A 51,994-nucleotide genomic window follows, 5' to 3' on the forward strand; every position below is an offset into this window, starting at 1 on the left:
GTACGACCAGGTGCGTGACCTGGTCCGCTGGGAGCAGGACACGCCGGACGGGGCGCACCTGCACGTGTGTTCCTTCGAGGGCGGCGCCTTGCACGTGACCGATGTGTGGGACTCGCAGGCCCACTTCGAGGGGTTCTTCGCCGACCGGCTCGCCGCCGCGATCAAGGAAGCCGGCATCGAGGGCGAGCCGCAGACCAGCTTCCGCCCGATGCACCGCCGCTTCATCGCCCCCGGCGTCACCGGCGCCGCAAGCTGACCGGTGTGGGGTGGCTCGCCGCCCTGCCCCGCTGCGCGGGGTATTTCCGTGTTCCTGATCGGTTCGCTGGTGCGCATGCTCCGCACCGTGTGCGGGCTCCTGGGGCCGGGGCAGGGTCGCGCCTGCCGGAACGCTGCCCGGGCTGCGGCGCGGATCAGCGCGGAGCGAAAGGCCCGCCAGCGGGCAGTGGAGTGGTGAGCCCTGTTACGGGGTGGTCCAGTGTTCGAGGGTGTCGACGACCTGGGTGAGCGTCAGTTCGCTTCCACCGGCACCGGGGCCGCGGGCCCGGGCGAAGCGGAACGCGCCGTCGTGGTCGAACCGGGCGAGCAAGGTCCAGGGGCCCTTGGAGATGAGGGCGCCGCCATCCTTCTCCCAGTAAACCCGCCACCCGAACGAGCGAGCGGTCGCGTCCAGGCGGACGGCGTCGCGTCCGAGCACATCGCCGGCATCCATCACGACGGCCCGCCTCCGGCGACCTCGCAGATGGCCTGGTCGCCGCGTTGCAAAACCAGGGTGAACCCCAGGCCCAGGGCAGCGGCGAGCCGCTGGAGGCTGCGCATGCCGGGCGAGGAACTACCGGTCTCGCTACGCGACACGGCCGCCTGAGTCATCCCAGCGCGCTTCGCCAGCTGTACCTGGGTCAGGCCGAGGCTGGCACGCTCGCGCGCCAGCAGCGCACCCACGCTCGGGCCGCCGGACTCTCCTGGATCCCTCTGCTCCGGCATGGCCCCGATGCCCCGAGCGGCGAGAGCATGCCGCAGGAGACGGGTGGGGAGATCTGTGCGCACCTGCTCATTGTGGCTTCCCCACTGCCCCCCACCTGGATTCGCCGCGCGCGGGTGGCTATGTTCACGAGAACCGACAGCACTTGTACACGAGTTTGGTAGGCGTAGGCGGCGGGGGCAAGGCGCCCATCGCCACCACCGCGGTGGCCTGCCCGGTCCAGTCGAGCGGGACGCGCCGGTGGGGCGAACGCGGGGTGCGGACGAGCAGCAGCAGGGCCGCCGCGGCGACGGGCAGATTGATGAAGAAGATCCACCGCCAGGACAGCTGGGTGAGCAGTCCGCCGAGGACCGGGGCCGAGGAGGACGCCACGGCGCCGCCCATGGCCCAGATCGCCACGGCCCGTGCCCGGCTGCGGGCCTCCGGGTAGGCGTGGCCGATCAGGGCCATGGAGGCCGGCATCATCACCGCGGCCGCCGCCCCTTGGACGAAGCGGGCGGCGACCAGGGTGCCGAGGGTGGGGGCGAGGCCGCAGGCGGCCGATGCGGCGGCGAACACCGTCATGCCCGCGGCCAAGGCGCGGCGGGCGCCGATCCGGTCGGCCAGGGAGCCGGCGGACAGCAGCAGCGCGGCGAACATCAGGGTGTAGCCGTCGACGACCCACTGCAGGCCGGTGATGCCGCCGCCGACGTCGCGCCGGATGGAGGGCAGGGCCACGTTGACGACGACGGCGTCGAAGGTGATGACGAAGAAGCCCAGCACCGCCGCCGCCCGCGCCGCACCGGCACCACCCGGCGTGGCCGGCGCGGCCGGCGCGGCGTCGGGGCGGGTGAGCGCGGTGCGGTGCATGGCGGCAGCTCCTCGGGTTGGGGTGGGGCAGGGCTCAGCACGGTTGCGATCGGGCCGGTGCCGGCGCGAGACGGCGCCGGCCGGCCGTCATTTGCCGCTGTAGACGGGGAAGGCGCTGTGCTCGCCGTAGTCCACGTCGCGCAGGTCGCGCAGGACGTTCATGTCATCGCCGGAGATCTGGAAATCGACCTCGGCGTTGGAGCGCATGTGCTCGGGGTTGGCCGTCTTGGGCAGCGACACGGTGCCCAACTGCAGGGTGTAGCGGATGCACAGCTGCGGGACGGAGACGCCGTACTTGTGCGCCATCGCCTGGACTTCGGCGTTCTTCATGATCGCGCCGTGGGCGATCGGCGAGTACGCCTCGACCAGGATCTCCTTGCTCGCGCAGTAGGCCAGCAGCTCGGAGGGGGTGTTGCCGGCGTGCACGAGCAGCTGGTTGACGTGCGGGACGACGCTTGCGCCCTCAAGGATGTTCTCCAGGTCGTGCTGCTGGAAGTTGGAGACGCCGATGGACCGGATCTTGCCGGCCTGGTGGGCCTCCTCCAGGGCACGCCATGCCTCGCGGTTGCCTTGGGCGTAGTCGCCGCCGCGGAAGTCGTCCCAGGGCTGCGGGCTGTGGATCAGCATCAGGTCGACGTAGTCCAGGCCCAGCTTCTTCAGGGAGCCGTCGATCGAGGCCAGCGCCTGGTCGTAGTCCTTGATCTCGGCGGCAAGTTTGGTCGAGACGAACAGTTCGTCGCGGGGCACTGCCGCGGTGCGCACGCCCTCGCCGACGCCGCGCTCGTTGCCGTACGCCTGGGCGGTGTCGATGTTGCGGTACCCGATCTTAACGGCCGCGCGGACCGCTTCGGCGGCCTTGTCGTCGTCGATGAACCAGGTGCCGAGGCCCAGCTTGGGGATCTCGACATCGTTGGAGAGGGTGTAGGTCTCGTTCAGGGTGCTCATGCGTTTGCTCCGTTCTTCGGCAGGTTCCGGTACGCCTCGTCGGCGACGGGTTCGAGCCATTCGTTGCTGACGTTCTCGCCCGGCGTGATGAAGGCGATGTGGGAGAACCACGAGTCGGCCTTCGCGCCGTGCCAGTGCTTCGTGCCCGCCGGGACGCGGATCACCGTTCCCGGCTCCATCCTGACGGGCGCCTCACCGTCGGCCTGGTACCAGCCGCTGCCGGCGGTGCACAGCAAGACCTGGTCCCCGCCTCCGGCGCTGCCGTGGTGGATGTGCCAGTTGTTGCGGCAGCCCGGCTCGAAGGAGACGTTGCTGACGGGAACGCTTCCCGAGGCGAGCGGGGCCAGGTAGCTCTGGCCGGTGAAGTACTGCGCGAAGGCGTCGTTCTTCTCCCCGAGGGGGAAGATCTGATCGAATCCGCTGGCAGTCATGGCGTTCTCTCCTTATCGCTCCCGCACGCCCTGGCGTGCGGGAGTTCGTGGCGTCGGTTGCGCCGGGGGTCAGGCGGACCGCTCGTCGGCGATCTTCTTGAGCTGCGTGATCGCGGTCATGGCGTTGGGCCAGCCGGCGTAGAAGGCCAGGTGCGTGATCGCCTCGGACAGCTCCTCCACGCTCAGCCCGTTGTCCAGGGCGACCCCGAGGTGGTAGCCGAGCTGCTCGCTGCGGTACAGCGCCGCCAGCACGCTCACGGTCACCAGGCTCCGATCGCGCGGGGAGAGCCCGGGGCGCTCCCAGACGTCACCGAAGAGGACCTCGTTGGTGACCTCGACCAGCTTCGGGGCGATGAGGGCCAGGTCCTGGGGTGCGGACTGCTTCGGCATGACGGGGTGACTCCTTGATCGGACGGCTTGGACCGGGTAGGTCCACGGTCTGTCGGCGCAGCTTCCGCGGCTCTTGCCGCAGCCCCCGTACCAGCCGGGTCCGGGCGGCGCCTGCGGCCTCTGGTATCGAGGAAATAGCAGGTCAACACGGTGGAGAAGGGTCTGCCGTTACAGGTACTGACAGGACCCCCCACGCCTGCGCCGTCCGGCTTAGCGTGGAAGGCATGAGCACCGAGAGCGACATCCGCGCCTTCCTGGCCTCCCGCCGCGCCAAGATCACCCCGCAGCAGGCGGGGCTGCCCGCCTACGGCGGCAACCGGCGCGTCCCCGGCCTGCGCCGCGAAGAAGTGGCCCTGCTCGCCGGCGTCAGCATCGACTACTACGTCCGCCTCGAGCGCGGCCACCTCGTCGGCGCCTCCGACGAAGTCCTCGACGCCGTCGCGAACGCCCTCCAGCTCGACGACGCCGAACGCGCCCACCTGTTCGACCTGGCCCGGGCCGCCGCCAAACGCCCCACCCGCCGCACCCGCCGCCCCGCCGGAGCCCTCCCGGACAGCGTCCTGCGCGTCCTGACGTCCATGACGGACTCCCCGGCCTTCATCCGCAACGGCCGCCTCGACGTCCTCGCCACCAACACCCTCGGCCGCGCCCTCTACGCCCCCTGTTCCCGGACTCCACCGCGACGACCACCAACATCGCCCGCGCTCAGTTCCTCACCCCTGCCGGCCGCGACTTCTTCCCCGACTGGGAAATCGGCGTCAACACCACCGTCGCCCTGCTGCGCACCGAGGCAGGCCGCGCCCCGCACGACACCGAACTGACCGGTCTGATCGGCGAACTGGTCACCCGCAGCGAGGAGTTCCGCACCGCCTGGGCCAAGCACAACGTGCGCCTGCACCACACCGGCCGCAAGGCGTTCCACCACCCCGCCGTCGGCACCCTCACCCTCGACTTCGACGCCATGGAACTACCTGCCCAGCCCGGCCTGACCCTGACCGCCTACAGCGCCGCCCCCGGCACCCCCGACCACGACGCCCTGCAACTCCTCGCCAGCTGGGCCGCCACCGAGCACCCGTCAAGCACAGACGGACTCCCCGGCATGTCGTCAACTGACATCCCCTCGGAGAGGCGTTGATCACGATGATCCGGCAGGGCCAGGAATCATGAGTTGTTCGATTCCTGCAGCGGGTCGAGTGCTGTCCAAACTCGTGTACAAGTCCTGTCGGTTCTCGCGCATGAGGTGGCCCCGTACGCGGTCCGTGCCCTGCCCGGGGCGCCGGTTGCCGCGCCGATCAGCTGGGACGGTGTCGGTGATCCGGGCCTCGCGGCACGCCGCTGGACGGTCTCCAGCGCCGAGGCGCTGCTCAAGGAGAACCCCTGGAGTCCTGCCTCGCGCCCACGCTCGCTTGCCCGCGCCGACCGCACGTTGCGCGCCCTGGAGGAGTAGCACGGGCGGCACCGGGCCGCTGGTTCAGGCGGGTGAGGGTTGCGGTACCGGTTTGGGCGGCTCGGGTGCCGGGCCGGGGCGGCCCGGTGGTGGCGCGGGTACGGGGTCGGGGCCGAGCGGCTCGGGTTTCGGCGGCGGAAGCGGATCGGGTCCCAGCGGCTCGGGGCGGGGTCCGGGGCCGGTGCCGGGGTCCGGCCCGCCCGGAGGCGCGGGGGTGGGGCGGGCGGGACCGGGTCGGGGTGGGTGGGTTCGGGATGCGGCATGGGCTCAGGCTCTCGTCGCGGCGGCCGCGAACGCCGGGATGACCCCTCCGGCCAGGACGGCGTCGCGTTGGCGTGCGGACAGGTGGTGAGTGAGGTGGTAGTCCTCGTCCTTGGTGGCGTTGTGGACCCGTATCACCGGTTCGTCCCCGTCCTCGGTGAGGGCGGTTCGCAGGTCCGGGAGTTCCAGGCGGTCGCCCTGGTCGATGCGGTCGTAGTCGCCGGGCTGGGTGAATTCCAGGGCGAGGACGCCGAAGTTGGCGAGGTTCTGCCAGTGGATGCGGGCGTAGGACTTGGCGAGCACGGCGCGTAGACCCAGCAGGCGGGGGGTGATCGCGGCGTGTTCGCGGGAGGAGCCCTGGCCGTAGTTCTCGCCGCCGACGACCAGGTGCGGCCCGGCGTCGCGGGCACGCTTGGGGTAGTCGGGGTCGATGCGGGTGAAGGTGAAGTCGGCGAGTTTGGGCAGGTTGGAGCGGTAGGGCAGGGCCTGGGCCCCGGTCGGGGAGATCTCGTCGGTGGAGACGTCGTCGCCGACCTTGAGCAGCACCGGCCCGTCCAGGCTGTCCGGCAGCGGATCCAGCTCGGGCAAGGTGGAGATGTTCGGCCCGCGGACCAGTTCCACCCGCTGCGCCTGATACGGCTGCAGCGGCCTCTCCAGTGTGGCGCGGATCAGGGCGGGGTGCTCCGGAAGGTCCAGGCGCGGCGGTTCGACGCCCTCGCGATAGGCCCACGCACGGGGGTCCTCGATCGTGCCCGTAAGGGCGGAGGCGGCGGCGGTCTCAGGGGAGCTGAGCCAGACGCTGTCGTCGGAGGTGCCGGAGCGGCCGGGGAAGTTGCGCGGGAACGTCCGCAGCGAGAGGGTGCGCGCCGCGGGGGCCTGGCCCATGCCGATGCACCCGAGGCAGCCGGCCTGGTGCAGCCGGGCCCCTGCCGCGACCAGGTCGAATGCGGCGCCCATGCGGGTCAGGTCGAGCAGCAGCTCGCGTGAGGTGGGGTTGACGTCGAAGCTAGCCCCGGCGCGACACGGCGTCCGCGGACCATGGCGGCAGCGATCGCGAAGTCCCGCAGGCCGGGGTTGGCGGAGGAGCCGATGACGACCTGGCCGAGCGGGACACCGGATGCCTCCAGCACGGGGACCACGCTTCCGGGCGAGTGCGGCATGGCCACCAGCGACACGATAGTGGTGAGGTCGATCGCGTCGTCTCGGTCGTAGCGGGCCCCCTCGTCGGCCGCCAACGGGCGGAAGGCGTCTTTGCGGTCCTCGGCGCGAAGGAAGGCGCGGACCTGCTCGTCGGCGGGGAACACGCTCGCGGTCGCGCCCAGTTCGGCGCCCATGTTGGCGATCACGTGTCGGTCCATCGCGGAGAGCGCGGCGAGCCCTGGGCCGTGGTACTCCAGGATCCAGCTGACGGCACCCTTGACGCCGTGGCGCCGCAGCAGCTCCAAGATGACGTCCTTGGCGCTCACCCAGTCGGGCAGTTCGCCGTCCACGCGGATGCCCCAGACGCGGGGCATGCGCAGCCGCAGCGGCTCGCCCGCCATCGCCAGAGCCACGTCCAGGCCTCCGGTGCCGATCGCGAGCATGCCGAGCGCCCCGGCGGCGCAGGTGTGGGAGTCGGAGCCGATCAGCAGCGTGCCCGGCTCGCCGAAGCGCTGCATGTGCACGGGATGGGAGACGCCGTTGCCGGGCCCGGAGTACCACAGGCCGAAACGCTGGCACGCGGAGCGCAGGAAGAGATGGTCCTCCGCGTTGCGGGCGTCCGCCTGCAAGATGTTGTGGTCGACGTACTGCACGCTCAACTCCGTGCGGACCTGGTCCAGGTCCAGGGCCTCCAGCTCCTGCATGACCAAGGTGCCGGTCGCGTCCTGGGTCAGCGTCTGGTCGACCCGCAGCGCGATCTCCTCGCCGGCCACCATCTCGCCCTCGACGAGATGCTCGGCGATGAGCCGCCGCGCCAGAGTCATCGGGCCACGTACATGGTTCATGCTCCCTCTCCTCCATGGTTCATGCTCCCTCTCCTCGATGCGCCCCCGCCGGCAGGCCCCGGACGGCGGCTACCCCCGGCCGCGGCCGCCCATGCCTCAGCCACGGCCAGCGAGACGTTGTCGCTGGTGATGATCTGCTGGGAGAGGATCGGCAGGGTGACCGTGCGCAGGCTCACCTTTCGCTGGCCGGCCGACCAGGGGAACCATGAACCGCGGGCCCGGCTCGCGGACCGCGGTGACCTTCCCCAGCCGGAACACCACGCCTTGTTCGTACTGGCGGACGATCGCGAATCCCTCTCCTTCCCCGCACGTCGGGGCCACCGCCCCGTTCCGGGCGGGTGGTCCGTCCGGTCGCTCTCTGCTTTCCGGCTCAGCGGGTGCGCTGCGGATGAAACGGCGTTGGCCGCCCCTTGCCCGCGACTCGGCCCGGACCGGGCGGTGGTCCGGTGCGCCGCGCGGTCTCCCCACCTGGCGGTGAGAACCCGCGCTGGGCGACTCACCGCTCGCGGGCACGGCAAACCCGAGTCGGTGTTCAGGACTCGTCGGCGCCACCTGGGGCAGCCGTGCCCCAGTTGCTGGCCCCAGGCGCTGCTGGCGGGGGCAGGTGTCGGGGTCGGGGCGGGGTCAGGCGTGGATGTGGCCGTTCTGACCGTCGTGGTGGTTGGCGCCCTGCTTGACGGACTCGCGTTCCAGCACGGGCGCTCCAGCTTCGCCGCTGGGACCTGCTTGCCGTGGTCGGACGGTCGCGCCCCGCCGCCCGCGTCACCCGGCCTGCCGTTTGCGACCGGTGGCTGGCGGGTCAGGTACGGCCGCGACCGGTGAGGAGGTCGCGGACGCGGGCGACCAGCCCGGTGCCAGGGGCGAGGAGCCTGCCCATCGGCGTTGCGCTCGGGGCGGCCGGGTGCGGGCCGGCGGGGGCCTCGTCCCTGGCGGAACGGACGTTGGCTCCGAGCTCGTTCAGCTGCCCAGGAGTGCAGGCGTGGGCCAGGACCGGGAAGAGTCGGATTTCCTCGTCGGCCACGTGCGCGACGACCTCGCTGATGACCGACGAGACGAGCGCGTCGAACTGGTAGCGGTCCGCGTCCACGACCTCCAGCCGTGTCAGGAGCTCCTCGACCGCGGCGTGGTCGGCGATCTCCTGGTCGGCGATCGCGTCCCCGCCAGGGATGTGCGCGCGCACCGCGGGATAGAGGTACCGCTCCTCCGCGACCGCGTGCCGGACCAGTTCGATGGTGAACGTGTCCGCGATCTCCCGTCGGCGGACGTCGCCGGGCGCCAGCGCGTTGATCTTGTCGAACATGGCCTGCACGCCGCGGTGGTCGGCCTTCAGCACCTCGATGATGTCTGCGCCGTGGCCCATGGCGGCTCCTCTCCTCGGTGGCTGCTCCCAGGTGCCTGGGGGCGCGGGCCGGTATCCGTTCCCGTCCCGCGTGCGGGCAACCGCTGTCCGCACGGGTTCGACCCCAGGCGTTCGCGCGAAACCGCCACGAGGGCGGCGGGTTCAGACGCCGCGTTCGAGGATCTCCTTCAGCTTCTGTTCGTTGCGCGGCAACTCCTTGCGGGCGCTGGGTCTGACCACCAGCGGCGTGAGCACCCTGCCCATACCGTGGGACTCGAAGTCGAGCGAGATGGTGACCCGTGAGCGCTCGCCGTTGTCGAGCGGTTCGATGACGGCCGCGAAGTGCGGCCGCACGGGTCCGTCGACGCCGTGGGCCTTGAAGCTCCGGGGCGGGTCCAGCTCGTCGATCTGGGTGGTCATGGTGAACTCGCGCTTATTGACGCGACGCGTCACCACGGTCCTTGAGCCCACGTGGAGTGGAAGGTCATCAGCCGGCCGTGCGGAGACCAGGCTCTCCTGCCACTCGCCCTCGCGGGCGGGGTCCGCCATGTAGGCGTATACGGCCTCAGGACGGCGCGCTATCTCGACGGTTTCCTTGATCGCGGACATTGCTGCCCCCTTGCTTCGGATCTTCGAGATCACGGAAATTATCCCACCAGCCGCGGGGTCTTGTCGGCCGCCCGTGCGCCCAAAGCCCCGGACTTCGCCCGAGAGGATTCCCAGGCGCGGTGCGATCGGGAGCCTGGGCGACGGCGTGTTCACTTGCAGCCCCAGGACCGTGCATGACCTGACCGCCGCCGAGCCCGCACGGTGGGACGGGCAGCCTGGGGGTGACCAGTCCCGGAAAGGTGCCTCTATCTTCTTGGTCAAGCTGACGTGTTGGAGGACTCTCTGTGTGAGCACGTAGGCGGGGCTTGGTAGAAGGTGCCGTCTCGGAGCATGGCGAATAGGACGTCGATGCGTCGTCGGGCGAGTGCGACGACGGCTGCGACGTGGTGTTTTCCCTCTGCACGTTTCTTGTCGTAGAAGGCGTGGGACTCCAGCTGCGAGAGCGAGGCGAATGCGGCGAGGTAGAGGGCGCGTTTGAGTTGTTTGTTGCGCTGCGGATGGAGGAGCCGGAGCCCCGTTGCGGGGCCACTAAAAACGTATCGGGCCGAGCAGCTTTGAACGGCACTGCGGGGGCATGTGCCTCGTGACCGGTCCCGGGTCCAGCGTGGAGCCGGCCGGCCTGCCGATCACCGTCGCGCGCTCTTGGGAGCCGCACGCAGCGGTGCCACCGCCCGCCGACAAGAGTGGAGGCCAGTGGGGCGGAGCACCACGTCATGAACGCCCACACCCCTTCGAACGCGCGCCCGCCCCGGAATCCAGCCTCGGTCCGCAGAGCGCGGAAAGGGCAATGAAGCCGCGACCGACGAGGGGTCGGGTCCATGCGCGAAGGAGCTGATGATGACCGAAACCATCCCTGATGCGGTTGCTTCCGCAACGATCCCGTGCCAGGTGGACCGCGTGTGGAAAGCGCTGACCGACCCTGCGGAGATCAAGGAGTACTTCTTCGGCACCAGCGTGATCACCGAGTGGGGCGTGGGCGGCCCGATCGTGTGGCGCGGGGAGTGGCACGGAAAGCAGTACGAGGATCACGGCCGCGTCCTTGAGTTCAAGCCCCCGCGGCGCTTGCGGTGCACCCATTTCAGTCCGCTGACCGGACTCCCCGACGCCCCGGAGAACTATCACACAGTGACCTACGAACTCGCTGAAGTCACAGCGGGCACTCAGGTGACGATCACTCAGGGTTCTAACCGGAGCCACGATGAGGTTCCGGAGGCGGAGAAGACCTGGCAGATAGTACTCGGCAATCTCGGGGAGTACCTGTCGCGCCAGGGGTGAGGTGCCGTCAGGCCTCCCGCCGCAGAGGAACGCCGCGCCTGCGTCGTCAAGAACCGCCGGACCCGCACGTCTGACCGAGATCCGCATCGGCTACGCCCGCGTCTCCACCGGCGGCCAGAGGCTCGACCGCCAGCTTGACACCCTGAACGCGGCCGACTACTGCCGGATCCTCGCCGACAAAAAGTCCACGGTGGGTGTTTCAGGTGCCCGTCTCCGGTGCCGACGGCCGATTCATCGCCCACAGTCTGACAGCCGTCACACAGCGGGTCTCTGGCACCCCCGTCTCCCGGCCGGACGGCAGACTCAGGCCCCCGCGACCACGTCGAGGCGCCCGGCCTTTGCCTCTCCTACCAAAGACGCGAACTGGTCCGCACTCATCTGGATCCGCTGGCCGAAGTCGTCGGTCAGCACGACCCGCCGCTCCGCCGGGGCGGAGGCGTCCACGAACAACTGCGGGCAGCCGCAGTCGCAGCTACCGCAGAACGTCGCTACCGGCTCCAGCCCATTCGACTCACTCATCACAGCTCCCCACGCTGGACGTACCGCCCGGACCGGACGGCCACGGCCAGGACATACCCGACGCCCCCGCGACGAAGCAGTCACGGCGTGGCCCATGGATGCACGTTGCGCGCACCGCCCCCGCCCGCGCGCCCCCCGTACATCCCCACCTGGGGTATCCGCCGTGAGTGATCGGGCAAACCCTGCCGGCTCCGCAGTAACCCTTGCGATCCGTCTTCGCAGCCACATCCTCCCGGGGTGGAGCCCGCCAGGCTGAGACTTTGATCTTTGATCGGTTCGTGGCGTGATTCTTTGCGCGATATACCGACAACCTGCCAGGCTTGCAGCTCATCCAGCAGTTCCGTCGTGCAGGCCCATTGTCAGTGCCACATGGTCGTGCGCCCGATGGATGACTCCTGGGCGGGTCTGGCTGGTGCTGCCCGGACTCTTACCGGTCCACGCCGCCCATCACGGGGTCGATGCTCGCCACCGCGACGATGACGTCCGCGACCTGGCCGCCCTCGCACATCGCGGCCATCGCCTGGAGGTTGGTGAAGCTCGGGTCGCGGAAGTGCACCCGGTAGGGCCGGGTGCCGCCGTCGGAGACGACATGGACGCCGAGCTCGCCTCTGGGGGACTCCACCGCCACGTAGGCTTGGCCCGGCGGGATGTGGAAGCCCTCGGTCACCAGCTTGAAGTGGTAGATCAGCGCCTCCATCGACTCACCCATGATCCTTCGGATGTGGTCCAGTGAGTTCCCTAGCCCGTCCGCGCCGAGCGAGAGCTGAGCTGGCCAGGCGATCTTCTTGTCGGCAACCATCACCGCCCCGGCGCTGCCGGCCAGATGGCCCAGGCACTGGTCGACGATTCGCAGCGACTGTTCCATCTCGCGCAGCCGGATCAGGAAGCGCCCGTAGGAGTCGCAGGTGTCGGCGGTGACGACCTCGAAGTCGTAGCTCTCGTAGCCGCAGTAGGGGTCGGACTTGCGCAGGTCGTGCGGCAGTCCGGTGGCCCGCAGGATGGGCCCGGTCGCGCCGAGCGCCATGCAGCCGGCCAGGCCCAGGTAGCCGACGTCCATCAGGCGGGCCTTGAAGACCGGGTTGTCGGTGGCCAGCTTGTCGTACTCCGGCAGCCGCTTGCGCAGCAGGTCTACGCCCTCGCGGATCTGGTCGAGCGCGCCGGGCGGCAGGTCCTGCGCCAGCCCGCCGGGGCGGACGTAGGCGTGGTTCATGCGCAGGCCGGTGACCAGCTCGAAGATGTCGAGGATGACCTCGCGGTCACGGAAGCCGTAGACCATCAGCGTGGTGGAGCCGATCTCCATCCCGCCCGCGGCCAGAGCCACCAGGTGGGAGGAGATCCGGTTGAGCTCCATCATCAGCACCCGGATGACGCTGGCCCGCTCGGGCACTTCGGCGGTGATCCCGAGCAGCTTCTCCACCGCCAGGCAGTACGCGGTCTCGTTGAACAACGGCATCAGGTAGTCCATGCGGGTCACGAACGTCGTGCCCTGCACCCAGTTGCGGAACTCCATGTTCTTCTCGATGCCGGTGTGCAGGTAGCCGATGCCGCAGCGCGCCTCGCGCACCGTCTCACCGTCGATCTCCAGGACCAGCCGCAGCACACCGTGCGTGGACGGGTGCTGCGGACCCATGTTCACGATGATCCGCTCGTCGTCCGCCCTCTTGGCCGCAGCAAGAAGCTCGTCCCAGTCCCCACCGGTGATCGTGTAGATGGGGCCCTCGGTGGTGTCGCGGGCGCCTGCTGTTCCGTGCTCGGGGCTGGTCATCGGCGGGGGACCTCCGGTGTGGTCGCCGATCGCAGTTCGTGTGTGAGACCTGGGAGGAATAGTAGCTTTTAGTCCAGTTTGCGCCGTTATGGCAAGAAGGGACCTCTGTGATGGCGTCCGTTACCGGTCGCATGGTGTCCCGGCACGTGGGGCGGTACGGCCACGGGCGAGTCTGGCCCCGGCGGTCAGCAGTGCGGCGCTCCAGGCCAGGGCGAGGATCACGTAACTGTCTCGGTGCGCAGCTGGACCACCACCCAGGTGATGCCGAGCGCCAGCGCCGTGAGCAGGACTTCGAAGCTGGCCGGCGGACGCGGGCACCGCCGCACCAGCCGCACCAGGCGACGGCCCCAGCGTTTGCGGGGTACGCGCATGGTCGTCAACTCGCGGTCGAGCTCCTGGTCCGTCCGCAGTTCCTCCTCGATGACTGCTAGGGCACGCATCTCGTGCCAGGTCAAGGGCGGTCCGTCCACGGTGGTCACCTCCCGTCCCCGTGTGCGGCCGTGCGGCCGGTGACCGGTACGGTCAGCGGTTGATCTTGATGCGGCGTGCGGCCGTGCGGCCGGTGTCCATGGGCACGGTCACGGTCAGCAGGCCCTTGTCGTAGGCTGCGGAGATGTCCTCGTCCCTGGCCTCGGCGGGCAGATCGACGGTGCGGATGAAGGTGCCGTAATCGACGAAGCCGGTCGCCCCGCCGCGGCCCTGGTGGTGTTCCGCAGCGGCGGGATGGGGGGGCGTCCCGGACTTCCCCGAGCTCTGCACTGCCTCGGGCAGTTGTCGCCCCCTTGCTACTCATTGAACTTCTCCTGGTCGGGGGCCGCAGCGCGATGCACTTCCGCTGGACCGTCTGCGACACCCACCCCGGCTGCGCCGACGCTTCGCAACTCGGCGCAGCCCAGCACGGGCCTTTCCCTTCAAGGAAACTGCACCCATTTCAGGTTGCCGCCCCGTAGGGGCGTCCGCATGTTTTGACCCACGGTGATGTTCCGAACGGTCCGGCCGCCCGCTGCACCGCAGTCAGCAGTGTGGGCTCCCACCCGGCGGCCGCCAGGTCGGCGTCCGAGCGCAGGCCGGCCTTCCCGAGCACACCGAGTTGGACATGGTGCTCGATGCCTTCAGCCCAGGCGTCGCGCACGGCTTGGCGGACGGCGACGCGGGCTTGCAGCTCGACGGTGGAACCCTCGTCGCTCTCTGCGTGGAGTGCGGCGAGCTCGGCGGCCCGCGCGGTGACCGCGTCCAGCCGTACGACGGCGCGCTCGGCGTCGACCTGGCGCGGGGCCTCGGCCGTCTTCGGTGTCACGCCGCGCCGCAGCTGCTCCCCGGTCCTCCAACCAGCGCCGCAGTGCCCCCCGCGCCAGCGCGGACAAGGGGCGGTCGTGGAGTGCTCCCCGATGTGCAAGGCGTGCAAGAGCTGCCCGGCATGGATGCGGTCCACTCCAGGTAGGGCCTGGAGCAGCACCCGGTGGCCAGGGTCGAGCCGGTCAGGCGGAGCACGAAGAAGGGGGCCGCGACCAGCACAACGAAGTCGCCGCGTTCGACCGCTTGCCGGTGCGCGGCCCGGCGCAGCGGGTGGCCCGGCGGCATCGCCTGTAGCGCCGGGCCGTGGTGAACGCTACCCGCGGGTGCCGGGCCTGCTCGCCCGCTCCAGGGCTGGAGTCATCCGGGTTCACTCCGGTGGTGTATCCCCGTCTGCACACGACCAGCACACGAGGGCGGCACTGCCCAGGAGAAAGGGGAGCCGAATGCGCGCCGCGTACCGCGTGGAGCTTGCCGCGATCACCGACGGCCTGGAGCAGATGGCCCACCTCGCCGCTTCCGCGATCGGGCGGGCCACCACCGCCCTGCTCGACGCCGACCTGCAACTCGCCAAGGCCGTCATCGCCTCCGACGACAGGATCGACCGGATGCAGCGCGACCGGAGGAACGTGCGATCGCCGTCCTGGCGCGCCAGCAGCCCGTCGCCACCGAGCTGCGCACCGTGGTGACCGCGCTGCGTATCAGCGCCGAGCTGGAACGCTCCGGGGACCTGGCCCTGAACGTGGCCAAGCTGGCCCGCCGCCGCTACCCCGACCACGCTGGAGTTGCACGCCACGGTGCTGGAGATGGGGCAGGTCGCCCAGCGCCTGATGGCCAAGGCCGCCGATGTGATCGCCACCCGCGAGCTCAAAGTGGCGCTCGAACTGGAGGGCGACGACGACGCCATGGACGACCTGCACCGCGCCCTGTTCCGACGCCTGATGGACGACCGCTGGCGGCACAGTGTCGAGGACGCCGTCGACGTCACCCTGGCTGGCCGTTTCTACGAACGCTTCGCCGACCACGCCGTCACGGTCGCCAAACGCATCATCTATCTCGTCACCGGCACCCACACCGACGGCGCCCCCGCCCTGTAGCGAGACCCGCCGGACATCCCGGTCAGCCTCTCGCGACGGCGCTCGTGGCCAGGACGCAGACAGCTGCGTCCTGGCCGCCCGAGAGGAGTGCGCGGCACCCGCTGGCCCTTGCTGGCGGTTACACGCCCATCACAGGTCAGCTTGTCGGGCGATGTGGTGCAGGTCTGGTCGCGGGGTGGCCTCTGGCGGCCGCGCGACAGCACTAGGGCGTGCAGTGGGGTCACTGGTGGCGGGTCAGCGGGGCCACAACGGGCAGAGCCTCGATCAAGGGAGCAGGAACTTCAGGCGGTCGTCGGCCATGCCGGGGGCGATCTCGATGATCTCGGCGCTGACGACGTCCCGCGCGACGAACGGGTCGGCGTTCACGCGCTGCTCCAGTTCCTCACTCGAGGTGCCGTGGGCGAGGACGGCCCCGCCGAGGCCGGGCTGGATGCTGCCGACGAGCAGGAACACGCCGTCGTCGAGGCCCTGCTTGATCCACTGTTGGTGGCCGTCCATGTACTGGCTGGCGGCGGACTTGTTGGCGGCGAAACGCAGCAGGACGACGAACATCAGGGGGTTCCCTTCAGGTGGTGGTGTAGGTGCCCAGCCAGTCGTTGATCCGGCGGACCTCGCGGCGGATGAAGTCCTCGTCCTTGAAGGCGTTCGCGAGCGTGGCGACGCCCTGGCTGACGGCGAGGAGGTGCATGGCCAGCGCGTCGGCCTCGTCCGCGTGTCCGAGGAGGGTGAACTGGTCGCCGAGCCAGGTGCGGAAGAGCGTGAACAGGCCGTTCGCCTCGGCGAGCGCGGCGTGGTCGCGCTTGGCCAGTTCGCTGGTCAGGGCGCCGACGGGGCATCCGTAGCTCTGGATGTCGGCCCGGTTGGTAAGCAGGATCTCGACGAACCGGCGAATCCGGTCGCCGGGCTCAGGCTGCTCGGTCTCCCACTGCTCCAGCATCCGCCGGGTATCGCCGAGCCGGGCCTCAATGACGGCCTCGAGGATGAGGTCCTTCGACTTGAAGTGGTGGTAGAAGTTGCCCCGCGAGATCTGCACGGCCTGCGCGATCGCGGCGAAGGACGTGCGCTCATACCCCTGCCGGTAGAACAGCCGGTCGGCAGCGTCGACGATCTGCGCCCGGGTCGCCCCGCCTCGCACGTTCATGCTCCCCCTCTCCCATGTCGGCCGCCCGCGCCAAAGGCCAGGGCCGACCACCCGCACGAATCTTAGGACAATCATCCTAAGACTCGTCAAGGATCCGACAGCGCACAAGCGGGCGGGAAGCTGGAGTGCCGCGGGCGGGGCCGGATGGCTGAACTCGCGGCGCAAGGCCCGCGTTCTGCCGGACTGAGGTTCCGTGCCGTCACATGCTGGCTGGACTGGCCCCGTTCCCCCACTGGTAGAGCAGGTCGTGGCCTTGTCACGACAGTTCGGGGCGGCTGCCGCCATCAATGACGAAAGGGAACGTGCGATGCCGTTCACCACACCCGGGACTGTCCGACTGGCCGGGGCGTGTCTCACGGCCGCCTGCCTGGCTCTGGCCACACCGGCGGGCACCGCTGCCGCGGACACCGACCACCCGCAACGGGTCGACGTCGTGATGAAGAACTCCGGCTTCGCCTTCCCTCACCACCTCCGCGCCGGTTGGGTCACCATCCGCACCAGCACCAGGGACGCGCAGGGCCACAGTCTCCAGGGCTTCCAGCTCCGCAAGGGTCACACCCTGGCCCAGCTCCTCGTCGATATCAACAAGGCGATCAGCAACACCCCGGCGACCGCGGCCGCCGGCATCCGCGGAGTCGCGAAGGACGCTCTACTCGTGGGCGGAACCGCTGTCGAGCCGTCGACCGCCGTCTCGTCCACGATTCCGCTGCGGGCCGGCACGTACTGGTTCTTCGACTTCAACCAGGTCTTCGCCCACCAACAGGTGAACTTCCACGAGGTCCAGGTCCACGGGGACTTCGAGGACGCCCCCCTGCATTTCGCCGCGGTGGTCAAGCAGGTCGAAACCAAGAACGGCCCCCGGTTCGTGGCCCCCGACAGCTTCAACACCGACAACAACGTGCTCGTGGAGAACCACGCCGACGAGATCCACGAACTGTCGTTCCAACGCGTCAAGCCCGGCGTCACCGACAAGGACCTCACCAAGGTCTTCAACGGCACCTCCACCATGAACCCCTTCGCCGAGAACGGCTCGCGCGGCCTGGCCCCCATGTCGCCCGGCCGAGTCCAGCTGCTGCACTTCGACCCGGTCGGCGGCCGCTACGCCATGCTCTGCTTCATCCCCGACGACAAGCTTGGCATCCCGCACGCCTTCCTCGGCATGCACCGGATCATCCGCCTGCGCTGATTGTCTGGCCATCCGCTCCCAGGAGAACAGAGCGTCCTGACGGCGTCCCGGTGTCACTGGCCCGCCGTAGACTCCGCGGGTCGGCTGCCCCGGCACAGTGGCTTCGGTCCGGCACCCGTCGGACCGAAGCGACCAGCCACCAATCGGCTCACCGCTCAGGAGGGCCGGATACTCTCCGGCCGACCACCCCTCGGGGGCCATCGGCTCCTGAGGCAGCGTCACCCGTGACCTGTGTCCGCGAAGGCCGCCTGGCTCACCCGCGCGATCGTCGCCGTGGTCCTGGCGACCACCGAGAAGCACACCGTGCGCGAGGACCTGTTCCTTGACCTGCAGCGACGCGGCTTCTCCGCCGAACAGGCCCGCCACCAGCTGGAGACCGCCGTCGACTGGGGCCGCTACGGCGAGCTGTTCGACCACGACGACGCCGAGTTCACTCTGGAACCGGGCGCCGAACAGTACCTGTAGCCACGTCAGTCAAACTCCAAGCCACGCAGCCGAGTCCCGCGCGGCCCGGCGGCGGCCGAGCGGTGAAGTTAACGGTTTGTGATGAGACCGGTAAGAGGGAGCACCACCGCGTGCGGCATGATCTGCCGCATGGTTTTCAGCAGATCCGAGGCGCGTCTCGTCGGCCTGACCGCGGTGGTGACCGCGGCTGCCGCGGTCACCTACTACGCCCACGTGGGCGGGACGATCGCCCCGTTCGTCCTCTCCGGCGCCGCACTCGCGCTCCTGGCCAGCCTCGTCGGCAAGAGCGTCGAGGCGATCGGGGACCGGCTGGGGGCGGGGGCGACCGGGGTGGTCCAGAGCGCCCTGGGGAACCTGCCCGAGCTGTTCGTGGTGCTGTTCGCCCTCAAGGCCAAGCTCTACGACGTGGCCACGGCCACAATCGTCGGGTCGATCCTGGCCAACGTCCTGCTGGTGCTGGGGCTGGCGTTCATCGCCGGCGGTGCCAAGCACGGCGTCCAGAGGTTCGAGGCTGCCTCCGCCCGCCGCATCTCGCTGATGCTGGTCCTCTCGGTGGCCGCGCTGGTTGTGCCCGCGCTGACCTCGCTGCTCCACACCCCCGCCGCTGGGCACGAGCGCGCCCTGTCCATCGCGGTGTCCGTGCTGCTGCTCGCGCTCTTCGCCGCCTCCCTGCCCGCCTCCCTGAAGAAGCAGGAATCGGAACGCGGTTCCGCCGGGCCGAGCCCGGCCGTCGGCGGAGAGCACGACGTCACACCGGGCTGGCCGATGTGGCTGGCCATCACCATGCTGATCGCGACCGGCGTCGCTGCGGCCCTGGTGTCCGACTGGTTCGTAGCCGGGCTCACCCCGGCGATGGACGCCCTGCACATCTCGCAGACCTTCGCTGGTCTGGTGATCGTGGCCATCGCCGGCAACGCCGTGGAGAATGTCGTCGGCATCCAGCTCGCCGCCCGCAACCAGCCCGACCACGCCCTCTCCGTCATCCTGCAGAGCCCGGTCCAGATCACCATGATGGTCGCGCCCGCCCTGGTCCTGCTCTCCCCGCTGGTCGGAGCGTCCTTCACGCTGGTGCTGCCGCCCCTGCTCCTGGTCTCCCTGTTGTTGGCCGTCGTGGTCACCGTCGTCGTGGTCCTCGACGGTGACTCGAACTGGCTCGAAGGAGCCGCCCTGGTCACCCTGTACGCCATCATCGCCGCGTCCTTCTGGTGGGGCTGAGCGCCTCGCGGAAGCGCCGAGACAGGCGATGTCTCCGTCCTGGGCCGGTCGAGTGGGTTTTGCTGGCCCTATGAAGCGGGGCTACCCGCGCGAACGGCGAGCGTGACCAGTTCGACCCGGTACCCGGCGCGCGCGAACGGGCGGGCCGAGTCCAGCAGTTGCCGCGGGCTGCCGGGGGCGATCTCGATGATCAGGTCTCTGCGAGCGGCCCGCAGTCTCGCCTCGAACGACGCCTGCCACCGCTTCACGTCCGCGCGGACCTTCGCGCCGGCGGTGCGCGGGTCGGCGCGCTGCAACTCCGCGAAGTCGGGGTGGAAGACCTTCAGCATGTCAGCCTCCAGGCGCAGCGCGCCGCGCCTGGCCATCCCCCGCTTGATCATGACAGGACGCCGGTCTTCCCCGCTCCCGGCTGCGCCATCACGTACACGACCACAGGGCGTTCCTGACGGCGCACCGTTGGCTCGTAGCTGGACCAGATCAGTTCCTCGAAGGTCCAGGTGTGCTCGTCCTGACTGAGCCGGTGGAAGTCCACCCCGGCCCGGCCCAGGAGGGCCTGGGCGGTGCGTCGTACCGGCTCCGCCAGTACGACCGCGCGCTCGATGCCCGTCCCGGCCCCCAGCGCGGGCAGCGGTCGCACCGCACTGTGGGCACGCAGTTGCTCCACGCTCGCCTGCTGATTGCGGAACCGGGCCGTCTCGGCCGCGGTCCACGGGCGGGAACGGCCGCCCAGTCCGCCGCCTGCAGTGCGTCCGCCTGCGTGGCGCCCACGCAGATCACCGCCGTGACGGCGGAGAAGGGCATCCGCTGGGGCGGAGCGCACCGCGGCCTGATCATTTACTGACGTTCACGGTCGCGCAGTCCGCGACGCCCAGCTCGGACAGCACCGCACGAAGCCGCTCCAGGGTCGCAGCAGGGTCCGAGTCCTCCGCGATTTCGAGGTCGAGATGGCATTGACCCATGCCGCTGCCCGCGCCGGTGACCTCGCCGTCGAGCTCGAACGCCACGTCCAGAGCCTCCTCGACCTCGTCACGATCGATCGGCAGCCCCACAAAAACGATCTCGACGAACACCCGGTCCTCCCTCTCAACCCGGCGAACGATAGCGGTCACAGCACCAGGCTCGGCCTATGGAGTCCTACACGATCGGCCAGGCTGCCGAGTTGCTCGGGGTGAGCAGCGACACCGCGCGGCGTTGGGCGGACGCGGGACGCTTCGCCACTACCCGCGATGCCAAGGACCGGAGGACAGTGCAGGGCGCGGACCTGGCGGCCTTCTGCGTGGAGCTTGCGTAGGAGGGCGGAAGTGATGACGACGAGCGGCCTGTCACCTCGGCTCGCAACGCCTTCCCCGGGATCGTGACCTGCATCAAGCTGGGCGCGATGTGGCCGCGCAGGTGGAGATTCAGGCCGGTGGGTTCCGGTTGGTGTCCCTGCTGACCCGCGAGGCCGTCGAGGACCTCGGGCTGGAGGTCGGGATGCGGGCCACCGCCCGGGTGAAATCGACCAGCGTCGTAGTCGAACGGACGTGACGCCCACGGTTCGAGTCTGATCGGTCCGATGCTGGTCAGTGGTGGCCGGAGAAGATCTCGCGGGCCTCGCGGACGGCGTAGAAGAGCACCACGTACCCGACCAGCGGGTCTGCCCACCACAGGCCGAACAGGGAGTTAAGCGTCAGGCCGAGCATGACGGCGGCGGCCAGGACGCCGTCGATGAAGGTGACCTTGCCTTCGGTCTTCAGTACCGGGTTGTCCAGGGCCGCGCCGGTGCGGGTCTTGCCTGCGGCCAGGGTGAACATCACCGCGGCGGTGACCGCGGTCCACGCGATGCCCAGCGGCGAATGGTGAGGCTGGGAGCCGACGGCCAGCACCACGGTGGACTGCACCGCGAGGTAGAGGGCCAGTAGCGCGAACGCCCCGCCGATCAGGCGAAGCGCCCGGCGCTGCCGGTCCTCGCCGGTCCCCGACAGCTCCCAGATCACCACGGTTGAGGCGCCGATCTCGATCAGCGAGTCCAGGCCGAACCCGGCCAGCGCCACCGAGCGGGCGGCAATCGCCGCCACGGCCAGCACCACGATGCCGATCACGTTCCAGCCGAGGGTGGCGTACTCCAGAGCGAAGCCCCGGCGCAGCAGTGCGGTGCGGCTGATCTCCTTCGAGGTGTTCACCTCGGCAGTCTTCCAGGTCGGATGATCAGCTATGGCGGCGGGTCGCACAAGCTCCCGGCTCTGCCCCCGCCGGGCCACGTGATCCACTAGGCGGTGTCCTGGCGATCAAGAGCGCTGGTGCCAGGTGTAGCGCAACGTGGCGACGGACACGATCGCTGCCAGTACCGCTCGGCCGACGCTTCAACGCGCCGGCCCGATCCCCTCTGGCAGGACGGCCACGACGAAGGCGACGGCCTCCTCCGGCGTCTCGAAGCGCGCGAGCACCTCATGCCCGTTCCGTACCGCGTAGGACCTCTCATAGTGCGGCCAGATCATGGGCCCGATCCCTGTCGTCCTCCGATTAGCCGTGGTACTGGTGGAGAACCAGAGGTTGAAGTGGCTGGTCACCGGCATCAGTTGGCGGAGCTCGGGCTGGGCGTACGCCGCTGCCAACAGCGCGTGTACGCGCGGGAACCGGTTCATCGGCGGCATGTGGATGCGGTCGAGCCTGCGGCACCACTCCAGTTCGACAGCACCGAGCGGCTCCCGCTCATGCGCGAGGGCCCAGGGGCGGAACTCGATGCACGGGGCCTGCTCCTTGGTCTCCTCGAGCCCCGCTCCACCGGTCCAGGCCACTAGCGCCCTGACTACCTCAGCCAGATCGGCGGTCAACCCGCCGGCCAGGCGCAGGCCATTGCTCTGCAGGTACACCCAGAAGGTCCGGCACTGCTCGTCGGTCGGACTCACCCTCACCCGCCGGTTGAGTCCTGCGTCGACGTACACAGCTATGCCACTCCACTGTCCTTCGTGCTCAGGCAAGACGACCCCAAGGCCCTCCGCCGCACGCAGCAACCTCTCCCCGAGTGTCATGCCGCCCCAGTCGTTCTCGCCGGACCCCACCTTGAAGCTCGTCCCGCCAGTATGCCGCCGAGCGCGTCGACGCTCTCAGGCGATCAGGTGTCAGCCTCAACCCGGGGCCGCGGTCGCGGCGCCCGGTTGGCAAGCCGGACGCCGCGGCTGCGCACGTCAGGCGGGCGAGGTGATCGGTCGGCCGAAGTGCCGGGCGAAGAACCTGGCCGCGCTGTCGGCCTCGAACCGGGGCAGCTCCTTGTGCTTGCCCGAGTTCACGTGCAGGGACTTCTCCTTCGAGGCGAAGGCGTCGAACAGCGCGAGACCCTCCTCGCGCGCGATGTGCTCGTCGTCCCACTGCAGGTCGAACTCGATCGGGATGGTGATCTGCTTCGCCTTCTCAGCCAGGGTCTCGGGCCAGTGCTGGCCGAAGACCGCAGCGGAGATCCTGGGCTCGACCGCCACGAACGGGATGCCGATCGCAGTGCCCATGTTGATGCCCCAGAAGCCGACCAGCCCATCAGCGCCGATCTCCGGGAGCTCCTGGAGGGCGTCCAGCAGCGCCCGATACTCGGGCACGGCGAGCTCCGCCAGGTGGTCGTTGTAGCGCACGACGATCGGGCCTTCCGACTCGCCCGCCGCCCGCGTCCGGAACAGCTCGGCGATCTCCGCCTCGTCGTGTGCCGTGCGCGGCCGGTCGCCGTGACCGGGCGCGTCGATGACGGCGACGTGGAAGCCGCAGCCTGCCACCAGGAGTCGGGCGCGGCCGGACATCGCCGGGTGCTTCTTGTGGTTGCCGCCGCCGTGGGCCATCAGGATCAGGGGCGCGCGGCCGGCTGTGCTGGAGGCCGGCGACCAGAGGACACCGGGGACATCGCCGACGGTGAAGTCGCGTTCGACCATGCCGTTCGACGACGACTCGGCGGTGAATTGCAGTGGGTGCATGGGTGTTGCCTTTCGGGAGTGCCCTGTTATCGAGGCGCTCCCGGCGAGACCTGCGTCAATCGCCCGACCGTGACGAGAGGGGGAGCACCCACATGGATACAGCGTTCATGGGTCTCACCTCCTTGGGCGGCTTCACGGTCGAGTGAAAGATACCAGCCCGATGATCATCCCCTCAACCCTTTTCCACGCCACGTCATCACGACTCCAGACACGCCCCAGGGCCTCGAGAGGATGGCGTCCCGCCGAATGGTGTAGCAGCGATCTTGGAATGACCCCTGGTCATGGGGCGGCCACCGCGCAACTCTCCGAGTAGCGAAGCTCGTTGATGAGATGTGTGCGATGGCCTTGTCCTAGTCTGACTTACTGCGCCTGATGGAGTCACTGCGTACGGCTGACGGAGTTGAGTTGATCAGGGTCCGCCGCAGGAGCCTGCGGTAGAGCCAGCCAGGAGTTGAAGCGGCCCCCGACCTCATCCGCGAGATCGCCGCCGGGTAGACGCGGCGGGCCTGCCCACACGTGTCGACGCCCCCGGAGCTGGGTCGCCGATCCGGGCCCGTCAGGTCCGCTTGGCCTTCGCCGCGGCCGTCATGACGCGGCGGGCCAGCTGCGGCCCTTCCTGGTGCGCCCCGATCCGGGCCTTGGATCGCGTCGGCGCTCCCGGGCGAGCGGGACGACGGCCGAGCGCACCGAGGGACGGCATTGCGGTGTTGGTGCGGCGACGGTCATGGACTCGGATGGGCGCCGCGCCGAGATATGGCAGTGAAACGGCAGTCAGACGGCATACCGACGCCGGATTTCGACGACCACTGTGGATCTGTCGCGCGATCCGCCCCTACACGAGAAGGAGTCCGAGATGGGGCCCGAGATAGAGCGTCAGACCAGCGAGAGCGCAGAGCCCGCCAGCTCCAGCGGGCGCGAGCGCTGGCGGCGCGTGCTGCGCGGCTACGGCGGTCGTGCGGCCCGGCAGATGGTCAGCGGTGCCGCCTACAGCTTCGGAGCCGGCGCGGCCGGCGTGCTGCTGTGGTGGATCCGGGCCCGCTGATCCTGACTCCGCAGTTGCTCGCGCAGCTCCCGAACGGCTGGACCGCCACCCCCGGCTGGACGCTCCAGATGCGTCGCTCCGCCCTCGACCGCTACCTGATCGAGCTCATTCGCCCCGGTGTCTGGGCCCAGGGCATCGAGAACATGCTCGCGAACCCCCGAACAGGCCAGCCCTGGCCCCACTACCGGGGTGAGGACGACATCTGGGTCTGAGGCCGCCCGGTCGGGGCTGAATGCGTTCACCCCAGCGTTGTATCGAGCCGCTTCGCTGATCGCGGTCTGCTCCCGCGCAACTGGGCACCTGGACCGCTGCTCATCCTCAACCCCGACGGCTCTTATCCCGCAGCCGGTAGTCCTTCAACCTTCACCGCACGAAGATCTGCCCCCGTCGCCCCGATGGGCGGCGGGGGCTCTGTCATGTGGGTACTCGAGGGTGGGTCCTACGTATCTCCATGCACGACAAGTTGGACGAGCCCTCCGAGCAGAGTTCGACATCACGTACTTCGAGTTCAAGACGTCCAGCAGTTGACCGGGAGCCGCTTCCCCAACTTCGCGCGCGACGTCAAGGAGATCGGCCCGCGCAAGAAGACCTGCCATGAGGTCGATCTGCTCTTCTTCAAGTTCACCTTCGAGAACCTGCCGAAGAAGTACCAGAACGCTGCCATGGCCCTCGGGGACGTCTAACGAGGTAAAGATCGACAACGATGGCGACAACCCGGACTGGTGGTGAAGGAGGACCACATCCCGTTCTTCAACGAGCCCACGCAGGATGTGGCCATGTTGAAGCGCGAGGTAGGCGCAGGCTCACCACCGCGAACGCGCTGGCCGAGCGCCTGATTCATCTTCTGCGGGCCACGGCCGAGCTGAAGAAGCTCAGGTTGGCTTTCAACGCGCCGTATGGATGCCTGGCGTGCTTGTTCTGCACGGTGAGGCCGTACGTCATGGCAGTGGCCCGCCTTACCAGCGTTCATCGCCGTCCGTGACGAGATCGACTGCGGCTCGGAGCGCAAGAGGACAGCACAGGCCCAACGACCCTGTCCGTACCTACCGGCGAGGTCTCTGTCATCCACCAGCCCGGCACCTGACGCGCCGGGTGCCCGATTTGGGCGCTCTTACGCTTCTGGGCCTCCGCTGAATGTCCACACGCGGTTCTAGACTCCAGCCAGCCGAAAGCAGGAAGCCCCCGGCACTGAGTTCCCGCTCCGCCGAGGGCCCTGCTTCGGAACTGTCCACCTTCTGCACTCACACAGATAGGAGCTCCTGGCATGGAGGATGGGCCTTCGCCCGTGAAGGTGGACACGCGGTTGGTTGTCACGCGGCGAGCGTGAGCTTAGCCGTGTGCTGTCGCTGTTCGTATTCGTTCGGGCTGAGCTGACCGTTGGCGGAGTGACGCCGACGGGTGTTGTAGCGGGTCAGCCAGGCGAAGACGGTCCTCCTGCAGGTGGCAGGGTCGCCGTAGTCGCGGGCGCCCTGGAGCGTCTCCCGTTTCAGTGAAGCGTGGAAACTCTCGCAGGCAGCGTTGTCCGCGCTGCTGCCGACGGAGCCCATCGACCGGGTGACGCCCAGCTCCGAGCACAGGTCGGCGAAGGCCCGGGACCCGTATTGCGCCCCGTGGTCGCTGTGGAACACCGACCCATCCAGGCTGCCGCGGGTCGCGGCTGCCATCCGCAGCGCGTCGGCGACCAGGTCGGTGCGCATGTGATCGGCGATCGACCAGCCCACGACCCGGCGGCTGAAGCAGTCCAGCACGGTCGCCAGGTAGAGGAACTCCCCGCCCGCCAGCGGCAGATACGTGATGTCGCCCATGTACTTGCGTCCCGGCTCCGGGGCGTTGAAGTTCCGCTGGAACAGGTCCGGGACGAGGGTCGCGGCCGGGTCCGGGACGGTGGTGCGGACCCTTCTGCGCAGGCGGATCCCGGCGATGCCGTGGGTCCGCATGACCCGGGCGACCCGCTTGTGGTTGACCCGTTCTCCGTTTCCACGCAGTTCCGCGGTCACCCTCGGAGAGCCGTAAGCACCACCGGAATCGGCGTGGATCCGGCGGATCCGCTCAGCGAGGACTTGGTCCTCGCTGCGGCGGACGGCTCTGGCCTCGGCGCCGCCGAGCCACTTGTAGTAGCTGGACTGGTTGACCTCCAGGACCTGGCACAGCCGCTTCACCTCGTAGGCGTCCCGGTGGTCATGGACGAACTGGTAGCGGCTCACCAGTTCGTCTCGCCGGCGAAATACTTGGCCGCCTTCCGCAGGATGTCCCGTTCGGTGGCCAGCTTCTGCTCGCTCGCCTCAAGCTCGGCCACCCGGGCCTCCAACTGCCGGATCCGCTCGTCGGGATCGTCGGAGGCGGCCGGTTGTCCCGCCCGGGCCAGTGCCGTCCCGCCCCGCCGGGCGTCGGTGGGTGCGATGCCACGGCGGTCGCGGTCCCGCAGCACCCACTCGCGCAGGGTCGCCCTGTTGATGCCCAGGTCAGCGGCGATGTCCTTGTACGTCGCCCCGGGCGTGGACTCGTACAGGGCCACGGCATCGGCCTTGAACTCGTCCGAGTAGTCCTTCATCGCCATCGGCGGTCTTCTCGCTTCCTCCGGATCAAGCAGATCCAGTATCAGCGTGTCCACGACTCAGGGCGAAGGCCCAATGCCGGGTAGTTAACGGATCTCCGCTGGTGGCAAGGGGTTTCAGCGTCGGATCGTGACGCGGGCAACGGGGCCACGTTGATCAGATAGTCCGCCAAGACTGCTGATCTTCGAGGTGCCCCGTTGCCCGTACGTCATTGTGCCGTGCCGTCTGGCCTGATGGTGCTCTCCCGCGAGTTCACCGTGGCCGCGGGGCCGTTCGCGCCTGGTCATCTGGGCGAGTTGACGCAGGTCGTGCCGTTCGAGCTCGTCGATGCGGTCCTTGAGGAGTCTGGCTGCGTGCAACGCCGCCTTCGGAACCTGCCCTCGCGGGTCGGGGTCTACTTCCTGCTGGCCATGTGCCTGTTCCCGGAGGTCGGCTACCGGCTGGTCTGGAACAAACTCACCGCGGCGCTGACCAGCTCGGGGCTCGATGTTGCCGGGCCGACCGCGAAGGCCCTGCGTGACCTGCGCCGACGGGTCGGTCCGGCGCCGGTCCGCCGCCTGTTCGAGGTCCTGGCCGGGCCACTGGCACGACCGGCCACGGCCGGAGTGCGGTTCGGACGCTTCCGGACGGTCTCCTTCGACGGCTGCAGCTCGATCCGGCTGGCCGACACCGCCCGCAACGTGGGCTGGTTCGGCCCCGGCGGCCGGGGCGGCTGCCCGATGCTGGAGCTGATGACGCTGGTGGAGACCGGGACCAGGTCCTTGATCGGCGCGGTGTTCGGTCCCACCGACACCGGCGAGACCGCCTACGCCAGCCGGCTGCTGCACCACCTCGGGCCCGACATGCTGCTGTTATGGGACAAGGGCTTCGACGCCAACGCCTTCCTCGCCGCGCTGACCGGCACAGGCGCGCAGTTCCTGGGGCGGATCCGAGCCAACCGCCGCACCCCGGTCCTGACCCGCCTGCGCGACGGCTCCTACCTGTCGGTCATCGGTACCGTCCCGGTCCGCATCATCGAGGCCCAGGTCACCGTGGCCTTGGATGACGGCACGTCCTTCACCGGCTCCTACCGGCTCGCCACCACGCTGACCTGCGCGAACCGCTACCCGGCCGCCACGCTCGTCACGCTCTACCACGAGCGGTGGGAGCACGAGTCAACGTACTTCGCGCTGCGGCACACTCTGGGACAGGGCCGCCCGCTGAGGTCCGGCGACCCGATCGGGGTCGAGCAGGAGATGTGGGCCCAGCTCAGCCTCTACCAGGCGCTTCGCACCGTGATGGTCCAGGCCGCCGAATCCAGGCCGGGCACCGACCCGGACCGCTGCGGCTTCACCATAGCCCTCCAGGCCGCCCGTGACCTCGTCGTCCAGGCCACCGGCGTCACCGCGGCCCCGCACACCGGCACCATCGGCGTCATCGCCCAGCGCGTCCTTGCCGCCCTCCTCCCACGACGCCGGCCCCGCGTCAGCACCCGCAAGGTCCGCTCACCCGTCTCCCGGTACGCCGAACGACAGGACGACGGTCGCCCCGACCGCAGCCGCACCATCGCCGACCTCACCGTCACCGTCCTCGAACCCGGCCCCGACCAGTCGCCATTACCTACCATCTCCCGCGACGACCGGAACGTCTCCCCTGGCCAGCGCCGACGCCACCGCATCCTCGAACTCCTGCAAAAGGACCCGACGCGCTTTTGGAGACCCGCGGAGATCGCCGCCCACTTCGGCGACGTCACCCTGCACACCATGTATCGGCAGCTGTCCCGATGGGCCGAAACCGGGATCATCCACAAGCTCGGACCCGGCCTCTACGCAGCCACCCCATGGACATCAACACCCTTGCCGCCAGCTGAAATCCGTTAACTTCCCGGCATTGGGCGAAGGCCCGATACGACTCCGGCCCCCATCGAGCCCAGGCAGGCACGGCACCAGCGTGGCCGGACCCGCCGCTACCTGCGCGTCCTGGCGCTCAGGGCGGCGATGGGCGCGGCCTACACTGGCGGCTGCGTGCTGGTCACCGCACTGTGGGTCTGGGTTCAGCGCTGACGGCGCCGAACCCAGCTGTGCCCCGCACCCCGGGCTGCGGGGCACAGCCTGTTCTTAAGATCCACAGCGGGTGTGATCTCGCCTGCAACCACTGCTACATGCACGAGGGAGCCATCTAGCCGGACCAGAAGTTCGGCTAGGTCTTCGACAAACCGCCGCCGGTAGCCCGACGAGGAGCGCTCCACCATGCCGCTGGTGCTCACCCCGGGCACCAGCCGCGTCACGCTGTCCGCGTCCTGCTGCGCGCAAGAAGGCGGTCTACCTCTGCCTGCGCCTACGACATGTCGTTCGCCTTCGACTCGTATCGTGCTGACGGTCGTCCGGGACTTAAGACAGCTCTGACCCTCCTCAGGAGTACCGCTGGGCGGCGGGGGCTCCCCCGCCGGCAATGACTGCCTGCTCGCACGGGGGGCAGGGCCGGGGCCAGCGGGCCGCCCGAAGTGCGCCGGACGGTGCTTTGAGGGTAGGTCAGCGGACGCCGACGAGGAGCAGCTGCAGCGTGCCGCCTGAGGCGGCGGCCGTGAACTGGTCGATCGAGGCGAACGGACCGGAGACGAGGAGCACCTGGTCGGGCCTGTGCTCGGACTCCTCGGTGACCCTGGCCAGCGTGTTGGTCATCGTCGCGCGCCCCTTTCATGGCGGTTCGTCAGTACCTCGCACGGTAGGGCGGTACAACGGAGATGCACGCACACGGACCGTGTGCGTCGTCGACCCAACGGCGGCGAGGATGGACTGCAGGGGAATCGGCCGACGCGTCGCCTACTGGCGCGGCAGGCGCGGCTACACGCAGGCCGAGTTCGGCCAGCTCATGGGCAAGGGCATCCGGTGGGTCCAGTCCTTAGAAGGTGGCCAGCGGCAGGCGGACCCCCGCTTCTCGGTGCTGGAGCAGGCCGCCCGCGTGCTGGGCATCCCGCTGGAGGAGCTGCCCACCGACACCACGGTCTCCGCGGACGCGGCCCCGACCTAGCAGCCGGAACTCGCCGCGATCCGCCGCGCGCTGCAGCACCCGGGCGTGGTCACCGGCCTGGACGACGCCGACGCGCCGCTCCCGGTTGACGAACTGCGCCGCCAGGTCGCCTACGGCTGGGCCGCGTTCCAGGCCACGGGCTACGCGCCGGTGACCCAGGTCCTGCCCGCGCTGCTGGTCGACGCGAGCCGCAGCCCCCGCTACCTGAACGGCGACGCGCGGCGCACCGCCTACGCGCTGCTGTCGATGGCCTACCAGCTGGCCTGCGCGGTCACCACTAAGCTCGGCGACCACGACCTGGCCCACCGCGCCGCCGACCGGGCCGTCACCGCCGCCGACCGCTCCGAGGACCCGGTCGTCGTCACCGGCGCCGCGCGCCACCTGGTCGACGCGATGTTCCACCGCGGCGAGGGCGCGGCCGCCATCGCCATCGCCTCCGTCGTCGCCGAGCGACTGGAGCCCGACCTGCTCGCCCGCGGCCCCTCTGGGCTCAGCGTGCTGGGGATGCTCCATCTCAAGGCCGCCGTCGCCGCCGCCCACATCGACGACCGCAGCGCGGTCCCGGACCAGCTGGACGCCGCCAAGGCGGCCGCCGACCGACTCCGGGTCGACGGCAACGCACTGTGGACCGCGTTCGGGCCCACCAACGTCCAGCTGCACCAGGTGTCCACGATGGTCCGCCTCGACGACGGCCCCGAAGCCGTCACCGCCGCCGACCACGTCGACCAGGGAGCCCTGGAAGCGCTGCCGCGCGAGCGCCGCGCCAACCACCTGGTCGACCGGGCGCTCGGCTACCGCCTCGCCGGCCGACGCGAGCAGGCCGTCGACACGCTGCTGCACGCCGAACGCCTCGCCCCGCAGGAGGTTCGCAGCCGCCCCGCCACCACGCGCCTGGTCGCGGAGCTGCGCCTGCTGGGCGTCGGCAGCGCTGAGGGACGCTTGCGCGCCCTGGCGCAGCGGTGTGGACTCCCGGCATGACCTCCTCCTCCCGCGTCCTGTACCTGCTCGGCTGCGCCGCCCCGCCCGTGCGCCGACTGCTCCCCGCCGTCGGCGCCTGCCAGCAGGCAGGCTGGAACGTCGCCGTGGTCCTCACCCCCACCGCCCACCGCTGGCTGCAGGAGGACATCCCGGCGCTGGAGAAGGCCACCGGCCACCCGGTGCGCCACCAGTTCAAGCTCCCCGATGAGGCGGACGTGCTGCCATCGGCTGACGCGATCCTGGCCGCGCCGGTCACCTTCAACACCCTCAACAAGTGGGCCGACGGGCACGCCGACACGCTGGTCCTCGGACTGCTCACCGAGGCGATCGGCCTGCAGCTCCCCGTCGTGGCACTGCCCTACCTCAACGCCGCCCAAGCCGCCCACCCCGCTCTCGGGCGCCACGTCGACGTCCTGCGCGGCGCGGGTGTCGACATCCTGCTCGGCGATGGCGGCTTCATCCCGCACATCCCCAAGCACGGCGACCTGGACGGCTACCCATGGGACACCGCGATAGCTGCCCTGCCGCGCTGACGCCCGGACCGGGTGGACCAGGGCGGTGCCGCCTTGGTGGGAGTCCCCACGCGCGAGTTCTGCCCGCCCTTGGTCACGGTGATGGCGATTCTTGAAATCGGCCGGCCTGGATCTTCTTCCTTGGATGGTTGGGCCTTCAAGTGACTGGGGACGGCCCAGATCAGCGATCGTTGGGGGACCCGGTCAGCGTTCGGCTGTGCCGCTGCTTGCTTCGGGTTCGAAGAGGTCGAGCGGGCCTTCGAGCACGAGGGCGGTGAGGCCGGTGTCGGTGCCCGTAGTGTGTTCCTCGCCTGCCTCCCAGCGGGCGCCCTGCCCGGCACTGATGGGGAAGCGGTTCCCGTCCTGACCGGCGACCCAGCCGCCGCCGGTGACCACCAGGAACATCTGGGCGGAAGTAGCCGGGTGCGTCCCGATGATGCCGCCGGGCTCGACAGTCAGGCAGGTGACCTGCAGGCGGCCCTCGCCTGCGGCGACGCGAGTCGCGTGCAGGCCGATGCTCCCGTGCCGCGTCATGAGCCGCTCAGCACGCTCGAAGCGAAAGATCTCCATGATTCGTCCCCCGTTCGGCAAGGTGCGGAAGGCAGAGATCATAGACCGGCTCTTCGTCTGTCTCGGCGCGATGTTGAGGGCCCGGCGACCGAAGGTCGCCGGGCCCGGGTGATCGGTGACAGTCAGATGGGCTCGTTGGTGCAGTGGGGGCGGAGGATCGGGTCGGTCATGGGGTTCGTCGCAGCAGCGACCGTCGCGTCCCCGAACGCCGAGGCCCAATCAATGCCGACGTTGGTACTCAAGATCGTGGACGACGCCTTTGCGGTTGCCGCGTCGGGCGGGGCAGATGTCGACGCAGACGCTCAAATATCCCCATCAGCGGGTGTGTCCGGGTGCGCGGCGGCGTCGGCGGGGGCACCGTTGCCCGGCTATGGCGTGGCCGGGGGCCTGGTGGTGAGCCGGAAGCCGGTGACCTCTTCGGGGTGGATGCGGATGGTGCAGTCCATGGCCTGGTCGACCCAGGGGTGCAGTTGCCGGGCGTAACGTTCGGCGTCGTCGGGGTCGGTGACCAGGCGGGCGTAGCCGGTGACCACTACGCTCCAGCCGGTGTGGGTGGCGGGGTCGATCTGGTCGGCTTCGTAGGCGACGACGATCCCGTCTGGGCTGCCCTGGCCCGCGGCGTTGGTGAGGGCGGCGCCTTCGTGGGTGCGGATGATGATCTCGCCGTCCTCCACGAGGTGGTTGACCGGTCGGATCGCGGGCAGTGCATCGCGGGTGAACACGACTCGGCCCAGGCTCACGCCGGCCAGCAGTTGGAGAGCCTCTGCGGTGTCCAGCCGTCGCATGGCCCGCAGCCTGTCGTGCGACCCGGCGCCGGGCGTGGTGGTGGGTTCGGGCGGGGTGGGTCGATCCAGCGCGTCCATGGGGGCATGATCCGGCCGCGGGTGGGGTGTGGGATAGGGCCGTTCAGTCCTGATCGCGCGCCGCGGGGAGTCGGGGTCCCTGGCGCGACAGGTGTGCCGGGGCCGAAGGCGAGGTTCCTGTGCCTCGGGGGTCGTCGCGGTGGGTACGGACTGCGCCCGCCGATTAGGATGATCGTTATGAGCGAGACCCTTCCTGCCTGCCCGAAGTGTTCGAGTGAGTTCACCTATGAGATGGGGGCGCTGCTGGTGTGTCCCGAGTGCGGGCACGAGTGGCAGCCCCAGACCGCCGAGGCAGGCGGCGAGGGTGACGTGGTGCGGGACGCGGTCGGCAACGCGCTGGCGGACGGCGACGACGTGACCGTGGTCAAAAGCTTGAAGGTGAAGGGTGTGCCGGGCGGGATCAAGGCGGGGACGAAGGTCCGCAACATCCGGCTGGTGGCCGGGGTCGGTGACCACGACATCGACTGCCGCATCGAGGGGATCGGGGCGATGCAGCTGAAGTCGAGCGTGGTCAAGAAGGCCTGACCTGCACTTGTGACCCCGGCCGTTTGCGGCCAAGTCAGGAGGATCTGGTCAGCACGGAGACCGACAGGGTGACGTCCGCGCCGTCATGGGAGACGATGCGGCTCCACGGACCTGCGGCCAGGTCGGCCTCGTCCACGGTGAGGCCGTATTCGCCCAGGGCCCCGGCTACGGCGGCGGCATCGCGAAAATCGCGCCTCACCGGATCGCCCCGAGACGAACCCGGCCGTTGCGTACGTACGCAACGGCCGGGTTCGTCTCGGGGCGGTTCCCCAGCAGCTCGGACGGGCTCGTTCTGTGGTAGGTCTGGGTCCGCTATCGCCGACGAAGCCGCTGGGGTTTCGCGTGCGTGACTGCCCATCAGGGCCAGCCCCTTCGGCGGCGCCCGTTTCGCCCACCAGCCCGGGGCGGGTGCCGCTGCGGGGCTGGTAGCGGACGGCGATCCCCCTTCGGGCGGATGACCGCGTGGACGAAGGACAGGAGACGGTCGAGAACCTTGAACGCGTCCTTGCGACGCCTCGGCTGGCTTGACCAGATGGAGGTCATCACCAGAAGCAGCAGAGTGGCGACCCCGAGGAGGAGTACGCCCCCGACCAGGCCGACGGCCAGCATCACAGCCACAGAGCTGTGGGACATCATTGCCTGCAGACCAAGTCCAGCAGTTGCTGCGAGCGGGAGAAAGGTGCGGGTCACGGCTGTGCGGGTCACGGCGCTCCTCCGGGGTCAGCCACGCAACGGCGGGTGTCCCCTTGAGCAGAGCCGTCCGGACGGTCCGTTCTGAACTGATCCGGACGAACCCGGACAGTGCCGCTCCTAGGCTTGATCCGTCAGACGTCGCGGCCGACGCGCGAGGAGCGCCGTATGGGAATGGCAGATGCCCCGAAAGATCCGGTTCAGGTCGTGGCATCAGCCCTGCGCGAGTTGAGGAGGCGCGCACACCAGCCCTCGCTCGACCGGCTCGCGAAGCTGACCGCCGGGCAAGGGGCGCGCTGGGCGATGCCCAGGTCCACGATCGACGACAAACTGAAGGGCAGAACTGCACCGAAGGCCGAGCATGTCCTGGCTCTGGTCGCCGCCTTCCGTGACCATGCAGCCTCCGTGGGGCACCCGCTGCCGAGCGAGTTCTGCGACGAGGTGGCGTGGCGAAGCGAATGGCTCGCGATGAACCAAGCCCTCGTCGATCCGCGCAGCCGCGACTACGCTGGCACGGTGGCCAAAATGATCTTGTCGGCACGTCCGGCCGCAGGCAGCACGCGGCCGGTCAGCGTGCCTGAAGAGACCTCCGAGGCGACATGGGTGGAGGACCTGCTGCAGACAGTCGGAGCGGAGGCGGCCGGCAGAACCCTGCCACCAAGGGATGCTGCGCACGTGGCGCGCAGGCTCCACGAAACAGGGCAGGCTGAGGACCTAGAGCTTCTGCTGGCAGCCGCCTCGGAACGGTCCGCACAGGACATTCTCACCATGAGTGAAGCCGCGAGCCTCGACCTCGCGGGACGCCTGATCCGCCTCGTCCTCAGGGACCAGTCGACCGCCCGCATGGCGGCCTTGGTGACGGAAGCCGAACGTCATCATCCCGACGAAGCCGTGGGCCTGATCCACCTCGGCATGCGCTCTCGCCCCGTTCCAGGCGTGGTGGCCGTGATCGAAGCACTGCGCGCCAACGGCGGCTCGCCGTTCATCGGGGAGATTCTCTCCGCAGTCCTCCGCGAGCGCCCCGCACGCGAAGCGGGGATGCTCCTGATCGGCCTCAGGGCGGCGAAGCTGCGGGGCGACGCCGAGGCGCTCCTCTATCTCCTCAGTCTTTCCCACGACCCGGGCAGCCTCCTGCCGGTGATCAGCCTCTTGAGGGAAAGGCGTCACTACGCGGACGCTCGGAAGCTCCAAGCCGTGGTCGAGCCGCGATGGTGGAGGCGCCCACCCGCCCGACTCTGAGGGCTTCCTACCGGTACCAGAAGCACCCAGACCGTGCCCGGCGGCGCTGGATGCTCCCGCCGCGCGCTGTGTGCGCATGCCCATCCAGGAGCGCATCTCGCCCTCCGGGGCCCACCGGCGGCAAGCCGGAGCTGGCCGCCGGTCAGTCATGTGGAGGGCAAGCCTCGAACCCGCCTCGACACGAACGCCAGGGCGGCCGGGGCGCCCACGACCCAGACCAGCCCGCTCAGCAGGACGACGCCCACCCCGAAGGACGACCCGGGCGAGGTCCTGCAGCGGACGCCGACCTAACTGCTACTCAATCTCGTGATTCGAGCCGCCCAACCGACTGTGTGGCCTCTCGGGCGAGCAGGCTCCGGTCGGTCGGCTGTGGCTGCCGGTCGTGCTTGTGGGCCCCGCTTTTGCACTGATTCGGGATGATCTTGTTGATGTCGGCGAAGCCAGGCCAGAGCCAGTTCTTGTGCCAGTACGCGGCACTGTCGGCCGGGCCCCGTTCGTCCTTGAGCATGGCGGCCGCCCACGCGTTCCGCAGCGCGGCCAGCTCCTCCACCGCGCCCGGGTGGGCGGGCCAGCACGGCGCGATGGCGTGCTCGGTGACGGGCTGATAGGTCGCCAGGAGCCAGTCGGCCAGCGCTTCGAGGTCTTCCGCGCTGGCTCGGGCACTCCAGGGCCGCGGGTTCGACGGCTGTGGCTCGCCCGGGAACTGGGCGTCGAGGAACTGCTCGATCTTCTCGATGGCTCCAGCTGCCGGCCGAAGGCGTCGTCGACCCCGGCCTGCAGTTCGGTCAGGTTCTTGCGGTGTCGCTCTTCGGCGCTGCAGAGCAGGCGCAGCGCCGTCGCCGCGACGTCCTCCCCCGCGCTGCCGCCCGCCTCCCCACCGGCCTGCGCCATCAAGCAACTCCTTCCGGCAGCGCGTCTCGCACGTCGGTGCCGGTCCCGTAGAGCTGCAGCGACTCGTTGACCGCCGGGGCGAACTCGGTCTCCCACCAGGGTTCCAGGGTTGTCATCATCGGCTGGTAGCCGGTGAACACCGCGATGGCGTGGAGCTCGGGGAGGGCGGCGAGCTGGTCGACGTCGAGGATCGGTTCCTTGTGCGTGGAGTCCGCGTAGGAGGAGGCCGCGAGCAGCGAGCGGGCGTCACTGTGCCTGGTCTGCTGGGGCCGGTCCCACTTCCCGATGAGCCGGGACAGCTCGTCGAGGAACGCACCGTCGCGGACCCCGCCGCCGTAGACCATCACGCCGGCGTTGTCGCGCAGGGTGCCGAGCCGGTGGGGCTCCACAGCTGCAGTCCCTGCGCCCAGGTCTGTAGGTAGGTGGCCAGCCAGATGCCCTTGGAGCGGTAGTGCGCGTACAGCTCGGGGAGCTCGTGCCAGCGGCACACGTTGGCGACCTCGTCGAGGATCGCGCACAGCGGGACCGGCAGGCGCTGCCCGGGCAGCGTCGAGGAGTAGCGGTCGGCGGCGCGCAGGAGCGCGGTGGTCACCGGAGCAGCGGAGGTGACGCCGGTCGCCATGGACAGCAGGTAGATGGTGTCGGTGCTCCTTGCGAACGCGCTCGGGTCGAGGCGGTCGCGGTGGTCGTGCTCACCCTGGGGCGTCACCCACGCGGAGATCTTCTCGTTGGTGATCCACTTGAGGTAGATCTCGGCGGTGGCCCAGATGCCGTCAGAGGTCTTCGCCGTCAGCCGGCGCATGGCGGCCAGGCTGGACGCGGCCACCGTCTGCCCCTGCTTGGCCAGGATCCGCTCGGGGCCCTCGTCCTGACGGTCGCCCAGCCACAGGTAGGCCTCGCGCAGCGAGGCCTTGTCCAGCGCGGCCGCGAACAAGGTCAATGCCAGGACGCTCTGCCCCTTGGGGTCGAAGAACCCGTCGCGCTTGGCCTGGTCGGTGGCCTCCTGGTTTGACCGCACCAGGACCTCGACCAGCTCCTCGGCGTCCGACAGGCTCGTGACGGCGGTCAGCGGGTCCCACCACCACGAGGCGGGTTCCCCGGCCAGGTCCTGCGGATCGAACACCCACACCGTCCCCCTGAGGGAGTGCGCCCAGCGGGTGGCCGCGATGATGTCCGACGTGATCGAGGTGGCGATCACCGCGCCCGGCGCGAGGAGGATCTGCGGGATCACCAAACCCGTCGTCTTGAACCGGCCGGGCGTGGCGATGACCAGCATCAGGTACTCCCACGGCGCGAACAGGCGTTTGCGGGAAGGCACGTGCCGGCCCACCCGCATCCCCGGCTCGCCCTCCACACCCAGCCGCTCCGCGCTCTGTTCCGCCTTGTGCTGAAGTGCGATCCGGTCCCGGCCGGTCGACATGCGCCGCGCGGCGTCCTGGTAGGCGCGCAGCGACGGGCCGCGCCGCCGGGTCCGCCGCACCAGGCGCGCGACCAGGACGCCGACACTGGCCAAGACCAGCAGTTCGAGCAGCAGCACGACGGTCGCCGTCGACGTCCACCGCCAGCCGCCGGTCACCAGCCCCGACAGCGGGGCGAACGGGCTGACGGCGGGCCAGCTCCCCGCCGCCCACCACTGCGCGCCCTCCATCACCAGATCGACCGCGGCAGCTATCAGCAGCACCGCCCCACCGGCCGCCAGCGCCCCTCACTGCGCCGCGGTGGCCCGGTCGTCCCCGCGCCTCACCGGACGGTCGCTTCGCTCGGCACGCGCTGCGCGGCGACGCTGGGAGTGGTGCTGTTGGCCCACTTCTGGTTCGTGTTGTTGACCGGGACCTCGTCCTCGGTCATCACCACGTCCACCGGGATACCGGGGTGGCCGCCGACCTTAATGAGGAACTTGCCCCGGCCGGGCGGGGCGTCCTCTTCGCCGGTTTCGACGTTGATGCTGCCCGGGGCGGACCACTCGGCGATCATCTCGCGCTCGCGGACCGACAACGTCACTACCTGGTCGACGGCCGTGAGCTCGGACATCGGCAGACCGCCGCACAGCACCACGTCGGAGCGCTCCACGAACCCGCGGGCCTTCGCGCGGAGATCCCGAACAAGGCTGAGGAGCCGCGACCCCTTGCATCACAGGGATCGTGACTGATAGTCATCGTTAGCACTCTCACTCTGAGAGTGCTAACTGGTGGCGTGGCAACGCAGCGCACGGCACCAACGCGCTGCGATGCGGCGCCTGGGACGGGGGTCAGGCGTGTTCGGTGTCCTGCGGGTCCGTGACTACCGACTGGTGGCGACGGGGCAGTTGCTCTCCAGTCTCGGAGACTGGCTGCTGCTGGTCGCGGCCCCCTTCTTCGTGCTCCGCCTGACCGGCTCTACCCTGGCCACCGGGCTCTCCCTGGCCGCAGAGACCGTGCCGGCGCTCCTCCTCGGCCCGGTGGCCGGTGTGTTCGCCGACCGCTGGGACCGGCGCCGCACCATGCTCACCACCGACCTGCTGCGGGCCGCGACGGTCGCGCTCATGCTTCTGGTGCACCACGCCGGCCAGGTCTGGCTCATCTATATCGCGCTGATCGGCGAGGCGAGCTTCAGCCAGTTCTTCGCCCCCGCCCGCAAAGCACTCATTCCGACCCTGGTCGGCCGCGGTCCGCGACTGGCCGAGGCAAATTCCCTGGCCGCGCTTGTCTCCGGCACCGTCCAACTCGTCGGTAGCCCGCTCGGCGGCGCCCTCTACGTCCTGGTCGGCTTCGCTCCCGTGGTGGCTATCGACACAGGCAGCTACCTCGCCTCAGCGGCCCTGATCGTGGCAATCAGCCGCCGTCCCGCCGCCTTGGCCCCTCAAAGCCTCGACGGCACTGCCCTGCAACGGTTCGCGAGCGAGTTGCGCGTCGGTGCGTCCCACGTCCGCTCTACCTCCGGGCTCCCGATCCTGTTTTCGGTGGCCGCCGTGTTCTTCTTCGGCAACGCGGCCCTGACCGCTCTGCTCGTGCCCTACGTCGGCACCGTCCTGCACGCTGCCGCGGGCACCCTGGGCTGGCTGTTCGCCGCGCTTGGGATCGGCTATCTCGCCGGAGCCCCGCTCAGCCGGGCGCTCACCGCCCGCCTCACTCCCCGCACGATCACGATCGGAAGCCTGGCCGTCCTGAGCGCGGTGTTCGCCGCCACCTTCAACACCCACCACACCACCTGGGACTTCGTCCTGTTCACCCTCATCGGACCGCCGGCGGTCTGCTTCCTGGTCACCGTCGACACCTTCATCGCCCGCCACACCCCCGACCACCTCCTCGGCCGCACCAGCTCCGCCTACGGCATGGCACAGGCGGCGGCCACCCTGGTCGGCATGCTCACCGGAGCCGTCCTCGGTCAGCAGATCGGCATCGGCACCACCATGAATCTGGCCGCCCTCGCCGTCGCCGGATCCGCAGCCACCGCACTGCTGATCCCACGCCATAACCCAGCAGACAAGCTCACTGCGGACGAACCCTCTGTATCAGTCGGCTCTTGAGCCAACAGCGATCCTTCGACGCAGGGCTTTGCCTGCGACTGCAGAACGGCCGAATAGACCAACCACGTCGGTGGCCGGTCGGTTATACGCACGCCGGTGATCTGCGAAGTCCCCGCCTTGAACTGTCATGTTCGCTACGTTAGCGAGCAAGCCCCGTTCGCGCGGGGCTCAACTCGGCGGGCGTATTCCGGTGATCGATCCGATGTCCGTACCGGCCATCGCCTGCGGAGTGCGGACCGAGGAGGCAGCCGTCCAGCTCGACGAACTGCATCGGCGGCACCTGCTGACCCGGCTGCCCGGTGACGCACCGCGCTACGCGTTCCGCGACTACGTCCACGACCACGCCCGCCGACTGGCCGAGCGCACCGACTGCCGCCAGGCCCGTGAAGACGCCCTGCGGCGCGCCGCCAAGCACCTTGGCCGGTCCGCGGCCGCCGCCGACTATGGTGCCTTCCCCGATCGCTGGCATCTGGGCCCCTGGTACGACGACCTCAAGCGGGATGCGCAGGACAGCCGTCGATCTGCCTGCGGTGACAACGTCCGCTCTGTTGGCGCTCAACCAGGAAGCCGGGCGTGATCCTCCGGATCGACTCAACCAGTGGGGGCGCTCCGGCGGGCATTCCGGAGGAGGGATCGCGGTGTTCGTCCCCTTCGGGCCTCAGCCGACACCTATCGCAAGCCGGGGTGGTCGGCGTCGACGGCGACCACGCCGTAGGGGTAGAGCTCGGCTTCGGTGGTGACGATGATTCCGCCGAGCGGGCCGGAAGGATCTGGTGCGGCGCAGACGATTGCGTGGGCCATGCCCGGGGAGAGTTCAGGCTGCTCGTGCGCGAGGATCCCGGTGGCGACCGCGAGGTGGCCGAGGGGGACGACAGCGATGCCCGGTTGCTCAAGGATCGTGAGGCCGCTGCCGGGCAGCAGGGTTTCGGCCTCCATCAGGCATACAGCGGGTACGTGCAGTTCGGCGCGGTCGCCGTGATTGGCCCGCTCCACAAGGTGCAGGAGTGTGGTGTGGTTGTTCCAGAAGGCCCGTACCGCACTGGTGTCCAAAAGGATCACGCGGCCTGGCCTCCGGTCGCCGCCCGTGCCCGGATTTCGTCGGCGATTTTGTGGACGCGGTCAATGATGTCGTCCGGCGCGGCGTCGAGAATCTCGTCGCTGGGCGGGTTCGGCATGTGACGGCGCATCGCTGCCCGGCCCTGCTCCACGCGCTCGGCGCGCTGGTTCCGGGTGTGGTGTTCGGCGGCCCAGGAGGCGAGCAGTGCGCCCATGGTGGTTCCGGCCTCGGCGGCGAGCTGGGCGAGCTGGTCCCGGGTCTCGGTGTCCACCTGGATCGTCGTCTTTGCCATAGTTCGACTATAGCGAACCGGCTGTTCTTTCACCCGGGACTACGCGGGGCGGGTTTCCCTGGCCTGGGGTCCGCGCTTGGCCCACTCCAGGCGGAAGATCACCGGCTGTCCCTTGGCCAGGCTGCGAAAGCCCTCTCCGAGGATGCCGGTGTGGTGCACGAACACGTCCTGGCTGCCGGCTACGGCGATGAAGCCGTAGCCCTTGGCCAGATTGAACCACTTCACGACGCCGCTGGTCATGGAATCCCGGTTCCTTCGCCTGCTGACAGTGCGCTGACCCTAGCGGACAGCCCCCAGGGCGGTGGGCGGGTATCACCCTGCGGATTACGAACCCATCTACGTGTCTCGACAGCCGGATCCCTTCGGTATGGCTGATCGGGTGGCTGCCACTGGCCGGCGGAGCGGGCTATCGGTGGCCGCGTGGGAGGTGCTGCTCGACCCAGATGGTCTTGCCGGGTTCGTGCCAGCGGGTGCCCCAGCGGTCGCCGAGCTGGCTGATCAGGTACATGCCTCGGCCGCCTTCGTCCATGGCCTTGGCGCGTCGAAGATGTGGGGCTGTGGGCGCGGCGTCGCTGACTTCGCAGATCAGGGTCCGGGCCTTGATCAAGCGGAGGGATATGGGTGGGGTGGCGTGGCGGATGGCGTTGCTGAGGAGTTCGGTGGCGATCAGGGACGTGGTGAAGGTCAGGTCGGCCAGCCCCCAGGTGCGCAGTTGGTCGCCGATGAGGGCGCGTGCGCGGGTGGCGTCGCGTGGCTCGCTGTCAAGGGTCCAGGTAGCGACCTGCCGGTGGTCCAGGAGGTTGGTGCGGGCGAGCAACAGGGCGGTGTCGTCGTCGCCCGGCTGAGTGGCGCGGGAAGCAGTGATGCGGTCGCACAGGTCGCTCAGTGAGTCTGCGGGTGCGGTGCGCAGGACGGCGGCGAGTTCGGCGAGCGCATGCTCGGGGTCGCTGTCGCGCAGGTCGAGCAGGCCGTCGGTGTAGAGCACGATTACCGTGCCCGCCGCCAGGTGGTAGTCGGTGTCCTCGAAGACGGTGCCCGGCAGGCCGAGCGGGGGCGTCTCCGGCATTCGGGAGAACTCGACCGAGCCGTCCGGGCGGCGGAAAGCGGCCGGGGTGTGCCCGGCCGAGGCCATGCTGCAGCAACCGGTGACCGGGTCGTAGACCAGGTAGAGCATGGTCGCACCGGGCTCCCGGTGGGACTGCTCCTCACCGAGCCGCACCAGCAGGTCGTTCATGCGCGACAACAGCTCGGCGGGGGCGAGGTCGAGATCGGCCAGGGTCTGCACGGCAGTGCGGAGCCGACCCATCAGTGCCGCGGCGTGGACGCCGTGACCCACCACGTCGCCCATCGCGAGGGCCACCCGACCACCCGAGAGCGGGATGACGTCGAACCAGTCGCCACCCACCCCGGCGGCGCTGTCGGCGGGCACGTAGCGGTGATCCACCTCGACGGCGGGCAGGCGCGGAACCACGGCAGGCAGGAGTTCACGCTGCAGAGCGAGGGCGATGTCACGCGTACGGGCCAGGCGCTGCTCGCGGGCCCGGGCCTGCGCGATCAGGACGCCCACGATCGCGAACCCGGCGACCAGCCCCAGTTTGATCAGCCAGACGTCCAGGCTCTCGCTGCGCTGATAGTGCAGGACAACGTAGAGAACAACGCTCACCGCGCCGAGCACGGCGGTCGTGGACACCGGGTACACGACGGCCGCCAGAAGCGGAACTGCCGCCAGCAGCAGACCGTAGTGATGCTCCGGCGGCGCCAGGATGACCGCGACCGCCGCCACCACCAGCAACAGACCCGGAAGGACACCCAGAACCGGCCGCCACCTGCCCCCGGGCTTCAAGGCGCCTGCGACGTCATCCATCGAACGACCCGGTTCCCGGACACTTCCCCCGTGGTGCCGAAGCTCGACTCCCCACGGGGCTGAGCACCGCAGGTTGGCCCGCCTGCCACCGGCATGACATGCCGCGCGCGACGGACTCCCCAGGTCACCGCCACGCCGCGGGCCACACCATCAAGCCTACTGGACGGTAAGCAGGTCCAGCAGGCCATGATCACCAGGCTAGCGCCTCATACGCCCGGATGCGGTACGAGGACGCGCGTGCGACCCCTGGCTGGCAGACCCTGGAGGAGAGACGGCACCCGCTGCCCCACCGAGCCGAGAGAGCCGAGCCATGAAGTTCGTACAGATCATCGAGTTCAAGACCGGTCGCATCGACGAGTTCAACGCCCTGCTCGACGCCTGGGTCGAGAAGAACGAAGGCCATCGCCTGGTGACGCGCGCTCTGCAGGTCCGCGATCGCGACCAGGAGAACGTGTACCTGAACATCGTGGAGTTCCCCTCCTACGAACAGGCCATGGACAACTCCAACCGCCCCGAGACGGCGGAGTTCGCGGCACAGCTCGCCGCACTGTGCGACGGCCCCCCGGTGTTCCGCAACCTCGACCTGCTCAACGAGCGGAACTTCGAGGGCTGAACCTGCCTGGCACCGGCGACAGCGGTTGCCGGAGGCGAGGCTCTACTCCACCGGCCGCGGCGGCCGTATCGGCCCGCCCGTGCTACCCGCAGACGACGAGCCGCATGGGAGACCCCGGAGGCAACGCGGCCACGAAGCAGCACCACTTTCACCGTTCCCATCGGGTCCGGACTTCCTGACTCGACTCCAGCGCTGGCCGGCCGCTCCTACGAGGCTGACCAGATCGACCCGGACACCCACACCGGCTGGAGCGTGATCGTGACCGGCTACGCCCACCTGGTCACCGACCCGGCCGAGAACGAGCGCTACCGCACACTGCTGCGCCCCTGGGTGGATCGGACGATGGACTGTACCGTCCGCATCCACCCGGAATTGATCACCGGCTTCCGTCTCCCCGGCACCGAGCCCTCTCCCGCCTGAATGCTCCGGTGCCGCAAGTGCCGCGGATTCCGCAGGCCCGGCTGCCTGCTTTGGCCGGGTGCCGGTGGCCGATGGACGCGAACGGAGTGCTCCGGCGTGCGGGGCGCGGTGTGGGGCGGTCTGCTGGTTGGGGGCCGTCCGGGCCCCAACGAAGGGAGATTGTGCGACATGGCTGTTGTGATGACGATGCGCTGGGACGGCGTGACGCCGAAGCAGTACGACCAGGTGCGTGACCTGGTCCGCTGGGAGCAGGACACGCCGGACGGGGCGCACCTGCACGTGTGTTCCTTCGAGGGCGGCGCCTTGCACGTGACCGATGTGTGGGACTCGCAGGCCCACTTCGAGGGGTTCTTCGCCGACCGGCTCGCCGCCGCGATCAAGGAAGCCGGCATCGAGGGCGAGCCGCAGACCAGCTTCCGCCCGATGCACCGCCGCTTCATCGCCCCCGGCGTCACCGGCGCCGCAAGCTGACCGGTGTGGGGTGGCTCGCCGCCCTGCCCCGCTGCGCGGGGTATTTCCGTGTTCCTGATCGGTTCGCTGGTGCGCATGCTCCGCACCGTGTGCGGGCTCCTGGGGCCGGGGCAGGGTCGCGCCTGCCGGAACGCTGCCCGGGCTGCGGCGCGGATCAGCGCGGAGCGAAAGGCCCGCCAGCGGGCAGTGGAGTGGTGAGCCCTGTTACGGGGTGGTCCAGTGTTCGAGGGTGTCGACGACCTGGGTGAGCGTCAGTTCGCTTCCACCGGCACCGGGGCCGCGGGCCCGGGCGAAGCGGAACGCGCCGTCGTGGTCGAACCGGGCGAGCAAGGTCCAGGGGCCCTTGGAGATGAGGGCGCCGCCATCCTTCTCCCAGTAAACCCGCCACCCGAACGAGCGAGCGGTCGCGTCCAGGCGGACGGCGTCGCGTCCGAGCACATCGCCGGCATCCATCACGACGGCCCGCCTCCGGCGACCTCGCAGATGGCCTGGTCGCCGCGTTGCAAAACCAGGGTGAACCCCAGGCCCAGGGCAGCGGCGAGCCGCTGGAGGCTGCGCATGCCGGGCGAGGAACTACCGGTCTCGCTACGCGACACGGCCGCCTGAGTCATCCCAGCGCGCTTCGCCAGCTGTACCTGGGTCAGGCCGAGGCTGGCACGCTCGCGCGCCAGCAGCGCACCCACGCTCGGGCCGCCGGACTCTCCTGGATCCCTCTGCTCCGGCATGGCCCCGATGCCCCGAGCGGCGAGAGCATGCCGCAGGAGACGGGTGGGGAGATCTGTGCGCACCTGCTCATTGTGGCTTCCCTGCTGCCTCCTACCTGGATTCGCCGCGCGCGGGCGGCAAGGGCGCTGGATGTGCTGGCGGGACGGTGTTTCCGGGGCCGCTGGCCCGGCTGCTGGTGGTCTCCTCAGCCCTCGCGGTGCTGCGCGCGGTCGCGGCGGTGCCGGCGCTGGCGCGCAGCCAGGCCGAGATGACGTACCTGCTGCCGGCCCTGGCCATGGCGTTCAGCACTCCGGCATGGATGCGGGTGCTGTCCCGTCGTGCCGCGACGAGCCTGGCCGCCGGGGCCGTGTTGCTGTGGACCCTGCTGGCCAGCGTTGTACGCCCGCACGTCTACGACTCACCGTCGATGGCCGTGTACGTCATCGACGGCACCCTGACGGCCTTCGCGGCCGTGGTGCTGGTCGGCGAGAACCAGTCGGTCCTGCTCCGTCCGGTGCGGCGGTAGCAGACGCGCCGCTGTGGTGCCGCCCGGTGCCGTACCCCGCTCGCGCCCTCGGCGGAGACCCCAGGAGCTGGGCTTCGGCTCGGGGATGACCTGCTGGCGACGACTGCGGGACTGGAGCGAGGCCGGGGTCTGGCAGCGGCATACGTGGCCAGTCCGACCCCACAGCCTCACATCCGGGATCTCAGCACGTCGACCTCACAGCCCGGCGCGAAGGGGTCGAAGCCGTGCTCGACCAGCCAGCGGACCCCCAGCAGGCTTCGCAACGACCACCAGGCGTGGATCACGTCGAGGTCGACATCGGTGCCATAACCGGCGATGACGTCGTCGAGGTGCTCCTCGTGTCCGAGCGTCAAGGTGGCGAGGTCGAACAGGGCATCACCCCGGCCCGCCTCGGACCAGTCGATGATGCCCGTGACCTCGTCGCCGTCGAGGAAGACGTGATCGATCTGCAGGTCGCCGTGCGTGAACGCTGGAATCCACGGACGGAGCGCGGCCTCGGCGATCTGGCGGTTGCGGGTGACCAGGTCGGCGGGCAGGATGCCGTTCGTCACCAGCAAGTCGCACTCGCCGTCGAGTTCCGCCACCAATTCGTCGGGACTCCGGCGGCGCCGACCGGCCCAGGGCGGCAACGGTGCTTCGTGCAGCTTCCGGATGGCGGCGCCTGCCGCGGCCCACGCGGCCGGCGACGCGGTTGACGGTTCACCGAGACGGCCGAGCACCGTCCCCGGGAGTGCGGCGATCGCGAGGACGGGCGCCTTGCGCCACAGGACCTCCGGGGTCGGGACCGGTGCGAGGGACATAGCCTCGACCTCGACGTCGATGCGTGCCTGATCGGCGTCCACCTTCAGGAACACGTCGCCGACGCGCAGAGTCGCGCGCTCGGAATGGGCGACGACGACTTTGACCTCATCCATGGGCGACCAGTATCCCGGGGAAGTTCGCCGACGTCGCCGGGTTTATCGCATGCGATGACGCGGCTGCCCGCGTCCCGCTACCCGGCGACCTGCGTGCACGACACCATCCTCTGACCAGGTCAAGACCACCATTTTTGTCAGGAGTCCCAAAGGAGTTGAGCGCAGGGTTCCGCCTGGCCGTGGTGTCGAACACGCATAGCCCGAGGATGGTGCCGAACCGGCTCGTGGCGATGGTGGAACGCGCGGAGGTCACGTGCGGGCACCGCTGGCAGTGGTGGAGCGTCGAGTTCAACGTCCAGCGCCACACCGACACGAACGGCGAAGGCTTCGAGTACTTCGCCCTCGACGGCAACCCCGCCCCGTCCCGCTACCGTCCCGCAGGTGCGCAGGCGTGTCCGGGCTGCGGCCGCCACTGGGTGGGCCGCCTCCTGGCCCACCGGCCGATCCCAGCACCGCCGGGACCGGCCAGCCGCCCCCGCCAGCATGTCACCGACGCGGCCGGAACCTTCCCGAGCGGCAGCGCGCGCCCCTGCTCCGCGCCCACGCCCACGCCCACGCCCACGACCACCGCCAGCCGATCCAACCTGGCCCGCCCGCCGCCGACAGCTGGTCCCCCACCCCCGACACCGTCCCAATCACCAGGGAGCCGGCGACGGGGGGTGCCGACGGCCAGAACCCAGTTGGCGTGTTCGGGCTTCCGTCGATGGGCAGCGGGAACAGGTCGGGGCACTCCCACACGCCGCCGGTGGCTCCTCGTCGTCGCCCCGCGCCGGCGGGCCCAGGAGGATCAGAAGGCCACCGGCGCGGCTGGCGGCGTCCGAACGGATGATTTGCGAAGCACCCTCTCTCGCGATGCGCGCCCGCCCCGCCCCCTCCCCTACTCCCTCCATAAGGCGAGGCGGGCGCGCAGAGGGGGATGTCATGACGTAAGAGGCACTCAGCAAGCCATGTGAGCACCTGTTTTACGCGGGACCGCCGGACGGGCCGGTCGCTCAGCGGCGGGGCGGACGGCGAGCGGCCGGGCCTCGCCGATCCGCTCGGCGATCTTCCGACGGCGATGCCGTAATTCCGGACGGTGTTAGGGTTGGCGAGCGAATCGAGGAAGGCGTCGGCCGCCGTCCGGACGGTCAGTGCCTTCCCGGTCGGCAGCAGCAGGACCGCGGGCACTGTCTCTCCCTTGCCACAGATAACAGAGCCGCTTCACGCAACGTGCGGAGAACGTCCCCGCAGGTCGCGCTCAGTGATACCGCAGGTAATAGGGCGTTATCTGTGGAACGACTTCACCACCGCCCCACCGCCGACGACCCGTCAGCGACCTACCAGCCACGATCCTGCCTTAGCGCACGATCCGGCACGGATGTTCCTCAACCCCCATCATCAGCTCGCGTCGCACGGGCAGGTCGGCTGATGGCGGCCCGACGTCGCGGCCGGAGGCGCTCACGCCGGAAGGCGGCCACGTCGGACGCCTCGCTGATCGCGGCGATCGGCGGCCTTGCTGCGATGGCGTACCTGGTCTGGGTCGCGGTGCACTACCTGCTGGTGCACTGGTGGATCCTGGTCGTCCTCGGCGCGCTCGCGGCCGGCGGTCGCGTGGCTGCTGAAACAACGGCGGCAACACGGCGCATGGACCAGAGTCCAGCAGCAGCAGCTGCGGTTACGCCTGGTGGAACTGGACGGCATGCGCCACGACCACTTCGAGTTCGCGATCCGCGACCTGTTGCTCCGCGACGGAGCTAAGGCCGAGCGGACCGGCGGCGGCGGGGACCTGGGCTGCGACGTGAAGGCGACCGACCCGTTCGGGCGGTTGTGGGTGTTCCAGGCCAAGCACCGCCGCGACGGCCTCGCCGGTTCCGCGGTCGGCACCCCGGACCTGCAGCGGCTCAACGGGACCGCCCGTCCGGTGCACAAGGCGGACGTGGTAGTCGCGGTGACCAACGGCAGGTTCTCCTCCAAGGCGCTTCCGTTCGCCAAGGCTCAGCGGATACACCTCATCAACCGCAGGCTGCTGGGGGAGTGGGCGGCCGGGTCACGGCCCGTGTGGGATCTGGTTGACAAGCTCCCGCCCCCAAGACGTCTGCCCGGCTGATGGTGGTGACCTGCCGTGCCCTCCTGCCTGGGGTCCGCGTGATCAAGCGCGGGTGGGCCGGGCAGAGCCGGGGAAGGCGTAGTCGATCTCGCAGGATGAGCAAACGGAGTCGACGTCGTCCAGTCGCAGGATGGGAAGAACTTCCGCCGCGGGCGCGACAGGCTGGCCGCACAGCGTGGCTGCGGTGCCCTCAGGGACGATGTGCCAGGCGAGCACGCCCAGAAAGTCGTACTCCGCCTTCAATTCGTAGTCCATGACCGTTGCCCTTTGTGCCTGCTCGAGACATCCCGCCCGGCTTCCCACCTTCACCGTCGCCTGCGGGGTACTCGGGGGCTTGAGTCGTTCGGCCCTGGGCCGCCGCTGACCGGCCCGGGTTTCAGCGGTCCCCCGCGCGGCCGCGCCCCAGATCCGGCGGGGCTCGACGGCCTGAGCCGTTGAGTCGGCCAGGCGCCACACCAGCCCCTTCCGCCGCTCGTCTTGCCGGACGGTGGCTCTATGGCGGATCCGGTGTCGCCGCCATCGGCGATCCGACGGAGCCGGCACAGCCAGACCAGGTCACCTCTGACGATCATGAGGGCTGAGAGTGGTCGCTGCCGTTCGGCGGGGCGTTGTGGGCCAGGGCGGTGTGCAGCAGCCGGCCCAGGTGCTGCAGGACCCGGTCGGCGTCCGCGCGGTGCTCGGCACTGAAGACCTCCACGCCCTGGCCGTTGGCTGCGGCGTGGACGAGGGGCTCCAGGGCGGAGCAGACGGCGGCGAGAAGCCGGCGCAGTGGGTTCTCGGTGTGCAGGACTCCCATCGCGAGCGCGCCGAGTGCTTCACGCAGCAGCGCGGTCTCCCGCTCCGGATCCGGGGTGCTGGGACGCTGCTCGGCGAGGGCGTCCACGGGCTTGAGGATGTGGCGGGCGGCGTGGATGCCTTTGGGGTACAGGTGCCAGTCTCGCGCGGCCAGTTCCTGTTCGCCCTGGCGCAGGGCGGCGCGGGCGGTGTCGTACATCGTGGGCGCCATCTCGGCCTGGGCCGGGTCGGAGCCGGTCATGGCGGGATCCTCGGGTGGAGGCCGACGCCTGCTGGCTGTCGGCTGTCATCAGGGGACAGGAGCTGCGGAGTCTCGCGGCTGCTCGATGGCCGTCAGGTCAGGGCGGACAGGGCCTCGTCGAGGCTCGCGTGGCGGGGGAAGAGGGTGTCGGCGCCGGTGAGCTGCAGGACCCGTGCGGCGAGAGGCGGCGGAGCGCTGATGTGCACGGGGAGTCCGTTCTCCTGCGCATCAAGGCGCAGTCCCAGCAGAGCGTCCAGGGCCGTGGAGCCGAAGAACCCGGCATCGGTGAAGTCGACCAGGACAGCCCGGAAGCCGTCCAAGGGCTTGTCGAAGTCGATGCTGCCCAGGTGGTCTCCGCGCAGCCGGTAGAGCAGGACGCCGCCCGGCGGGGTCTCGCAGGTGCAGGTCCCGGGCTGCCCGGCGCCGGGCGAGTGGGGAGCGGACAACCGGTCGCGGTCCTGGTCGTGATTCATGGCTCTCACCCGTCCTCTCCACGCGGGCGCATGGGCGGTGCCGGTGTCCCGGCTCCGCAATCAGGTTCACCCCGCGGTCACGACCCTGTCAACAGATACGTGAAACATCTGTCGTGAGTAGCGAAGCCTGAATGTCCAGTCGTAGGCTAAAGGTATGGAGAGTGGGCCCCCGCCAGGTTCAAGATGGACGTTTCTGACCAATCACGCACGGGTCCTGGTTCAGATCTCCCGGGACCCAGGGAGCCGCACCCGCGACATCGCGGCGCGCTGCCTGCTGACCGAACGCGCCGTGCAGCGCATCATCGCCGACCTGGAGGCGGCCGGATACCTCACCCACCGGCGCAACGGGCGAGGCAACGTCTACCACGTGGTGGAGGGCACGCGTCTGCGGCACCCGGCCGACAGCGGTGCCACCGTCGCCGACCTCCTGGCCCTGCTCCACGACCCGGCCTGACCCAATGCCGACGGTTGGTGGGACCAGAGGGGTGCTCGGTCAGTTTGGTGCCGCCGTGCGGTCACGCTGCGGGAGGCATTGTGGGGTCATCGCCGTGGCGTTCCAGGGCCTGGACGGTGTCGGTGAGCGCGAGGTCGTGGTCGGTGGTGCCGGGGCCGGTGGCGCGCGCGTGCCAGAAGGCCCCGCCCGGGGTGAAGAACGCGCGGAGGGTCTGGTCGCCGCGGGACATGCGGGCGCAGCCGTCCGGCTCCCAGGCGATGTGCCAGCCGAACAGGCGGGCCGTGCTCTGCAGGTAGTGCGCGTCATTGCTCAGTCGTGCCTGGCCGTCTGTGTCTCTCATGGGCCGATGGTCCCGTGCCCCGTGCTGTCCGGGGTGGCGGCCACGCCGGACGCGCCCGTGGAGGCGGCCAGGGCGTGGGCGAGGGCGCTGATGCCGCGTCCCGTGCGGGCGGCGTGCGCGCGCAGCGGGCGAGCACCTGGGCGGCAATCTGACGCGGGTTCGGGAACCGCTCGGGGAATCTAGCGGGGCGGCGCTAACCGTATAGCCAATCTCTGGACATACCTGGAAACAGAAAACTCAAGAAAACCCAGGTCAGGGCTTCCGGGGCTCAGGCAGGTCCATGGCCGTCCGCTCGCCAGACCTGCCGGGACCGTCCCGGCACCGGGTGTCAGTGCCACCATGCAGAATCCCCCAGGATGTGAGGGGGGTGCTGGTGCCGCGCTACGTCGACCCGGTCGAGGCAGAGGCGCAGATGCTGGCCGTCGGCCTGCAGGCGCTGGAGCCGTACCCGGGCAACAACAAGCCTTGGCGCTGCCTGTGCCTGACGTGCCGTCGCGAGGTCACGCCGACTCGTGCGAACGTCTACACCAGAGGGCGCGGCTGCAAGTTCTGCGCACCCAATGCGCCCGTGGATCCCGATCGGGCGCGCGAGACCATGCGCGCCGCCTTCCTGGAACCGCTGGAGCCGTTCAAATCAGCCCACGCCCTGTGGCGATGCCAATGCCTGCACTGCGGCGCGACCGTCACCCCAAGACTGTCGAACATCCAGACCGGATTCAGCGGCTGTCTCCCCTGCGCGAACAGGCGCATCGCGCTCGCCCAGCTCGGAGACCCGGACAAGGCGAACGCCGACATGCTGGCCGCCCACCTTCGCCCGCTGGTCCCGTATCCCGGGGTCAACAAGCCCTGGCGCTGTGAGTGTCTGCGCTGCGGTGATGAAGTCCGACCTGCCCTCGGACGCATCCGGCAGGGAAACGGCGGGTGCCGCCGCTGTGGCCGGGCCAGGACCACGTTGAAGCAGCTTGGAGACCCTGAGAAGGCGGCCGCCGAGATGCTCGCGGCGCAGCTCCGGCCGCTGGTCTCGTCTCCGGAGGTCAACAAGCCCTGGCGCTGCGAGTGTTTGCGCTGCGGTGATGAAGTCCGACCAACCCTCAGCAGCATCCGCCTGCGGCAGTCCGGCTGCCGTCGGTGCGGCTACGCCTCAACAGGAGCCAAGCTGCGGGAGAACCCCGCCAAGGCCGCGGCCGACATGGAGGCGGCCGGCTACACGCCACTTGAGAAGTACCCCGGAGCAGCCG

The 51,994-nt window shown here is 69.8% G+C and carries 66 protein-coding genes and 8 pseudogenes (2 of these 74 cut by a window edge); 29 read left to right on the forward strand and 45 right to left on the reverse strand.

Annotation, left to right across the window (positions count from 1 at the left end; genetic code table 11):
* Positions 1-256 carry the 3' portion of a hypothetical protein gene (locus BS83_RS11945; protein ID WP_037603730.1) on the forward strand. 47 nt of this gene lie to the left of the window's left edge, so 256 of the gene's 303 nt are visible here — the last part of the coding sequence; its start codon lies off the left edge, out of view; it ends in the stop codon at positions 254-256.
* A 204-nt stretch (positions 257-460) separates the two neighbouring features.
* Here BS83_RS11945 and BS83_RS11950 read toward each other — a convergent pair whose 3' ends face one another.
* The 6 genes from BS83_RS11950 to BS83_RS11975 all read right to left on the reverse strand — a co-directional run bounded on the left by BS83_RS11950 (position 461) and on the right by BS83_RS11975 (position 3,594).
* The gene (locus BS83_RS11950; RefSeq protein WP_037603731.1) at positions 461-709 is read right to left on the reverse strand and encodes a hypothetical protein; all 249 of its coding nucleotides are present in this window, start codon (positions 707-709) and stop codon (positions 461-463) included.
* Complete coding sequence (locus BS83_RS41705) at positions 709-939, reverse strand: helix-turn-helix domain-containing protein (protein WP_232248229.1); 231 nt, start codon at positions 937-939, stop codon at positions 709-711. The genes BS83_RS11950 and BS83_RS41705 overlap by 1 nt, the downstream gene beginning before the upstream one ends.
* Before the next feature lie 166 nt (positions 940-1,105).
* Entirely contained in the window at positions 1,106-1,828 is a 723-nt protein-coding gene (locus BS83_RS11960) for an MFS transporter (protein WP_084713389.1), read from the reverse strand.
* An 87-nt stretch (positions 1,829-1,915) separates the two neighbouring features.
* Entirely contained in the window at positions 1,916-2,773 is an 858-nt protein-coding gene (locus BS83_RS11965; protein ID WP_037603732.1) for an aldo/keto reductase, read from the reverse strand.
* Complete coding sequence (locus BS83_RS11970) at positions 2,770-3,204, reverse strand: cupin domain-containing protein (RefSeq protein WP_037603733.1); 435 nt, start codon at positions 3,202-3,204, stop codon at positions 2,770-2,772. The genes BS83_RS11965 and BS83_RS11970 overlap by 4 nt, the downstream gene beginning before the upstream one ends.
* A 69-nt stretch (positions 3,205-3,273) precedes the next feature.
* Positions 3,274-3,594 carry a carboxymuconolactone decarboxylase family protein gene (locus BS83_RS11975; protein WP_037603734.1) on the reverse strand — a complete coding sequence of 107 codons (321 nt, stop codon included), beginning with the start codon at positions 3,592-3,594 and terminating at the stop codon, positions 3,274-3,276.
* Positions 3,595-3,818: 224 nt separating this feature from the next.
* On the opposite strand from BS83_RS11975, the pseudogene BS83_RS11980 reads away from it, so the two are divergent.
* Together BS83_RS11980 and ligD are read left to right on the forward strand one after the other, a co-directional pair.
* Positions 3,819-4,729, forward strand: a pseudogene (locus BS83_RS11980) (helix-turn-helix transcriptional regulator).
* Positions 4,730-4,834: 105 nt separating this feature from the next.
* Positions 4,835-5,041, forward strand: coding sequence for a non-homologous end-joining DNA ligase LigD (gene ligD, locus BS83_RS11985; RefSeq protein ID WP_037603735.1), 207 nt, complete (start codon positions 4,835-4,837; stop codon positions 5,039-5,041).
* A gap of 267 nt (positions 5,042-5,308) precedes the next feature.
* Here ligD and BS83_RS49110 read toward each other — a convergent pair whose 3' ends face one another.
* The 5 genes and pseudogenes from BS83_RS49110 to BS83_RS47410 all read right to left on the reverse strand — a co-directional run.
* Positions 5,309-6,259 (reverse strand): aconitase family protein, encoded by a 951-nt coding sequence (locus BS83_RS49110; RefSeq protein ID WP_332262324.1) that lies wholly within the window; start codon positions 6,257-6,259, stop codon positions 5,309-5,311.
* A 5-nt stretch (positions 6,260-6,264) separates the two neighbouring features.
* On the reverse strand, positions 6,265-7,287 hold the full coding sequence (locus tag BS83_RS49115) for an aconitase family protein (RefSeq protein WP_332262325.1): 1,023 nt from the start codon (positions 7,285-7,287) through the stop codon (positions 6,265-6,267).
* Positions 7,288-8,086: 799 nt separating this feature from the next.
* Positions 8,087-8,647, reverse strand: a complete 561-nt coding sequence (locus BS83_RS12000; RefSeq protein ID WP_037603737.1) for a hemerythrin domain-containing protein — start codon at positions 8,645-8,647, stop codon at positions 8,087-8,089.
* 141 nt (positions 8,648-8,788) lie between these two features.
* Positions 8,789-9,235 carry an SRPBCC family protein gene (locus BS83_RS12005; RefSeq protein WP_037603738.1) on the reverse strand — a complete coding sequence of 149 codons (447 nt, stop codon included), beginning with the start codon at positions 9,233-9,235 and terminating at the stop codon, positions 8,789-8,791.
* Positions 9,236-9,492: 257 nt separating this feature from the next.
* Positions 9,493-9,744: pseudogene (locus BS83_RS47410) on the reverse strand (hypothetical protein); the annotation flags it as partial.
* Positions 9,745-10,069: 325 nt separating this feature from the next.
* Here BS83_RS47410 and BS83_RS12010 point away from each other — a divergent pair.
* Together BS83_RS12010 and BS83_RS48880 are read left to right on the forward strand one after the other, a co-directional pair.
* Entirely contained in the window at positions 10,070-10,510 is a 441-nt protein-coding gene (locus BS83_RS12010) for an SRPBCC family protein (RefSeq protein WP_198035219.1), read from the forward strand.
* Position 10,511: 1 nt separating this feature from the next.
* A pseudogene (locus tag BS83_RS48880) lies at positions 10,512-10,724 on the forward strand (recombinase family protein); the annotation flags it as partial.
* 89 nt (positions 10,725-10,813) lie between these two features.
* On the opposite strand, the gene BS83_RS12015 reads toward BS83_RS48880, so the two are convergent.
* From BS83_RS12015 to BS83_RS12035, 5 genes are all read right to left on the reverse strand, one after another.
* Entirely contained in the window at positions 10,814-11,029 is a 216-nt protein-coding gene (locus BS83_RS12015) for a hypothetical protein (protein WP_037603739.1), read from the reverse strand.
* A gap of 427 nt (positions 11,030-11,456) precedes the next feature.
* Positions 11,457-12,794: an NADH-quinone oxidoreductase subunit D gene (locus BS83_RS12020; protein WP_037603740.1), complete on the reverse strand. Its 1,338-nt coding sequence runs from the start codon at positions 12,792-12,794 to the stop codon at positions 11,457-11,459.
* A gap of 218 nt (positions 12,795-13,012) precedes the next feature.
* On the reverse strand, positions 13,013-13,264 hold the full coding sequence (locus tag BS83_RS12025; protein WP_157597136.1) for a hypothetical protein: 252 nt from the start codon (positions 13,262-13,264) through the stop codon (positions 13,013-13,015).
* Between the two features lie 52 nt (positions 13,265-13,316).
* The gene (locus BS83_RS12030; RefSeq protein WP_037603742.1) at positions 13,317-13,553 is read right to left on the reverse strand and encodes an Hsp20/alpha crystallin family protein; all 237 of its coding nucleotides are present in this window, start codon (positions 13,551-13,553) and stop codon (positions 13,317-13,319) included.
* A 172-nt stretch (positions 13,554-13,725) separates the two neighbouring features.
* Positions 13,726-14,091 (reverse strand): hypothetical protein, encoded by a 366-nt coding sequence (locus BS83_RS12035; RefSeq protein ID WP_037603743.1) that lies wholly within the window; start codon positions 14,089-14,091, stop codon positions 13,726-13,728.
* 442 nt (positions 14,092-14,533) lie between these two features.
* On the opposite strand from BS83_RS12035, the pseudogene phoU reads away from it, so the two are divergent.
* Positions 14,534-15,184: pseudogene (gene phoU, locus BS83_RS12040) on the forward strand (phosphate signaling complex protein PhoU).
* A gap of 264 nt (positions 15,185-15,448) precedes the next feature.
* On the opposite strand, the gene BS83_RS12045 reads toward phoU, so the two are convergent.
* Positions 15,449-15,736 carry a YciI family protein gene (locus tag BS83_RS12045; protein WP_037603744.1) on the reverse strand — a complete coding sequence of 96 codons (288 nt, stop codon included), beginning with the start codon at positions 15,734-15,736 and terminating at the stop codon, positions 15,449-15,451.
* A gap of 13 nt (positions 15,737-15,749) precedes the next feature.
* Positions 15,750-16,325 (reverse strand): TetR/AcrR family transcriptional regulator, encoded by a 576-nt coding sequence (locus tag BS83_RS12050; RefSeq protein WP_037603745.1) that lies wholly within the window; start codon positions 16,323-16,325, stop codon positions 15,750-15,752.
* 307 nt (positions 16,326-16,632) lie between these two features.
* Between BS83_RS12050 and BS83_RS12055 the strand changes: the two genes are divergently transcribed.
* From BS83_RS12055 to cax, 3 genes are all read left to right on the forward strand, one after another.
* Positions 16,633-17,511: a hypothetical protein gene (locus BS83_RS12055; protein ID WP_037603746.1), complete on the forward strand. Its 879-nt coding sequence runs from the start codon at positions 16,633-16,635 to the stop codon at positions 17,509-17,511.
* Positions 17,512-17,742: 231 nt separating this feature from the next.
* Positions 17,743-17,976: an AAA-associated domain-containing protein gene (locus BS83_RS12060; protein WP_037603747.1), complete on the forward strand. Its 234-nt coding sequence runs from the start codon at positions 17,743-17,745 to the stop codon at positions 17,974-17,976.
* A gap of 129 nt (positions 17,977-18,105) precedes the next feature.
* Positions 18,106-19,191 (forward strand): calcium/proton exchanger, encoded by a 1,086-nt coding sequence (gene cax, locus BS83_RS12065; RefSeq protein ID WP_037608724.1) that lies wholly within the window; start codon positions 18,106-18,108, stop codon positions 19,189-19,191.
* A gap of 68 nt (positions 19,192-19,259) precedes the next feature.
* Here the strand turns inward: cax and BS83_RS12070 are convergent, their stop codons facing one another.
* From BS83_RS12070 to BS83_RS12080, 3 genes are all read right to left on the reverse strand, one after another.
* Positions 19,260-19,571: a zeta toxin family protein gene (locus BS83_RS12070; protein ID WP_037603749.1), complete on the reverse strand. Its 312-nt coding sequence runs from the start codon at positions 19,569-19,571 to the stop codon at positions 19,260-19,262.
* The gene (locus tag BS83_RS12075) at positions 19,568-19,855 is read right to left on the reverse strand and encodes a hypothetical protein (RefSeq protein ID WP_157597137.1); all 288 of its coding nucleotides are present in this window, start codon (positions 19,853-19,855) and stop codon (positions 19,568-19,570) included. The genes BS83_RS12070 and BS83_RS12075 overlap by 4 nt, the downstream gene beginning before the upstream one ends.
* A 166-nt stretch (positions 19,856-20,021) precedes the next feature.
* Complete coding sequence (locus tag BS83_RS12080; protein ID WP_037608725.1) at positions 20,022-20,261, reverse strand: hypothetical protein; 240 nt, start codon at positions 20,259-20,261, stop codon at positions 20,022-20,024.
* Positions 20,262-20,317: 56 nt separating this feature from the next.
* Between BS83_RS12080 and BS83_RS12085 the strand changes: the two are divergent.
* Positions 20,318-20,718 (forward strand): annotated as a pseudogene (locus BS83_RS12085) (TOBE domain-containing protein).
* A gap of 35 nt (positions 20,719-20,753) precedes the next feature.
* On the opposite strand, the gene BS83_RS12090 reads toward BS83_RS12085, so the two are convergent.
* The 3 genes from BS83_RS12090 to BS83_RS12100 all read right to left on the reverse strand — a co-directional run bounded on the left by BS83_RS12090 (position 20,754) and on the right by BS83_RS12100 (position 23,126).
* Positions 20,754-21,353, reverse strand: coding sequence for a cation transporter (locus tag BS83_RS12090; protein ID WP_037603751.1), 600 nt, complete (start codon positions 21,351-21,353; stop codon positions 20,754-20,756).
* Between the two features lie 180 nt (positions 21,354-21,533).
* On the reverse strand, positions 21,534-22,115 hold the full coding sequence (locus tag BS83_RS41710) for a DUF6193 family natural product biosynthesis protein (protein WP_157597138.1): 582 nt from the start codon (positions 22,113-22,115) through the stop codon (positions 21,534-21,536).
* A 243-nt stretch (positions 22,116-22,358) separates the two neighbouring features.
* Positions 22,359-23,126 (reverse strand): alpha/beta hydrolase family protein, encoded by a 768-nt coding sequence (locus BS83_RS12100; RefSeq protein ID WP_037603752.1) that lies wholly within the window; start codon positions 23,124-23,126, stop codon positions 22,359-22,361.
* 853 nt (positions 23,127-23,979) lie between these two features.
* Here BS83_RS12100 and BS83_RS12105 point away from each other — a divergent pair.
* From BS83_RS12105 to BS83_RS45335, 3 genes are all read left to right on the forward strand, one after another.
* Positions 23,980-24,168 carry a hypothetical protein gene (locus BS83_RS12105; protein ID WP_037603753.1) on the forward strand — a complete coding sequence of 63 codons (189 nt, stop codon included), beginning with the start codon at positions 23,980-23,982 and terminating at the stop codon, positions 24,166-24,168.
* A complete protein-coding gene (locus tag BS83_RS12110) occupies positions 24,150-24,380 on the forward strand; it encodes a hypothetical protein (protein ID WP_037603754.1) in 231 nt (76 codons plus the stop codon). The genes BS83_RS12105 and BS83_RS12110 overlap by 19 nt, the downstream gene beginning before the upstream one ends.
* A gap of 312 nt (positions 24,381-24,692) precedes the next feature.
* On the forward strand, positions 24,693-24,851 hold the full coding sequence (locus tag BS83_RS45335) for a hypothetical protein (RefSeq protein ID WP_157597139.1): 159 nt from the start codon (positions 24,693-24,695) through the stop codon (positions 24,849-24,851).
* A gap of 627 nt (positions 24,852-25,478) precedes the next feature.
* On the opposite strand, the gene BS83_RS12115 is transcribed toward BS83_RS45335, so the two are convergent.
* Positions 25,479-26,725 (reverse strand): IS3 family transposase gene (locus BS83_RS12115; RefSeq protein ID WP_408640993.1). Its coding sequence is split into 2 segments (ribosomal slippage): positions 25,479-26,389 and positions 26,389-26,725, totalling 1,248 coding nucleotides; the frame shifts between segments, so codons are not numbered across the junction.
* A gap of 216 nt (positions 26,726-26,941) precedes the next feature.
* On the opposite strand from BS83_RS12115, the gene BS83_RS12125 reads away from it, so the two are divergent.
* Entirely contained in the window at positions 26,942-28,582 is a 1,641-nt protein-coding gene (locus BS83_RS12125; protein ID WP_157597141.1) for an IS4 family transposase, read from the forward strand.
* Positions 28,583-29,233: 651 nt separating this feature from the next.
* Here the strand turns inward: BS83_RS12125 and BS83_RS45340 are convergent.
* Positions 29,234-29,383 carry a hypothetical protein gene (locus BS83_RS45340; protein WP_157597142.1) on the reverse strand — a complete coding sequence of 50 codons (150 nt, stop codon included), beginning with the start codon at positions 29,381-29,383 and terminating at the stop codon, positions 29,234-29,236.
* Between the two features lie 109 nt (positions 29,384-29,492).
* Between BS83_RS45340 and BS83_RS48285 the strand changes: the two genes are divergently transcribed.
* From BS83_RS48285 to BS83_RS12135, 3 genes are read left to right on the forward strand one after another with little or no spacing between them, the layout of a single operon-like run.
* Complete coding sequence (locus BS83_RS48285) at positions 29,493-29,732, forward strand: helix-turn-helix domain-containing protein (RefSeq protein ID WP_269664888.1); 240 nt, start codon at positions 29,493-29,495, stop codon at positions 29,730-29,732.
* Between the two features lie 45 nt (positions 29,733-29,777).
* A complete protein-coding gene (locus BS83_RS12130; protein ID WP_232248231.1) occupies positions 29,778-30,710 on the forward strand; it encodes an XRE family transcriptional regulator in 933 nt (310 codons plus the stop codon).
* Positions 30,707-31,243 (forward strand): flavoprotein, encoded by a 537-nt coding sequence (locus BS83_RS12135; protein ID WP_037603756.1) that lies wholly within the window; start codon positions 30,707-30,709, stop codon positions 31,241-31,243. Before BS83_RS12130 ends, BS83_RS12135 begins: the two co-directional genes overlap by 4 nt.
* A gap of 183 nt (positions 31,244-31,426) precedes the next feature.
* Here BS83_RS12135 and BS83_RS12140 read toward each other — a convergent pair whose 3' ends face one another.
* Both BS83_RS12140 and BS83_RS12145 read right to left on the reverse strand, forming a co-directional pair.
* The gene (locus BS83_RS12140) at positions 31,427-31,792 is read right to left on the reverse strand and encodes a cupin domain-containing protein (protein WP_037608730.1); all 366 of its coding nucleotides are present in this window, start codon (positions 31,790-31,792) and stop codon (positions 31,427-31,429) included.
* 368 nt (positions 31,793-32,160) lie between these two features.
* Positions 32,161-32,655 (reverse strand): pyridoxamine 5'-phosphate oxidase family protein, encoded by a 495-nt coding sequence (locus BS83_RS12145; protein WP_408640994.1) that lies wholly within the window; start codon positions 32,653-32,655, stop codon positions 32,161-32,163.
* Between the two features lie 177 nt (positions 32,656-32,832).
* Here BS83_RS12145 and BS83_RS12150 point away from each other — a divergent pair, with 177 nt between their 5' ends.
* A complete protein-coding gene (locus BS83_RS12150) occupies positions 32,833-33,180 on the forward strand; it encodes a zinc ribbon domain-containing protein YjdM (protein ID WP_037603757.1) in 348 nt (115 codons plus the stop codon).
* 34 nt (positions 33,181-33,214) lie between these two features.
* Here BS83_RS12150 and BS83_RS45345 read toward each other — a convergent pair whose 3' ends face one another.
* Positions 33,215-33,379, reverse strand: a complete 165-nt coding sequence (locus BS83_RS45345) for a hypothetical protein (RefSeq protein WP_157597143.1) — start codon at positions 33,377-33,379, stop codon at positions 33,215-33,217.
* Between the two features lie 659 nt (positions 33,380-34,038).
* On the opposite strand from BS83_RS45345, the gene BS83_RS12160 reads away from it, so the two are divergent.
* Positions 34,039-35,109, forward strand: coding sequence for a hypothetical protein (locus tag BS83_RS12160; protein WP_037603759.1), 1,071 nt, complete (start codon positions 34,039-34,041; stop codon positions 35,107-35,109).
* 298 nt (positions 35,110-35,407) lie between these two features.
* On the opposite strand, the gene BS83_RS46405 is transcribed toward BS83_RS12160, so the two are convergent.
* The 4 genes from BS83_RS46405 to BS83_RS12180 form a co-directional block, all read right to left on the reverse strand.
* Positions 35,408-35,659 carry a hypothetical protein gene (locus BS83_RS46405; RefSeq protein WP_198035220.1) on the reverse strand — a complete coding sequence of 84 codons (252 nt, stop codon included), beginning with the start codon at positions 35,657-35,659 and terminating at the stop codon, positions 35,408-35,410.
* Positions 35,660-35,999: 340 nt separating this feature from the next.
* Complete coding sequence (locus BS83_RS12170; protein WP_037603761.1) at positions 36,000-36,389, reverse strand: TraM recognition domain-containing protein; 390 nt, start codon at positions 36,387-36,389, stop codon at positions 36,000-36,002.
* Positions 36,344-37,681, reverse strand: a complete 1,338-nt coding sequence (locus tag BS83_RS12175) for a type IV secretory system conjugative DNA transfer family protein (protein ID WP_037603762.1) — start codon at positions 37,679-37,681, stop codon at positions 36,344-36,346. The genes BS83_RS12170 and BS83_RS12175 overlap by 46 nt, the downstream gene beginning before the upstream one ends.
* A 59-nt stretch (positions 37,682-37,740) precedes the next feature.
* Positions 37,741-38,070: a hypothetical protein gene (locus BS83_RS12180; protein ID WP_037603763.1), complete on the reverse strand. Its 330-nt coding sequence runs from the start codon at positions 38,068-38,070 to the stop codon at positions 37,741-37,743.
* 184 nt (positions 38,071-38,254) lie between these two features.
* On the opposite strand from BS83_RS12180, the gene BS83_RS12185 reads away from it, so the two are divergent.
* The gene (locus BS83_RS12185; RefSeq protein WP_051942960.1) at positions 38,255-39,505 is read left to right on the forward strand and encodes an MFS transporter; all 1,251 of its coding nucleotides are present in this window, start codon (positions 38,255-38,257) and stop codon (positions 39,503-39,505) included.
* A gap of 202 nt (positions 39,506-39,707) precedes the next feature.
* On the forward strand, positions 39,708-40,082 hold the full coding sequence (locus tag BS83_RS12190; protein WP_037603764.1) for a hypothetical protein: 375 nt from the start codon (positions 39,708-39,710) through the stop codon (positions 40,080-40,082).
* A gap of 92 nt (positions 40,083-40,174) precedes the next feature.
* Here BS83_RS12190 and BS83_RS12195 read toward each other — a convergent pair whose 3' ends face one another.
* The 4 genes from BS83_RS12195 to BS83_RS12210 form a co-directional block, all read right to left on the reverse strand.
* Positions 40,175-40,564, reverse strand: coding sequence for a hypothetical protein (locus BS83_RS12195; protein WP_037603765.1), 390 nt, complete (start codon positions 40,562-40,564; stop codon positions 40,175-40,177).
* Positions 40,561-40,854, reverse strand: a complete 294-nt coding sequence (locus tag BS83_RS12200) for a hypothetical protein (protein WP_037603766.1) — start codon at positions 40,852-40,854, stop codon at positions 40,561-40,563. Before BS83_RS12200 ends, BS83_RS12195 begins: the two co-directional genes overlap by 4 nt.
* A gap of 39 nt (positions 40,855-40,893) precedes the next feature.
* Positions 40,894-41,094, reverse strand: coding sequence for a cold-shock protein (locus BS83_RS12205; protein ID WP_037603767.1), 201 nt, complete (start codon positions 41,092-41,094; stop codon positions 40,894-40,896).
* Positions 41,095-41,260: 166 nt separating this feature from the next.
* Positions 41,261-42,718 (reverse strand): ATP-binding SpoIIE family protein phosphatase, encoded by a 1,458-nt coding sequence (locus BS83_RS12210; protein WP_084713393.1) that lies wholly within the window; start codon positions 42,716-42,718, stop codon positions 41,261-41,263.
* 310 nt (positions 42,719-43,028) lie between these two features.
* On the opposite strand from BS83_RS12210, the gene BS83_RS12215 reads away from it, so the two are divergent.
* The 3 genes and pseudogenes from BS83_RS12215 (at position 43,029) to BS83_RS12225 (ending at position 44,222) form a co-directional block, all read left to right on the forward strand.
* Positions 43,029-43,331 carry a hypothetical protein gene (locus BS83_RS12215; protein WP_037603768.1) on the forward strand — a complete coding sequence of 101 codons (303 nt, stop codon included), beginning with the start codon at positions 43,029-43,031 and terminating at the stop codon, positions 43,329-43,331.
* 204 nt (positions 43,332-43,535) lie between these two features.
* Positions 43,536-43,751, forward strand: a pseudogene (locus BS83_RS47425) (pyridoxamine 5'-phosphate oxidase family protein); the annotation flags it as partial.
* Between the two features lie 168 nt (positions 43,752-43,919).
* Positions 43,920-44,222, forward strand: a complete 303-nt coding sequence (locus tag BS83_RS12225; protein ID WP_037603730.1) for a hypothetical protein — start codon at positions 43,920-43,922, stop codon at positions 44,220-44,222.
* Positions 44,223-44,426: 204 nt separating this feature from the next.
* Here BS83_RS12225 and BS83_RS12230 read toward each other — a convergent pair whose 3' ends face one another.
* The gene (locus tag BS83_RS12230; protein WP_037603731.1) at positions 44,427-44,675 is read right to left on the reverse strand and encodes a hypothetical protein; all 249 of its coding nucleotides are present in this window, start codon (positions 44,673-44,675) and stop codon (positions 44,427-44,429) included.
* Positions 44,675-44,905 carry a helix-turn-helix domain-containing protein gene (locus tag BS83_RS41715; RefSeq protein ID WP_232248229.1) on the reverse strand — a complete coding sequence of 77 codons (231 nt, stop codon included), beginning with the start codon at positions 44,903-44,905 and terminating at the stop codon, positions 44,675-44,677. The genes BS83_RS12230 and BS83_RS41715 overlap by 1 nt, the downstream gene beginning before the upstream one ends.
* A gap of 188 nt (positions 44,906-45,093) precedes the next feature.
* Between BS83_RS41715 and BS83_RS12240 the strand changes: the two genes are divergently transcribed.
* Complete coding sequence (locus tag BS83_RS12240) at positions 45,094-45,453, forward strand: hypothetical protein (protein ID WP_037603769.1); 360 nt, start codon at positions 45,094-45,096, stop codon at positions 45,451-45,453.
* Between the two features lie 58 nt (positions 45,454-45,511).
* Positions 45,512-45,592, forward strand: a pseudogene (locus tag BS83_RS46410) (IS5/IS1182 family transposase); the annotation flags it as partial.
* A 28-nt stretch (positions 45,593-45,620) separates the two neighbouring features.
* On the opposite strand, the gene BS83_RS12245 reads toward BS83_RS46410, so the two are convergent.
* Complete coding sequence (locus BS83_RS12245) at positions 45,621-46,367, reverse strand: phosphotransferase family protein (protein WP_037603770.1); 747 nt, start codon at positions 46,365-46,367, stop codon at positions 45,621-45,623.
* Between the two features lie 1,012 nt (positions 46,368-47,379).
* Positions 47,380-47,534, reverse strand: a pseudogene (locus BS83_RS47430) (site-specific integrase); the annotation flags it as partial.
* A gap of 496 nt (positions 47,535-48,030) precedes the next feature.
* Between BS83_RS47430 and BS83_RS12250 the strand changes: the two are divergent.
* Positions 48,031-48,453 (forward strand): restriction endonuclease, encoded by a 423-nt coding sequence (locus BS83_RS12250; protein WP_332262327.1) that lies wholly within the window; start codon positions 48,031-48,033, stop codon positions 48,451-48,453.
* Between the two features lie 42 nt (positions 48,454-48,495).
* On the opposite strand, the gene BS83_RS12255 is transcribed toward BS83_RS12250, so the two are convergent.
* The 3 genes from BS83_RS12255 to BS83_RS41720 form a co-directional block, all read right to left on the reverse strand.
* The gene (locus tag BS83_RS12255) at positions 48,496-48,708 is read right to left on the reverse strand and encodes a hypothetical protein (RefSeq protein WP_037603771.1); all 213 of its coding nucleotides are present in this window, start codon (positions 48,706-48,708) and stop codon (positions 48,496-48,498) included.
* Between the two features lie 313 nt (positions 48,709-49,021).
* Positions 49,022-49,489: a hypothetical protein gene (locus BS83_RS12260; protein WP_037603772.1), complete on the reverse strand. Its 468-nt coding sequence runs from the start codon at positions 49,487-49,489 to the stop codon at positions 49,022-49,024.
* A gap of 92 nt (positions 49,490-49,581) precedes the next feature.
* Positions 49,582-49,962, reverse strand: coding sequence for an STAS domain-containing protein (locus BS83_RS41720; RefSeq protein WP_051942962.1), 381 nt, complete (start codon positions 49,960-49,962; stop codon positions 49,582-49,584).
* A 154-nt stretch (positions 49,963-50,116) separates the two neighbouring features.
* Between BS83_RS41720 and BS83_RS12270 the strand changes: the two genes are divergently transcribed.
* A complete protein-coding gene (locus tag BS83_RS12270) occupies positions 50,117-50,416 on the forward strand; it encodes a helix-turn-helix transcriptional regulator (RefSeq protein ID WP_037603773.1) in 300 nt (99 codons plus the stop codon).
* A 61-nt stretch (positions 50,417-50,477) separates the two neighbouring features.
* On the opposite strand, the gene BS83_RS12275 is transcribed toward BS83_RS12270, so the two are convergent.
* Positions 50,478-50,756, reverse strand: coding sequence for a hypothetical protein (locus tag BS83_RS12275; RefSeq protein ID WP_037603774.1), 279 nt, complete (start codon positions 50,754-50,756; stop codon positions 50,478-50,480).
* A gap of 367 nt (positions 50,757-51,123) precedes the next feature.
* Between BS83_RS12275 and BS83_RS41725 the strand changes: the two genes are divergently transcribed.
* Positions 51,124-51,994 carry the 5' portion of a hypothetical protein gene (locus tag BS83_RS41725; protein WP_051942963.1) on the forward strand. Its footprint extends 509 nt past the window's final position, so 871 of the gene's 1,380 nt are visible here — the first part of the coding sequence; it begins with the start codon at positions 51,124-51,126; its stop codon lies off the right edge, out of view.

Origin of the sequence: Streptacidiphilus rugosus AM-16, from assembly GCF_000744655.1 — a bacterium.
Classification (GTDB): domain Bacteria; phylum Actinomycetota; class Actinomycetes; order Streptomycetales; family Streptomycetaceae; genus Streptacidiphilus; species Streptacidiphilus rugosus.

Bases quoted from the DNA above. Each gene is read 5' to 3' on its own strand.
- BS83_RS12010 (WP_198035219.1), top strand. From the start codon at position 10,070: ATGATGACCGAAACCATCCCTGATGCGGTTGCTTCCGCAACGATCCCG.
- BS83_RS12215 (WP_037603768.1), top strand. From the start codon at position 43,029: ATGAAGTTCGTACAGATCATCGAGTTCAAGACCGGTCGCATCGACGAG.
- BS83_RS11950 (WP_037603731.1), bottom strand. From the start codon at position 709: ATGGATGCCGGCGATGTGCTCGGACGCGACGCCGTCCGCCTGGACGCG.
- BS83_RS41720 (WP_051942962.1), bottom strand. From the start codon at position 49,962: ATGAATCACGACCAGGACCGCGACCGGTTGTCCGCTCCCCACTCGCCC.
- BS83_RS11970 (WP_037603733.1), bottom strand. From the start codon at position 3,204: ATGACTGCCAGCGGATTCGATCAGATCTTCCCCCTCGGGGAGAAGAAC.
- BS83_RS12245 (WP_037603770.1), bottom strand. From the start codon at position 46,367: ATGGATGAGGTCAAAGTCGTCGTCGCCCATTCCGAGCGCGCGACTCTG.
- BS83_RS49115 (WP_332262325.1), bottom strand. From the start codon at position 7,287: ATGAACCATGTACGTGGCCCGATGACTCTGGCGCGGCGGCTCATCGCC.
- BS83_RS12135 (WP_037603756.1), top strand. From the start codon at position 30,707: ATGACCTCCTCCTCCCGCGTCCTGTACCTGCTCGGCTGCGCCGCCCCG.
- BS83_RS12210 (WP_084713393.1), bottom strand. From the start codon at position 42,718: ATGGATGACGTCGCAGGCGCCTTGAAGCCCGGGGGCAGGTGGCGGCCG.
- BS83_RS12015 (WP_037603739.1), bottom strand. From the start codon at position 11,029: ATGAGTGAGTCGAATGGGCTGGAGCCGGTAGCGACGTTCTGCGGTAGC.
- BS83_RS12230 (WP_037603731.1), bottom strand. From the start codon at position 44,675: ATGGATGCCGGCGATGTGCTCGGACGCGACGCCGTCCGCCTGGACGCG.
- BS83_RS12050 (WP_037603745.1), bottom strand. From the start codon at position 16,325: ATGAACGTGCGAGGCGGGGCGACCCGGGCGCAGATCGTCGACGCTGCC.
- BS83_RS12270 (WP_037603773.1), top strand. From the start codon at position 50,117: ATGGAGAGTGGGCCCCCGCCAGGTTCAAGATGGACGTTTCTGACCAAT.
- cax (WP_037608724.1), top strand. From the start codon at position 18,106: ATGGTTTTCAGCAGATCCGAGGCGCGTCTCGTCGGCCTGACCGCGGTG.
- BS83_RS12200 (WP_037603766.1), bottom strand. From the start codon at position 40,854: ATGGCAAAGACGACGATCCAGGTGGACACCGAGACCCGGGACCAGCTC.
- BS83_RS12160 (WP_037603759.1), top strand. From the start codon at position 34,039: ATGGGAATGGCAGATGCCCCGAAAGATCCGGTTCAGGTCGTGGCATCA.
- BS83_RS12005 (WP_037603738.1), bottom strand. From the start codon at position 9,235: ATGTCCGCGATCAAGGAAACCGTCGAGATAGCGCGCCGTCCTGAGGCC.
- BS83_RS12145 (WP_408640994.1), bottom strand. From the start codon at position 32,655: ATGGACGCGCTGGATCGACCCACCCCGCCCGAACCCACCACCACGCCC.
- BS83_RS12255 (WP_037603771.1), bottom strand. From the start codon at position 48,708: ATGGACTACGAATTGAAGGCGGAGTACGACTTTCTGGGCGTGCTCGCC.
- BS83_RS11975 (WP_037603734.1), bottom strand. From the start codon at position 3,594: ATGCCGAAGCAGTCCGCACCCCAGGACCTGGCCCTCATCGCCCCGAAG.
- BS83_RS12105 (WP_037603753.1), top strand. From the start codon at position 23,980: ATGGGGCCCGAGATAGAGCGTCAGACCAGCGAGAGCGCAGAGCCCGCC.
- BS83_RS12225 (WP_037603730.1), top strand. From the start codon at position 43,920: ATGGCTGTTGTGATGACGATGCGCTGGGACGGCGTGACGCCGAAGCAG.
- BS83_RS12205 (WP_037603767.1), bottom strand. From the start codon at position 41,094: ATGACCAGCGGCGTCGTGAAGTGGTTCAATCTGGCCAAGGGCTACGGC.
- BS83_RS48285 (WP_269664888.1), top strand. From the start codon at position 29,493: ATGGACTGCAGGGGAATCGGCCGACGCGTCGCCTACTGGCGCGGCAGG.
- BS83_RS12045 (WP_037603744.1), bottom strand. From the start codon at position 15,736: ATGTTCGTCGTCCTGCTGCGTTTCGCCGCCAACAAGTCCGCCGCCAGC.
- BS83_RS12150 (WP_037603757.1), top strand. From the start codon at position 32,833: ATGAGCGAGACCCTTCCTGCCTGCCCGAAGTGTTCGAGTGAGTTCACC.
- BS83_RS12000 (WP_037603737.1), bottom strand. From the start codon at position 8,647: ATGGGCCACGGCGCAGACATCATCGAGGTGCTGAAGGCCGACCACCGC.
- BS83_RS11960 (WP_084713389.1), bottom strand. From the start codon at position 1,828: ATGCACCGCACCGCGCTCACCCGCCCCGACGCCGCGCCGGCCGCGCCG.
- BS83_RS45340 (WP_157597142.1), bottom strand. From the start codon at position 29,383: ATGACCAACACGCTGGCCAGGGTCACCGAGGAGTCCGAGCACAGGCCC.
- BS83_RS12070 (WP_037603749.1), bottom strand. From the start codon at position 19,571: ATGATCAAGCGGGGGATGGCCAGGCGCGGCGCGCTGCGCCTGGAGGCT.
- BS83_RS12190 (WP_037603764.1), top strand. From the start codon at position 39,708: ATGTCCGTACCGGCCATCGCCTGCGGAGTGCGGACCGAGGAGGCAGCC.
- BS83_RS12020 (WP_037603740.1), bottom strand. From the start codon at position 12,794: ATGACCAGCCCCGAGCACGGAACAGCAGGCGCCCGCGACACCACCGAG.
- BS83_RS49110 (WP_332262324.1), bottom strand. From the start codon at position 6,259: ATGGGCGCCGCATTCGACCTGGTCGCGGCAGGGGCCCGGCTGCACCAG.
- BS83_RS11965 (WP_037603732.1), bottom strand. From the start codon at position 2,773: ATGAGCACCCTGAACGAGACCTACACCCTCTCCAACGATGTCGAGATC.
- BS83_RS12260 (WP_037603772.1), bottom strand. From the start codon at position 49,489: ATGACCGGCTCCGACCCGGCCCAGGCCGAGATGGCGCCCACGATGTAC.
- BS83_RS12100 (WP_037603752.1), bottom strand. From the start codon at position 23,126: ATGCACCCACTGCAATTCACCGCCGAGTCGTCGTCGAACGGCATGGTC.
- BS83_RS12275 (WP_037603774.1), bottom strand. From the start codon at position 50,756: ATGAGAGACACAGACGGCCAGGCACGACTGAGCAATGACGCGCACTAC.
- BS83_RS12055 (WP_037603746.1), top strand. From the start codon at position 16,633: ATGCCGTTCACCACACCCGGGACTGTCCGACTGGCCGGGGCGTGTCTC.
- BS83_RS12140 (WP_037608730.1), bottom strand. From the start codon at position 31,792: ATGGAGATCTTTCGCTTCGAGCGTGCTGAGCGGCTCATGACGCGGCAC.